This window comes from Klebsiella sp. CN_Kp100 (assembly GCF_040065315.1).
GTDB classification, from domain to species: Bacteria; Pseudomonadota; Gammaproteobacteria; order Enterobacterales; family Enterobacteriaceae; genus Klebsiella; species Klebsiella oxytoca.
In genome coordinates this window covers 1-57,671 of the sequence record NZ_JBEAIJ010000033.1, presented here as the reverse complement: position 1 = coordinate 57,671, position 57,671 = coordinate 1, and the positions used below count along the sequence as shown (strand labels likewise).

Genomic DNA, 57,671 nt, shown 5'->3' with positions numbered 1-57,671 from the left:
GGCATCCCCGCATCGGTCTTACCGTCGCCAAGAAAAACGTTAAGCGTGCGCATGAACGCAATCGGATCAAACGTCTGACGCGTGAAAGCTTCCGTTTACGTCAACATGAACTCCCGCCAATGGATTTCGTGGTGGTGGCGAAGAAAGGGGTTGCCGACCTCGATAACCGTGCTCTCTCGGAAGCGTTGGAAAAATTATGGCGCCGCCACTGTCGCCTGGCTCGCGGGTCCTGATAGGCCTGATTCGGGTCTATCAGCGCCTGATTAGTCCGCTACTCGGGCCGCACTGCCGTTTCACGCCAACCTGTTCTCAATACGGAATTGAGGCATTGCGCAGGTTTGGATTGATAAAAGGCAGTTGGTTGACGGTGAAACGCGTATTAAAATGCCACCCTTTACACCCTGGTGGTGACGATCCCGTCCCGCCTGGACCATTTGATACCAGAGAACACTAACGATGGATTCGCAACGCAATCTTCTTATCATCGCTTTGTTGTTCGTGTCTTTCATGATCTGGCAAGCCTGGGAGCAGGATAACAATCCTCAGCCTCAGCAGCAGACCACGCAGACAACGACCACAGCAACGGGTAGCGCCGCCGACCAGGGCGTACCGGCCAGTGGCCAGGGGAAACTGATTACGGTAAAAACCGATGTGCTTGACCTGACCATCAACACCCGCGGTGGTGATGTTGAGCAGGCGCTGCTTCTGGATTATCCGAAAGAGCTGAAATCAACTGAGCCATTCCAGCTTCTGGAAACTTCGCCGCAGTTTACCTATCAGGCGCAGAGCGGTTTAACCGGTCGTGATGGCCCGGATAATCCGGCAAACGGACCGCGTCCGTTGTATAACGTCGATAAAGATGCGTTTGTGCTGGCTGATGGCCAGAACGAAATCGTCATTCCACTCACGTACACCGATAAAGCAGGCAACGTATTCACCAAAACCTTCACCCTGAAGCGCGGTGAATATGCGGTGAACGTCGGCTATAGCGTAGAGAACGCCAGCGAAAAACCGCTGGAAATCTCAACCTTTGGCCAGCTGAAGCAAACCGCTAACCTGCCGACGCATCGCGACACCCAGACCGGTGGCCTGACTACCATGCACACCTTCCGTGGCGCGGCGTACTCAACGTCTGAAACGAAGTACGAAAAATATAAATTCGATACTATCGTTGATAACGAAAACCTGAACGTCAGCACCAAAAACGGTTGGGTTGCCATGCTGCAGCAGTACTTTACTACCGCATGGGTTCCGCAGAACAACGGCACTAACAACTTCTATACCGCGAACCTTGGCAACGGTCTTGTGGCTATCGGCTACAAATCTCAGCCGGTTCTGGTCCAGCCGGGTCAAACCGACAAGCTGGAAAGCACCCTGTGGGTCGGCCCGGCCATTCAGGACAAAATGGCCGCCGTTGCGCCGCATCTTGACCTGACCGTCGACTACGGCTGGCTGTGGTTTATCTCTCAGCCGCTGTTCAAGCTGCTGAAATGGATCCACAGCTATCTGGGCAACTGGGGCTTCTCCATCATCGTCATTACCTTTATTGTTCGTGGCATCATGTACCCGCTGACCAAAGCGCAGTACACCTCCATGGCGAAGATGCGTATGCTGCAGCCGAAGATTCAGGCAATGCGCGAGCGTCTGGGCGACGACAAGCAGCGTCAGAGCCAGGAGATGATGGCTCTGTATAAAGCGGAGAAGGTTAACCCACTGGGTGGCTGCTTCCCGCTGATTATCCAGATGCCAATCTTCCTTGCGCTGTACTACATGCTGAGCGCCTCGGTTGAACTGCGTCATGCGCCGTTTATCCTGTGGATCCACGACCTGTCTGCGCAAGACCCGTACTACATCCTGCCGATCATCATGGGCGCGACGATGTTCTTCATTCAGAAGATGTCTCCGACTACCGTGACCGACCCGATGCAGCAGAAGATCATGACCTTTATGCCGGTCATCTTTACGGTGTTCTTCCTGTGGTTCCCGTCTGGTCTGGTGGTTTACTATATCGTCAGCAACCTGGTCACCATTATTCAGCAGCAGCTGATTTACCGTGGTCTGGAGAAGCGTGGTCTGCATAGCCGCGAGAAGAAAAAATCCTGATACTCTTGAATTATTTTGAGTATTTACGGTAACGTTAATGCCAGAGAAGGCGGTCAATAGACCGCCTTTTTTACATCTACATAGAGAGTCACCATGAGCCATAACGACACTATCGTCGCCCAGGCAACCCCACCGGGACGCGGTGGTGTGGGCATCCTGCGCATCTCTGGCCTGAAGGCGCGCGACGTTGCGCAGGCGGTGCTGGGCAAGCTGCCGAAACCGCGCTATGCCGACTACCTGCCGTTTAAAGACAGCGACGGCAGCGCGCTGGATCAGGGTATTGCCCTGTGGTTCCCCGGCCCGAACTCCTTTACTGGTGAAGACGTGCTGGAGCTTCAGGGCCATGGCGGCCCTGTTATTCTCGACCTGCTTCTGAAACGTATTCTGACGCTTCCGGGTGTGCGCATCGCCAGGCCCGGCGAGTTCTCCGAGCGCGCGTTTTTGAACGATAAGCTCGATTTAGCCCAGGCCGAAGCGATTGCTGACCTGATCGACGCCAGCTCCGAGCAGGCGGCTCGTTCAGCGCTGAATTCGCTGCAGGGCGCATTCTCTACTCGCGTCAACCATCTGGTGGAAGCGCTGACTCACCTGCGCATCTACGTCGAAGCAGCCATTGATTTTCCGGACGAAGAGATCGACTTCCTCTCCGATGGTAAAATTGAAGCCCAGCTTAACGCGGTTATCGCCGATCTCGACGCCGTGCGCGCCGAGGCGCGCCAGGGCAGCCTGCTGCGCGAAGGGATGAAAGTGGTCATTGCCGGGCGGCCGAACGCCGGGAAATCAAGCCTGCTGAACGCGCTGGCGGGCCGGGAAGCGGCTATCGTCACCGATATTGCCGGAACCACCCGCGACGTTCTGCGCGAGCATATCCACATTGACGGTATGCCGCTGCACATCATTGATACCGCCGGCCTGCGCGATGCGAACGACGAGGTCGAGCGCATCGGCATCGAGCGTGCCTGGCAGGAGATTGAACAAGCCGACCGCGTACTGTTCATGGTCGACGGCACCACCACCGGTGCGACCGATCCGGCGGATATCTGGCCAGATTTTATCGCCCGTCTGCCGAAAAATTTGCCGATTACCGTGGTGCGCAACAAAGCGGATATTACCGGCGAAACGCTGGGGTTGAGCGAAGTAAATGACCACTCACTTGTCCGCCTTTCGGCGCGTACCGGCGAGGGCGTAGACGTGCTGCGCAATCATCTCAAACAGAGCATGGGTTTTGAGACCAATATGGAAGGCGGCTTTCTGGCGCGCCGTCGCCACCTGCAGGCGCTGTCCGATGCCGCAGAGCATCTGCAGCAGGGTAAAGCGCAGCTGCTGGGCGCCTGGGCTGGCGAGCTGCTGGCGGAAGAGCTGCGCCTGGCCCAGCAGAACCTGAGCGAAATCACCGGTGAGTTTACCTCCGACGACCTGCTGGGGCGCATTTTCTCCAGTTTCTGTATTGGTAAGTAATCTCAGTTTGTGAGCATTGACTAACCCGCCTTAACGTCCTGTTAAAGCGGGTTTATTATTTTCCCTTTACGTCTTCACGGCACAGCGCTTTCTCTATTACCCTGATCGATACCCTCGCTTTACTCGTACCGGATACCACCATGTTGAGTGATTACACCCTGATTGATACCGTGCCTTCTGCGGAAGACTTTTGCCGCCTGCGCATCATTTCTGGTATGTCCCCGCGCCCGCTGGAAGGCGCCCGCGCGGGACTGCCGCATAGCTGCTACGGCGTGCATATTCTCTATAAGGGCATGCCCGTTGGGATGGGGCGCATCGTTGGCGACGGCGCGCTGAACTTTGAAATCGTCGACGTCGCCGTTGATCCCGCTCATCAGGGAAAAGGGCTTGGTCGCCAAATCATGCAAAAAATTGTCGCCTGGCTGGATGAAAACGCGTTTAAAGGGGCATACGTCTCGCTGGTGGCGGATGTTCCCGAGCTGTACGCAAAATTTGGGTTTTCCAGCGTCAGGCCAGAAAGTGAAGGTATGGCAAAGATCTGGAAATAACGTCGCTGATAAAGAAGCATCCGGGGATACGGTATCCCGCGGATGCCAGTCGATGCGCTTAACGATTAAATAAAATCGGCAGCGCGAAAAGCGTCCAGCGCGACGCGCTTTTGCTCGCTGGTCATCGGGCGCAGCGGGCGGCGCGGATCGCCGACGTCAATACCGTGCAGCTGCATCGCCAGCTTCCCGGCCGCAACGCCGCCGTACTGAACCAGGACGCGAATAATTGCGATAACCTTATCCATACAGGCGGCAACATCCTGATGGTCTCCCCGGTTAAAGCTGTCGATCAGACGATGATAGAGCGGCGCCGCATAGTTATAAGTACTGCCAACCGCGCCGACGGCGCCGCAGGCCAGGCCTGCGGGTAAAAACTCATCCACGCCGAACGGAATATCGAACTGACGATTGTTGACGCGCAGGCAGCGCTGGAACTCATACATATCCGCGGAGTTAAACTTCATACCGGACAGGTTCGGGATTTTATCCGCTGCCGCGATCAGGAACTGCTCCATATCCAGGCTCAGACCCGACATGCCGGAGTGGTAGTAATAGAAGCCTTTTGACGGCGCGGCGGCGGCGATAATACGGCAATATTCCACCAGATCGCCGACGGTTGACGGTTTGAAGAAGCACGGTCCGATGACCGAGGTGGCAAAAATATCCAGGGTTTCAGCATGGCGGCTGAGCTCCAGCGCATCGGCGATGCTGAGAGCCCCGGTGTGTAGCGTAATGCTTAATTGTCCCTGGCTTGCCGCGACCCAGCGCTCGGCAATTTTTTTACGCTCTTCTACGGAACAGTGGATGCCTTCTCCGGTCGTCCCACAGACGTAAGCACCTTTAACGCCCTGCGCAATCAGATGCTCGGCAATCCGATCGATAACGGGGTAGTTGACTTCGCCGTTGGCATCAAAAGGCGTATGGGGGGCGGCAATAAGACCTGTTAACTTTGTCATGTAATCCTCGAATGGTGTTTTTCTTCTTAAATTAATTAATTTTGAAGTATTACTCCATCCTAGGGGCTAACGATGCCGGTTGCAACAGGTTACCGGCAGGGGGAAAAAACGGGAGTATCAGATTGTGACGAATCGCACTAAATTCGCTCTACTTGAGCATGGACAGAGCATCCATCGTTCGCAGTTTATTCGCGCGGGCGGCTTCCGGGTCTCTCTGCACCAGCAGCGTATAAATGAGATCCAGAACGAAGAGCTGCGCCGTTTTAGTGCCGATAGAGTCACCCTGCAGGCGCCCCTGTCGGTTGCCGTTAATGAGCGTAATATCAGCGACTTTACTCAATGGCGATCCGAGGTTATGCGTTAAGGCGACGGTGGTGGCTCCAGCCTGCCTTGCCAGATCGAGGGCGTGCGCGGTTTCCGGCGAATGTCCGGAGTGGCTGATGCCGATGGCGACATCGCCAACCTTGAGCAGCGCGGCCTGCATATACATAAAGTGATTATTTGTTAAGGCATCGACGCGCAGCCCGATTCGCATCAGCTTATGCTTCATCTCCTCGGCGGTCAGCCCGGAAGCGCCAACGCCAAAGATATAGGCGCAATTACAAGTATGCAGCGCCTCAACGACCCGTTCCACCTGCTCCATATCCAGCAGATTTAGCGTTTCCGAAAGCACGGTCGAGATGGCGCCCTGGAGCTTCAGGCCGATGGTGTGCGCATCGTCGGTTTTCTGAATTTCAGCCTCCAGCAGCGTGCTGTTGTCATCGCTATCGTTCATGGCCAGCTCAATGGCCAGTTCCATTTTGAAGTTCTGAAAACCTTTATAGCCCAGCTGTCGACAGAAACGGATCACCGATGCTTCGCCCGCGTTCACTTCCTCTGAGAGATCGGCAATCGAAAGCTGAGTCACCTTATGCGGGGAAGCGATCACATACTGCGCGATGCTTTTCCCGACGCGGGTCATACTGCTTTGCATCGCCCCCAGGGTATCAAGTATTTTCCCGGCTTTGACCGGCGAAGTCGGAGTCGTCATCTCTTCCCTACTGTTTACGCGATTATCAGGCGCTCATGATGGAGGACAGTTCAGCGCCAGGCAATATGGTTTTTTAAAAAACGCCGTGGTGATGCGGCTATCCCCGGCGCGGCAAAAACATATTACGTCTCATCGCGTGAGTCAGATCGCCTTTTTTCATTCCCCCTCGCCTGTGACCATGATCTTGTTCACATATCTCATGCAAAGCCCTTGTGGTGTTTAACTTCTAAAAAATACATTAATTGGAGTTTAACTTCATTCGGGTGCGCGGCACCCTGCTTTTTTTTGGCCCTACAGCATAAAAACGTTGCTCATCACAGGAGAGCATATGAGTGAAATAATAAGTACCAAACCATGGTATAAGCACCTCAATAAGTCGCAGTGGCGGGCGTTTTCCGCAGCCTGGCTGGGCTATTTACTGGATGGTTTTGATTTCGTTTTAATTGCTCTGGTGCTCACCGAAGTACAAAGCGAATTCCAGCTCACCACGGTACAGGCGGCGAGTATTATCTCGGCGGCGTTTATCTCCCGCTGGTTCGGCGGCTTGCTGCTGGGGGCGATGGGTGATCGCTATGGCCGCCGCCTCGCGATGGTCAGCAGTATTATTCTTTTCTCCGTCGGTACGCTGGCCTGCGGCTTTGCGCCCGGATACACCTCCATGTTTATCGCCCGTATGGTGATTGGAATGGGAATGGCCGGAGAGTACGGCTCCAGCGCCACCTATGTGATTGAAAGCTGGCCAAAACACTTGCGAAATAAAGCCAGCGGCTTCCTGATTTCCGGCTTTTCCGTCGGCGCTGTCGTAGCGGCGCAGGTTTACAGTCTGGTGGTCCCCTTGTGGGGCTGGCGCGCGTTGTTCTTCCTCGGTATTCTGCCGATTATTTTCGCGCTGTGGCTGCGTAAAAATATTCCGGAAACGGAAGACTGGACAGAGCGCCAGACGAAAAAAACGCCGGTGCGGACGATGGTGGATATTCTCTATCGCGGTAAATATCGCGCCATGAATATGCTGATGACGCTGGCCGCAACGGCCGCGCTCTGGTTCTGCTTCGCCGGAAACCTGCACAATCCGCTCGTGGTGATTGCGCTGGCGCTCGTCTGCACCATCATTTTCATCAGCTTTATGGTACAGAGCAGCGGAAAACGTTGGCCGACCGGCGTGATGCTGATGGTTGTCGTTCTGTTCGCCTTTCTCTACTCCTGGCCTATCCAGGCGCTGTTGCCGACCTATCTGAAAACCGAGCTGGCATACGATCCGTCGACGGTCGCGAAGGTGCTCTTCTTTAGCGGATTCGGCGCAGCCGTCGGCTGCATCGTCGGCGGTTTCCTCGGCGACTGGCTGGGCACGCGAAAAGCCTACGTTTACAGCCTGCTGGCATCGCAGGTTCTGATTATTCCGGTCTTCGCCATCGGCGGCTCCAGCCTCTGGGGTCTGGGCATCCTTCTCTTCTTCCAGCAGATGCTGGGTCAGGGGATTGCCGGGATCTTACCGAAATTGATCGGCGGCTACTTCGACACCGACCAGCGCGCTGCCGGTCTGGGTTTCACCTATAACGTAGGCGCCCTGGGCGGGGCGGCTGCGCCGGTCCTCGGCGCGCTGGTCGCACAGCACATGCATCTGGGTACGGCGCTGGGGTCGCTCTCCTTCGGACTGACGTTTGTGGTGATCCTGCTGATTGGTCTGGATATGCCGTCCCGAGTACAGCGCTGGATTCGCCCGGAAGCGCTACGTACCCATGACGCTATTGATGGTAAACCGTTCAGCGGCGCACTGGTTGGTCACGACAAAGCGAACGCTCCGCTTTGCGATAAACACTAAATTCATGCGCCCGGCTCTGTCGGGCGCAAACGGAAGTAAGGGATAGTGCTATGTCTTTATTTGATGATTTGGATAGTAACGTTAAACAATTGGGTGGCCTCATTGTCTCCTGCCAGCCGGTACCGGGTAGCCCGTTAGATAAACCTGAAATCGTCGCGGCTATGGCGCTGGCGGCGGTCAATACGGGGGCGGTCGCAGTACGAATTGAAGGCCTTAACAACCTGAAGGCGACCCGCGAGCTGATTTCAGTACCGATTATTGGCATCATCAAGCGCGATCTGCCGGACTCGCCGGTGCGCATTACGCCATTTCTGGAAGATGTAGACGCGCTGGCGCAGGCGGGGGCGGATATTATCGCCTTCGACGGTACGGATCGCCCGCGTCCGGTTGGCGTTAAGGCAATGATTGACCGAATTCATCAGCGTGGCTGCGCGGCGATGGCAGACTGCTCCAGCCTGGAGGACGGGACTGAGTGCCACAATCTTGGCGCAGACATTATCGGGACAACGATGTCCGGGTATACCACGGATGCGGTACCTACCGAACCGGATTTCCCGCTAGTGCAGGCGCTGAGCGCCAAAGGATACCGGGTCATTGCCGAAGGCCGATTTAACTCCCCGGCGCTGGCGGCGCAGGCGATAAAGCACGGCGCATGGGCGGTGACCGTCGGCTCAGCGATTACGCGTCTGGAACACATCTGCCAGTGGTACCGCGATGCGCTGACTGAGGCTGCGCTATGACCACGCTGGCAATTGATATCGGCGGCACCAAGCTTGCCGCCGCGCTGGTCGATGCTCAGCATCGCGTGCTGGAAAAACAGACGCTGTCAACGCCAGCCAGCAAAACGCCGGCGGCGCTAACGGAAGCGTTACGCGAGCTGGTTGCGCCTTTCGCAGGCCGGTCCCGGCAGGTAGCGGTCGCCTCCACGGGCATTATTGGTCACGGCGTTCTGACGGCGTTAAACCCGGATAACCTGGGCGGGCTGGCGCGGTTTCCTCTTAGGGACACGCTGGCGCAGCTAACGGGGCTGCCGTGCCTGGCGGTGAACGATGCGCAGGCGGCAGCCTGGGCCGAATATCACGCTCTGGCTGTCGATGCGAGCGAGATGGTCTTCATCACCATCTCTACCGGCGTGGGCGGCGGTATCGTCTGCCACGGTAAGCTCTTGTCCGGCAAGGAGGGGCTGGCCGGACATATCGGCCATACGCTGGCTGACCCGCACGGCCCGCGCTGCGGCTGCGGGCGTATTGGCTGCGTGGAGGCTATTGCATCCGGAAGGGGGATCGCCGCGCTGGCAACCGACGATCTGCAGGGAATGACGGCCAAAACCATTTTTGCTCTTTCGCAGAGCGGCCATTCCCAGGCGACATCCTTAGTTCACCGTTCGGCGCAAACCATCGCCCGGCTGATTGCCGATATGAAGGCCAGCTATAACTGCCAGTATGCCGTCCTGGGCGGCAGCATAGGGCTGGCGCCCGGCTATATTCCCCTGGTTGAAAGATATCTGGCGCAGGAGCCTGCGGTATATCACACCCCTATTGTAGCCGCACACTATCAGCATGATGCCGGGCTGATTGGCGCGGCGTTGTTAGCAGAGGACAAAGCATTATGATTATCGGCGATATCCATCACCCGGAATGCGCAGGACTATCACCCGTTCTGCTTGAGGCTGTGAGGCTGGCCGTTAAGGCCCAACCGCAGCAGTGTGAACCCGGGCGTTATGATTTACAGGGCGATGATATTTATATGAACGTCATGCGCTTCGCTACGCAGCCAGCGGAAAGTAAAAAAGCGGAGCTGCACGAAAAATTTATTGATATTCAGATCCTGCTGGAAGGCGAAGAAACAATCCATTATGGCGTGGTCGATAGCGCCCGGGAGTGCGAAACATGGCACCACGAGGAGGACTACCGGCTATGTTCAACCATTGCCGACCAGCAGCAGGTAGTGCTGAAGCCCGGTATGTTGGCCATTTTCTTGCCGGGAGAGCCGCATAAGCCGGGCGTGCAGGGCGCAGAGAGCGTTGAGATAAAAAAAGCGGTGATTAAAGTTAATCACGCGCTGCTGGCCTGACAAACCTTCGCCGCCCGCCAGACCCGCTGGCGGGACGGTATCCCCTGAATCAAACCCACCATACCGATTTATCCGGGCATGAAAAGTGTCTCTTGCGTCTCCCGTTTCCTCTCAGGAAAACATTGTTGTCCAAATGGCAACTCGTACTACCGCACGAACCCCACTATGCTTTACGGCAATCTTATGTGAGGGGTTCTATGGCACGCTTTCTTATCTGCAGTTTTGCGCTGGTTCTGCTTTATCCATCCGGCATCGATATGTATCTGGTCGGCCTGCCGCGCATTGCGCAGGATCTGGGGGCCAGTGAAGCGCAGCTGCACATCGCCTTTTCAGTTTACCTGGCAGGAATGGCCGCGGCGATGCTGTTTGCTGGCCGTATAGCCGACAAATCCGGCCGGAAGCCGGTGGCAATTTTCGGCGCCGTCGTTTTCCTGCTGGCCTCTCTTCTTTGCTCGCAGGCGCAGGGCAGCGCCCATTTCCTGGCCGGGCGTTTTATTCAGGGGATTGGCGCGGGCAGCTGCTACGTGGTCGCCTTTGCGGTATTGCGCGATACCCTGGACGATCGCCGCCGGGCAAAAGTGCTTTCTCTCCTTAACGGTATTACCTGCATTATTCCGGTTCTGGCCCCGGTAATCGGTCATCTGATTATGCTGAAATTCCCCTGGCAGAGCCTGTTCTATACCATGAGCGGCATGGGGGCTCTGGTGGGATTGCTGTCGATATTTGTGTTGCGGGAAACGCGACCAACATCCGTTCCGCACGCGGCAAAGCAGCAAAATATCGTCCCGGAGTCGCTGCTCAATCGCTTTTTCCTCAGCCGAATCGTGATGACTACTCTGAGCGTGACGGCTATTCTGACCTACGTTAACGTCTCACCGGTGCTGATGATGGAGGTGATGGGCTTCGATCGCGGTACCTATTCCATGACCATGGCGCTTATGGCGCTCGTGAGCATGGTGGTTTCGTTTTCGACGCCGTTTGCTCTGACGCTATTTAAACCCCGCACGCTCATGCTGACCTCACAGGCGCTGTTCTTTAGCGCGGGCGTGCTGCTGAGTCTGTCCACCAGCCAGACGGTGACGATGCTGGGGCTGGGACTGATTTGCGCAGGGTTCTCCGCAGGCTTTGGCGTGGCGATGAGTCAGGCCCTCGGGCCATTCACCCTGCGCGCTGGCGTAGCGAGTTCAGTTTTAGGGATAGCTCAGGTTTGCGGCTCTTCTCTGTGGATTTGGCTGGCGGCCATCATCGGACTCAGCGCGATGAATATGCTGATCGGGATACTTATTGCCTGTAGCATAGTGAGCATTGTTCTGATTATGGTCGCCTCTCCGGCGCGGGCCGCGCAACGCTATGAAGAAACCCCTGTCGAGTCTCGATCTTAATCTGCTGCTCTGCCTGCAGCTCTTAACTCAGGAGCTCAGCGTCACCCGCACGGCGAAACGGATGAACGTCTCGCCGTCAGCGGTAAGCAAATCGCTGGCCAAGCTGCGCGCCTGGTTTGACGATCCGCTGTTTGTCAAAACGCCTCTGGGGCTATCGCCCACGCCGCTGATGAGCAGTATGGAGCAGGATCTGGCGGACTGGATGCAGATGGGCAATCAGATCCTTGATAAGCCTCATCACACTATGCCCAGCGGGCTAAAGTTTGAGCTGGCGGCAGAGTCGCCGCTGCTGATGATCCTCCTCAATACGCTTTCGCAGCGGATTTACCAGCGCTATCCTCAGGCGCTGATCCGCCTGCGTAACTGGGATTACGATTCGCTGGATGCGATTATTCGCGGTGAAGTCGATATCGGATTTTGCGGCAGGGAAACACATCCTCGCTCCCGGGAGCAGCTTAGCCTGCTGCCCTGGTATATTGATTTTGAAATCCTGTTTACCGATCTCCCGCAGGTATGGCTGCGCGCCGATCATCCCGCGCTGAGCGAAGAGTGGAGTCTGGACACGTTCTTGCGCTATCCGCACATTAATATTTGCTGGGAACAAAGCGACACCTGGGTGCTGGACGATGTCCTGCAGGATCTGGGACATAAACGCACCGTGGCGCTGACCGTTCCGGGTTTTGAGCAGTCGTTATTTATGGCCGCCCAGCCCAATCATACGATGCTGGCCACCGCTCCGCGTTACTGCCAGCATTACAATCAGCAGCACCACCTGCCGCTGGTTTGCTTACCTCTGCCGCTGGAACCGTCGCAGCTGGAGAAAATACGCGTCCCCTTTACCCTTCTTTGGCATAAGCGCAACAGTTATAACCCGAAGATCGTCTGGCTACGTGAAACGCTCGGGCAGCTCTACGCCGAACCGCTATAGCTCCCGGTTTGCCCCCCTTTGCGCAATAAATTGTAAAATTCACGCAATTTCCCTTTTCAAGAGATGATTTCCACATTAAAACCTGGTAATTCTGAGCGATAATATCATTTGCAGTTTTTATCATTGACCATTAATCACGGAGCGAAGAATGGCAACGCATTTTGCAAGAGGGATACTCAACACCCGGGAGCCGCTATCCACACGCCTGTCAGCGGCCTGTCATCAATCCGCCAGACGCCTGCCTGAGTACCGACAAAGCCGATATCGCGCATCCCGGTCACTCCTCGCAGAACTCCTCTTTATGTTGTACGGCATCAGTGAACTCCCCGAAATTATTGACGAAGAGAATGGAAAACCGGCTTTTCGCGACGAACATCTCCCGCGTTTCTCCATCTCCTATGCCGGAAATATCGTCGGCGTTGCCTTAACCACCGAAGGCGATTGCGGCCTGGATATGGAATTGCCGCACGCTTCCCGCGCGTTACATGCATCGCACGATACGGAGCGTTATGTTTTTAACAGTAATGAGCGAATATGGATTAGCAATCAGCACGATCCTGACGAAGCGCGCGCGCAGCTTGATGCGCTACGCAAAAGCGTGATGAAGCTGACCGGCGAAACCGCCTTGAACCTGCAGCTTCTCCCGGGCTCCGGACGGTTGCGGACAAGCGGGACGCAGTCAATCGAAGCCGTCTGCGACGCCGAAACGGTGCTGGTCTGGTCTATTGCCGCCAGCCCGGATATTGGCCAGCTAAAAGTCTGGGAATATAACGCGAAAGAGGGCTGGCGCAGCCTGCCTGACGCGCAGGCCCGTGCTAAAGAACCATCCGCCCGGCTGATGCGCTTCACCAGTTTACCGGTAGAAAAAGCCTTCTCCCTCAACTGACCGGTGTTTCCGGCCATCATGATGCAAAGGAGCAATCATGTCTGATACGTTGAAAGTTGTTACGTTACTCGGAAGTCTGCGCAAAGGCTCTTTTAATGCCATGGTCGCACGTACCCTGCCCGGCATCGCGCCCGCGGGTATGGAAGTTTCCGCGTTACCGTCCATTGGCGATATTCCTCTCTATGATGCCGACGTGCAGCAGGAAGAGGGTTTCCCACAAAGCGTTCAGGATATCGCGCAGCAAATTCGTGAGGCGGATGGCGTGGTTATCGTTACGCCGGAATATAACTACTCGGTGCCCGGCGGCCTGAAAAACGCCATCGACTGGCTGTCTCGTCTCCCGGAACAACCGCTATCCGGCAAGCCGGTTCTGATCCAGACCAGTTCTATGGGGGCCATTGGCGGCGCGCGCTGCCAGTATCATCTGCGTCAGATTCTGGTATTCCTCGACGCGATGGTGATGAATAAGCCCGAGTTTATGGGCGGCGTGATTCAGAATAAAGTGGATCCGCAAGAGGGGAAAGTTGTCGATCAGAGCACGCTCGATCATCTGACCGGGCAGCTTAGCGCTTTTGCCGAGTATATTCAGCGAGTTAAGGCCTGAATAAAAAGGGATGTCACCCCGCCCTCTCCCTCGCGGAGAGGGTGTAAATGCTAAAGCCCTTTTCACAGAAAAGGGCTTACTGTTTATTTCGCGTCAATAAACACAATCTTCAGCACGAACAGCAGTGAAACTACAATAACGCACGGGCTGAGATCGCGCAGCCGGCCGGTGCCAATCTTCATCACGCAATAAGAGATAAAGCCTAAGGCAATACCTTCTGTAATGGAGAAGCTAAACGGCATCATCACGGCGGTAATAAACGCAGGAACGGATTCGGTTAAATCATCCCACTTCACGCGCGCCAGGCTGGACGTCATCAGGACGCCAACGTAAATCAGCGCGCCGGCTGCGGCATAAGGAGGGACCATGCCCGCCAGCGGCGACAGGAAGATCACCAGCAGGAACAAAATGCCCACCACCACGGCGGTTAAGCCGGTACGGCCGCCCACGGAAACCCCAGAGGAAGATTCAATATAGGCAGTGACGGAAGAGGTACCGATAAAAGACCCCGCAACGGAGGATACGCTATCGACAAACAGCGCCTGCTTCATACGCGGGAACTTGCCCTTAGCATCGGCCAGGCCGGCCTTGTCGGTTACGCCGATCAGGGTGCCGGAGGAGTCGAACAGGTTCACCAGCATAAACGAGAAGATCACTCCTGCCAGGCCAAGATTCAGCGAACCTGCCAGGTCAACATGGCCAATGACCGTCGTTACGCTCGGCGGCATGGAAACGATGCCGCTGTAGTGAACGTCACCCAGCATCCAGCCCAGCAAAGTGGTGACCACGATAGAAACCAGCACCGCCGCGTGGATGTTGCGGGAAGCCAGAATAGCAATAATAAAGAAGCCAAGAATACCCAACAGCACGCTATGAGACGTCAGGTTGCCAATACTCACCAGGGTTTCCGGGTTGGCGACGATAACGCCCGCGTTTTTCAGGCCCATCATACCGATAAACAGGCCGATACCGCTGGTGATACCAATGCGCAGGCTAACCGGAATATTCGCAATCATCCAGTAGCGCACGCGGAAAATCGTCAGCAGGAGCAGGCCAACGGCGCCCCAGAAAATCGCGCCCATCCCGACCTGCCAGGGCAAGCCCATCGCCTGTACCACGACAAAAGCAAAGAAGGCGTTTAGCCCCATCGCCGGCGCCAGGGCCACCGGAAGGTTAGCGAACAGCCCCATCATGATGCTACCGAATGCAGCAATCAGACAGGTTGTGACGAAAACGGCGCTGGTATCCATACCCGCCACGCCGAGGATCTGTGGGTTAACGAAAACGATGTACACCATCGTCAGAAAGGTGGTGAAACCTGCAATCGCTTCGGTGCGTGCCGTCGTGCCGTGTTCACGCAGTTTGAACACGCGCTCCAGCAGACCCTGGCCAGAAGACTGGCTGGTTTGTTGTTGACTCATTATCGGTTTCCGAACAAAGGAGGGAAAATTCGTCGCTATCCTATACCAAAATGCGACAATAAGGGCGGTTGTGAGATACTTTTTTTCATCGATTTTGCTTATACGGCAACGATTGCGTCTCACAAATCAGCAAGACGAAAACGTTAACTTATTAAAATGGAAACGACATGACCCAACCAGAAGCAGTATTTTTCGACTGTGACGGCACGCTGGTCGACAGCGAGGTGATCTGCTCCCGCGCCTACGTTCACATGTTCAGGGAATTCGGCATTACGCTGGATTTAGAGGAGATTTTTAAGCGCTTCAAGGGCGTAAAGCTGTACGAGATTATCGACACCATTAACGCGGAGTACGGCGTTAATCTGGATAAGGCGACCCTTGAGCCGGTGTACCGCGATGAAGTCGCCCGCCTGTTTGATACCGAACTGGAAGTCATCTCTGGCGCCCAGGCGCTACTGGACGCGGTCAGCGTGCCGATGTGCGTGGTCTCCAACGGTCCGGTGAGCAAAATGCAGCACTCTCTGGGTAAAACCGGAATGCTGCACCATTTTCCCGAGCGTCTTTACAGCGGCTATGATATTCAGCGCTGGAAGCCCGATCCGGCCCTGATGCTGCATGCCGCAAAAGCGATGAACGTTAACGTCGAAAACTGCATTCTGGTTGATGATTCCAGCGCAGGCGCGCAGTCAGGGATTGCCGCCGGAATGGAGGTGTTCTACTTCTGCGCCGATCCGCATAATAAGCCGATCGACCATCCGAAGGTGACGACCTTTACCCGCCTGGAAGAGCTACCTGAACTATGGCAAGCGCGCGGCTGGAATATAACGCGATAAACCCGGAGCGTAGCGCTATCAGGACGCGTCCCGCCTGCGCTACGCTGAAAGTGGATTACGGTTGTCTCAATTCCGCAGCCGCCGCTTTATCAGTCACTATCACCAGGGATGGATGCAGTTTCAGCACTGATGCCGGAACCCGCTCGCTGACTTCGCCTTCAATCACCTCTTGTAGCGCCCGCGCCTTTGCGGCGCCGCTGACGATAAGCAGCAGGTTTTTCGCCACCATAACGCTTTTCGGCCCCATCGTGACGTAGCTATCCGGCACCGCAGAGAAGTCGCCGCCCATTTCGCCGTGAGCGACAAGGCCCACCATATCTCCGACGATAGGGACTTCCACCGTCGCATCGTGGAAGCGCGCGGTATTCGGCAAGTTACCGCAAAAATGGCCGTCGGCGCCGAGGCCCATCACCATCAGATCGAGGCCCCCTTCTTCCTGTAATCGCTGGTCGTGATGCATAAAGTTTTCATGGCTGAGCTTGTGAATGTTCTCTTCCGGGATCTGAGCGGGAGTGAAAAACAGATTGCGCAAATTGGAAATGGTCACGCCTTCACGATCCTGTCCACGAAATGGGATCTCGTCAAAGTTGTAATAATGGACTTGAGAATAGAACGGTTTACCTTTAATCGCGGCCGTCAGATATTCATACATTTTTTTCGGCGTACTGCCTGCCGTCACCGCCAGATTCACCCTGCGCGGCGCGGTGATATAGCCCAGAACGTGATGGCTGGCGACCAGGCTCATCTCCGCATAATCTTCCGTCACGATTAATTTCATATTGTCTCCCTCAAGGTATTGAAGATAAGGAGCCAGCAAACTGGCCCCTTAATTTTATTTGAACAACTTCTGAACGAACTCGGCGTAGGCCGGGCGCCAGACGTCCATTTCATGGTTGAGGCCCGGATACTCATGGTAATCAAAGTTGATTTTCTGCTTCTCCAGCTCCGCTTTCAGGCCGGCGATATCTTTACCGGTGACCACGTCTTTCTCACCCACGACGACGGTAAAGTTACGCAGCTGCTTGTTGATCGCCTGCGGCTGGTTTAACTGTGCTTCAACGCCGGCATCCGGTACCGTCGTTGTCGTTACGCCGCTGAAGGTTGCCAGCCAGCCGAAGCTCTCCAGATGGTTCATTCCGGAGACCAACGCCTGATAACCACCCTGCGACAGCCCGGCAAGCGCCCGGCCATCCGCGTCTTTACGCACGTTAAAGCGCTCATCAATCAGCGGAATAATATCGTTCATCAGCTCTTTATCAGCCGCTTTCGCATTCAGCGGATAGAAGGTTTTACGCCGCTCCTGCGGCGGGAAGTTTTCCGCAACCGCTTCAGGAATATCGGTTTCGGTATCCGGCACCACTACCAGCATGGGCTTGATTTTGCCTTCCGCCAGCAGGTTATCCATGATTTGCGGGATACGTCCCTGATCGATAGCCGACAGGCCGCTGTCGCCAAAACCGTGATAGAAGTAGAGCACCGGCAGCGGCTCGCCGCTACCGGTATAGCCTGGCGGCGTCCACACGTAGGCGCGACGCTCAGAATCCAGGGCCTTTGAGTGATAGGTCAGAGTTCGTAGCTCGCCGTGAGCCACCGCGCGATCGTCAAGAATGCTGCCGGGAACCAGAATCAGGCTGGTATTCACCTGTCGCTGCGGTTTTTGATAGCGGCTACCGGTATCGACAGAACGGAATCCGTCGACATCGAAATAATATTCGTAAAGGTTCGGGGTCATCGCTTCGCTTTTCCATGTCCAGATCCCCTGCTCGTCTTTGGTCATATCATGGGAGACGAAGGTATCCGGCGTTGCCCCCGTTACCACGGATACCCGTTTTGCATCCGGGGCAAACAGGCGGAAGGTAATGCTCTTATCGCCGTTAACCTGGGTAATATACTGGCTGACCGGGATCGCCGCGCTCGGGGTGGCCGGGAATGGCGCGGCATGAGCGGTAAACGCAGCGCCTGCCAGCGCCAGAGCGAAGTAAATAGCATGTCGTTTCATCGATATTCCTCTTGAGAATTTGTCCTGACCGGAACCAGCCTTACCACCAGATTTCAGCCTGGGCGCCTACGGCAAACTGGTCGTTCTTACCGTCTTCAAAAATGCTGCGAGTATTGCTGTTGGCTGCCTTATCCAGGTCGATATCCTGCGCTTTAATATAAGTCGCATAGAAACGAATTTCCGGGCGGGAGGTCAGCATACTGGTATTCACTTTAAAGGTATGGAACAGGGTGGTTTTGTAGCCGGATTCGTTATATTTCTTGCCGGTGATATCTTTGTTCTGCTGCTTGAAATAGCCCAGCTCAACGCCGGTCTGGTTATATTTATCCCAAATCCAGGCCGGGCGCACGACGGCGCGAATAGACTCAAAATCAGAGTGCGCGCCGGTCTCGTAGCTGTAGACATCATTACCAAAAGAGTAAACGATGGCGTTCGCCAGAATGATGTCATCACTCAAATAGGTTTCTCCCTGAGAGGTCAAACGAACGGCGGTGCCGTTGGTGTGATCGCCATAGTATCTGCCGTTAAAGGTGGTATACGGGCTGGATCCCGCGTAGCGCGAGAAGCTGCTGGCGATGGAGTTATTTGCCAGCAGGAAGGAAAATTCGTTAAATCCGCCGTTATCAAACTTCTGCGTTAACGACGTTCCCGCCATCCAGGTATCTTTCCATTCATAATATCCATTATTACCTTCATTATATTTCTCAGATGAGCTCTGATTGGCCGCGACATAACGACCGCTGACCATCAGTGATGCTTTATCCCAAAGAGGGATCTCTTTATAACGAATATCAATAGTATTGGTGTTAATTTGCTGGCTTTTGGTCAACGTGCGGTTGTAGTCATCGACGTCCTCGCGCACCAGCGCGATATCAAATTTACCCGCGCCCACTTTCCAGTTTTCAAGACCAATGCCTGCTGCGGCATCGGTTCTCTGCGTTTTCCAGTCCAGCATCTGGATTTCAATTTTCGGCGCGCCGTGCTTACCTACCCAGAAATCCGCCTCCGGCGCGAATGGCAGGAAACCTTTGGTATTTACGTACATATCAGAGAACTGCATATAGTTCTCGCCGCCAGCGTTATCGCCAAACCAGCCGGAGGAATACTGCTGCCCGACGTTACCGTCAAGCATCACGATGGCATCAACCCGCTTATTGTCTTCCTGATAGACCCGCTGCTTAAGCTGTAAATCAAACCAGCCAGAGTATTCATTACCGAAGCGACCGAGCGAGCCAATCGCCCAGGACTTTGGTGAACCATGAGATGCGGTCCCCCAGCCGGAACGGTAATAGCCGTTATAGCTGAAGCCAATTTCATCCTTCACAAACTTGCTGAAATCCTTCATTGTCATCGAGCTATAAATGGACTCGCCATTCGCCGCGGGCTGTTCGTTTTTCACCAGAACCGCGGCTGGTTTTTCTGCGCCGCCGGCCGGTGCGGGAGCGCTGGCAACCTGCGTAGAAGCACGTTGTGTGTTGGTGCCGGACTGCGTATTGGCGATCCAGATTTGATTTCTGGCTTTCTCTTCATCTTTATATTTTTTAAGTTCGGACTGCGTATCTTTAAGCGCCTTTTCCAGAAGCTCAAGGCGCTGTTCGACCGTTAGCGATTCCGCCAGAGCATGCGTCGAATAAGCGAGCGGCGCCATAATAAGTATGGCAGATGTAATCAGATTTTTTTTAAACATAAGTTCCCTTTATATAAACATGAGTGCAATTGAATATCGCGAAAAAATAACAACCTGCGTGAAGGCATGGTGTATTCTCAGACATCCTTGCATCGCATAAAAAAACCTGAAGAAAACTCCCTGTATAAAACAGAGGCGATTTTCTTCAGGTTTTGCCCGCACGGCGGTAACAATCCCATTCATTTACTGCGGGTGGATTATTTGGCAAAAAAAAACCTGACATCACCCGGTTAACGGTGATGTCAGGTTTTGCCTGCTTACGCAGTAACAACCCAGCGTATTTATTCGGGCCCTGTAACGACAAGTCACCCGATTAATGAACCACATTGTTACGCTATAAAAATCAAACCACAATTGGCGAAATTATTATTTGTGATGAAAATCGCATCAATTTTTGCGAATAAAAAAATAGCCACTGTATTAATCATAACTAATTCTGATATATCCTTATATCAGAATTAGTCTCTGTGATTCATTACTCTTTAGGATCTTTTCCCGCCAGCAGTTTATCCAGTTCGTCGCCGCCAACGTGACGGAAATCCTGACCTTTAACGAAGTAGAAAATATATTCGCAGATATTCTGGCAGCGGTCGCCAATACGCTCAATCGAGCGGGCGCAGAACAGCGCGGTCAGGACGCTGGGAATAGTGCGCGAATCTTCCATCATATAGGTCATCAGCTGGCGCACGATGCCTTCATATTCCTGGTCGACTTTCTTATCTTCACGATAAATCCGCACCGCTTCATCAAGGTCCATACGGGCAAAAGCATCCAGCACATCGTGCAGCATCTGCACGGTATGGCGCCCCAGCGATTCCAGACTCACCAGCAGCGGCTGGTGCTGCTGGGAGAACTTTTCCAGCGCTGTGCGGCAGATTTTATCCGCAACGTCACCGATACGTTCCAGTTCGGCGATGGTTTTGATAATCGCCATCACCAGGCGCAGGTCGCTGGCGGTCGGCTGACGCTTGGCGATGATGCGCACGCAGGCTTCATCGATCGCCACTTCCATCATATTGACCTGCTTATCGCCGTCGATAACGCGCTTTGCCAGTTCGCTGTCCTGGTTATGCATTGCGGTGATAGCATCAGAAAGCTGCTGCTCCACCAGCCCACCCATGGTCATGACCTGGGTGCGGATGTACTCCAGTTCGGCATTGAACTGGCCGGAAATATGTTTATTAAGATTTAGGTTATCCATGGTATCTCCTGATTGCCCAATAGGTTAGAGCCTGAAAGCAGAAGGGCAATCAACCGTAGCGGCCAGTAATATAATCTTCAGTTTGCTTCTTAGCGGGCTTGGTAAACAGATCGTCCGTGTTGCTGAATTCAATCAGCTCGCCAAGATACATAAACGCCGTATGGTCGGAGCAACGCGCGGCCTGCTGCATGTTGTGGGTCACGATAACGACGGTGTAATCCTGTTTCAGTTCGGTGATCAGCTCTTCAATACGCCCGGTAGAGATCGGGTCCAGCGCCGAACAGGGCTCATCCAGCAGCAGCACTTCCGGACGAATAGCGATACCGCGCGCGATACACAGACGCTGCTGCTGACCGCCGGAGAGAGAATATCCGCTCTGATGCAGTTTATCTTTGGTTTCATTCCATAATGCGGCTTTGGTCAAAGCCCACTGCACTCGCTCGTCCATATCCGCGCGGGAGAGTTTCTCGAACAGACGCACGCCAAAGGCGATATTGTCATAGATAGACATCGGGAACGGCGTCGGCTTCTGGAATACCATGCCGACTTTGGCACGCAGCAGCGCGATATCCTGGGTATTGGTCAGAATATTATCGCCATCCAGCAGAATTTCACCTTCTGCACGCTGCTCCGGGTACAGCTCAAACATTTTGTTGAACGTACGCAGCAGCGTGGATTTACCGCAGCCTGACGGACCGATAAACGCCGTCACCTGGTTTTTTGTGATATCCAGGTTGATGTTTTTCAGGGCATGGAATTTTCCGTAGTAGAAGTTCAGGTTACGAACTGAAAGCTTACCCGGGGTCGTATTCACCATACTCATCTCGTTCTTTTCCTCGTTCGGCGCCGCGTTTCGCCGCGCCGCAAAAATTAACCGTGTTTATTCTTCGCGAAAATAACGCGCGCCAGAATGTTCAGCAGCAATACGCACAGGGTGATAATCAATACCCCGGCCCATGCCAGTTGCTGCCACTCCGCAAAGGGACTCATGGCAAATTTGAAAATCGTTACCGGCAGGTTAGCGATCGGCTGCATCATGTCGGTGCTCCAGAACTGATTGGAGAGCGCGGTGAACAGCAGCGGCGCCGTTTCCCCGGCGATACGGGCAATGGCCAGCAGGATACCGGTCATAATGCCGGAGACCGATGCTTTCAGGGTGATCGCAGAAATCATTCGCCACTTTGGCGTACCGAGCGCATAGGCCGCTTCGCGCAGGCTATCCGGCACCAGCTTCAGCATATTTTCAGTAGTACGAATCACGATAGGCACCTGCAGCAGCGCCAGCGCAATCACGCCCGCCCAGCCGGAAAAGTGCTGCATTTGCGCAACGACGATGGTGTATACAAACAGACCGACCACAATCGACGGCGCGGAAAGCAGGATGTCGTTAATAAAACGAATGACTTCAGCCAGCCAGGATTTACGGCCATATTCCGCCAGATAAATCCCCGCCAGAATGCCCAGAGGGGTACCGATAACCGTCGACCACAGGATCAACAATCCGCTACCTGCCAGGGCGTTCGCCAGACCGCCGCCCGCCGTATTAGGCGGCGGCGTCATTTCGGTAAACAGCGCCAGGCTCATGCCGTCGATGCCGCGAGTGACGGTGGACATCAGGATCCAGATAAGCCAGAACAGGCCAAACGCCATGGTCGCCATCGATAGCGTCAGGGCGAGGCGGTTTTTCATGCGGCGTTTCGCCTGCATTTTGCGACGGGATTCCGCCAGCTCTGCGGTGGTTTGTAATTCAATCGTCGCCATTAGCGTGCCCCCTCGTTCTTAGCCAGGCGCATGATCATAAACTTTGATGCGGCCAGAACAATAAAGGTGATAACGAACAGAATCAGACCCAGTTCCATCAAGGCTGCAACGTGCAGTCCGGTTTCCGCTTCGGCAAACTCATTCGCCAGCGCGGAGGTGATGCTGTTACCTGGCATATACAGCGAAGCGCTATCGAGCTGGTAGGTGTTGCCGATAATAAAGGTTACCGCCATGGTTTCCCCCAGCGCGCGCCCCAGTCCGAGCATCACCCCGCCAATCACGCCGTTTTTGGTAAAGGGCAGAACGATACGCCAGATAACTTCCCATGTTGTACAACCGATACCGTATGCGGACTCTTTCATCATTACCGGCGTCTGTTCAAAAACGTCACGCATAACGGCAGCGATGTAAGGAATGATCATGATGGCCAGAATGACGCCGGCCGCCAGAATGCCGATACCAAACGCCGGACCCGCAAAGAGCGCGCCAACGAACGGAATGGTCGACAAAACGTTGCCAACCGGCTCCTGAAAGTAAGTCGCAAACAGTGGAGCGAAAATAAACAGACCCCACATGCCGTAAACGATACTGGGGATGGCGGCCAGCAGTTCAATAGCGATACCCAGCGGGCGCTTCAGCCAGGCGGGTGAAAGTTCCGTCAGGAACAGCGCGATACCGAAGCTCACCGGTACGGCGATCAGCAGCGCGATAAATGAGGTGACCAGCGTCCCGTAAATGGGCACCAGGGCGCCGAAAATCTGGTTTGGCGCATCCCACTCTTTGGTCCACAGAAAGGCAAAGCCAAATTTCTCAATGCTTGGCCAGGACGAGATGATAAGGGAGACGATGATGCCGCCAAGCATCAATAGCACAATCAGCGCCGCCAGTTTTACCAGCACGCTGAAAATTATGTCACCCTTTTTCCCCGGAGGGTTAAATGCCGGCTTGGTTGCAGCCATACGTTACTCTTCAGTTTCGGGCCAGAAAAAATCGTAGTTTACTGATCTTTCTGGCAAAGGTAATGCCATACCCTAAATAATTCGAGCTGCAGGCAGGTAGCAAGCTTGTTCACCCTGGTCACATAGCGTATCTATGCTCCCGGGATGAACAAGCGCTGCCATCGTCCCTGTAACTCGACGTAAGACGGGTATTAGTACAGCGCTTTACCGCTGCTGTCCTTTACGTTGGTCTTCCATGCTGCGCGAACTTGCTCAACCACGCTATCCGGCAGGGTGGCATAATCCAGCGCATTAGCTTCTTTACCGCCGTTCTTATACGCCCAGTCGAAGAACTTCAGCACTTCAGCGGTTTGCTCTGGCTTGTTGGAAGCCTTGTGAACCAGGATGAAGGTGGTAGAAGTGATCGGCCAGGCATTGTCGCCTTTCTGGTTAGTCAGATCCTGTGCAAAGGATTTGCTCCAGTCGATTTCTTTCGCCGCGTTAGCGAAGTTGTCTTCCGTCGGGCTCACCGGCTTGCCATCGGCAGACAGCAGTTTGGTATAAGCAAGGTTGTTCTGTTTCGCGTAGGCATATTCTACGTAGCCGATTGAGCCCGGCAGACGCTGAACGAACGCGGCGATGCCGTCGTTGCCTTTACCGCCCAGCCCGGTCGGCCAGTTAACGGTTGAACCCGCGCCGACTTTAGATTTCCACTCTTCGTTCACCTTCGCCAGGTAGCTGGTGAAAACGAAGGAGGTGCCGGAGCCATCCGCACGGCGAACAACCGCGATGTTCTGAGAAGGCAGCTTCATACCTGGGTTGAGCTTAGCAATCGCTTCGTCATCCCATTTTTTGATTTTGCCCAGGTAGATATCACCCAGCGTTTTACCGTCAAGCACCAGCTCGCCTGATTTCACGCCAGGCAGGTTGATCGCCAGCACCACGCCGCCGATCACGGTCGGGAACTGGAACAGACCTTCCTGAGCCAGTTTGTCGTCAGCCAGAGGGGCATCAGAGGCGCCGAAATCTACGGTGTTGGCCGTAATTTGTTTTACGCCGCCAGAGGAGCCGATACCCTGGTAATTGATTTTATTACCCGTTTCCTTGTTATAGGTATCTGCCCATTTGGCATACACCGGCGCGGGGAAAGTTGCGCCAGCGCCAGTCAGGCTTGCTGCTGCAAAAACAGAGAAAGCACTCATCGATAAGGTCGCGGCGACAACTGTTGCGACGGTGGTACGCATAACGTTCATAATGTCTCCTGCTGGATTCGTAAACCATTGTTTCGAAGCTATGGTGAGCAAAATAGGACAAACAGGTGACAGTAAAATGTACGAATTATTACAGTTTTATGACAAGCCAAAAGGCGGGATTTTACGATAAATAAAAACAATACAAATCATATTGTTAATAAAGATAATGAGGAAAATATTGCCGAAAAATTTTATTTTTATGACGGCAAAAAAGCGTCGCAAAAATGACAGACTGTCATAAAGCGGGTGGGATCTCGCCGTTCGCCGCAAATAAAAAGGGCTGCCGGATGGCAGCCCTGTCACGATGTAAAAACCGTTATTCCACGGTCACCGATTTCGCCAGGTTACGCGGCTGATCGACGTCAGTTCCTTTGATCAGCGCGACGTGATAAGCCAGCAGCTGCAGCGGTACAGTATAGAAGATTGGCGCGATCACCTCTTCAACGTGCGGCATCTCAATGATGTGCATATTATCGCTGCTGGTGAAACCCGCATCGCCGTCAGCAAAGACGTACAGCTGGCCGCCGCGGGCGCGAACCTCTTCAATGTTAGATTTCAGCTTTTCCAGCAGTTCGTTGTTCGGCGCGACCACAACCACCGGCATTTCTGCATCAATCAGCGCCAGCGGACCGTGCTTCAGCTCGCCAGCGGCATAGGCTTCCGCGTGAATATAGGAGATCTCTTTCAGCTTCAGCGCCCCTTCAAGGGCAATGGGGTACTGATCGCCACGTCCGAGGAACAGCGCGTGATGTTTATCAGAGAAATTCTCAGCCAGCGCCTCAATGCGCTTGTCCTGCGAGAGCACCTGCTCAATGCGGTTCGGCAGCGCCTGCAGGCCATGCACGATATCGTGTTCAATCGCGGCATCCTGGCCCTTAAGACGCGCCAGTTTCGCCACCAGCATCAGCAGAACGGTCAATTGCGTAGTGAAGGCTTTAGTCGAAGCGACGCCGATTTCCGTCCCGGCATTGGTCATCATCGCCAGATCGGACTCCCGCACCAGTGATGAACCCGGCACGTTACAAATCGCCAGCGAGCCCAGATAGCCCAGCTCTTTAGACAGGCGCAGACCTGCGAGGGTGTCCGCCGTTTCACCGGACTGCGAGAGGGTGATCATCAGGCTGTTGCGACGCACGGCCGATTTACGATAGCGGAACTCAGAAGCGATTTCGACATCACACGGCACACCGGCCAGCGATTCAAACCAGTAACGGGAAACCATTCCTGAGTTGTAGGAGGTACCGCAGGCGATGATCTGAATATGCTCAACCTGAGACAGCAGCTCGTTAGCCTGCGGGCCCAGTTCGCTTAAATCAACTTCACCGTGGCTAATGCGCCCGGAGAGGGTATTTTTGATCGCGTTCGGCTGCTCGTAGATCTCTTTCTGCATATAGTGGCGATAGATACCTTTATCGCCTGCATCATACTGCAGACTGGATTCAATATCCGGGCGCAGCACTTCGGCGCCGGATTTATCAAAGATAGTGACCGAACGACGGGTGACTTCCGCAATATCCCCCTCTTCGAGGAAGATAAAGCGGCGGGTAACCGGCAGGAGCGCCAGCTGATCGGAGGCAATGAAGTTTTCTCCCATCCCCAGGCCAATAACCAGCGGGCTGCCCGAACGAGCGGCCAGCAGCGTACCCGGATCGCGGGAATCCATAATCACGGTACCGTAAGCGCCGCGAAGCTGCGGGATAGTCCGCAGAACAGCATCACGCAGGGTGCCGCCTTGTTCCAGCTCCCAGTGAACCAGATGCGCAATAACTTCGGTGTCAGTCTCAGAGGCGAAAACGTAGCCCCGCGACTGCAGCAGCTCGCGCAGCGGCTCATGGTTCTCGATAATTCCGTTATGCACGACCACAATATGGTCAGAAACATGCGGATGCGCGTTGCCTTCAGAGGGTTCGCCGTGCGTCGCCCAGCGGGTATGGGCAATTCCCGTCCCACCGTGCAACGGATGTTCCTCCAACGCCTGGGCCAGCATCTGGACTTTCCCAAGGCGACGAACGCGGTTCATATGACCTTCGTTATCGACGACTGCCAGACCGGCGGAGTCATAACCGCGGTATTCCAGACGACGTAAACCTTCGAGAAGGATTTCAGCAATATCACGCTGCGCGACTGCGCCAACAATTCCACACATAGTTTTTCATTCCGATTTTGGCTGTATGCCATACGTTGTCGGTCAACCTGTTTACCCGTTTTTCCGGGCGCCCCGAGCCTTGTAGAGAGTGGGGTTATTTTTATGGGCACTGCCGTGGGGGGAGGATTATTTTATCCCCTCACCCCGCTCTTTCCCCCAAAAGGGCGAAAGAGAAAAGCGTTACTTCTTCTTCACCGGGCGCTGCCAGCCCTGTTTATGAACCTGCGGCACGCGGCTTAAAACTAACTCATCGTCGGCAACGTTGCGCGTTACCGTCGTTCCTGCAGCAATGGTGACTCCCTTGCCGATGGTCACGGGAGCGACCAGCTGGCTGTCCGAACCAACAAACACGTCATCGCCGATCACCGTTTTATGTTTATTTGCGCCATCATAGTTACAGGTGATGGTGCCGGCGCCGATATTGACGTTATCGCCAATCTCAGCGTCTCCGAGGTAGGAAAGATGCCCGGCTTTCGTGCCTCTCCCCAGACGCGCCTTTTTAATTTCGACAAAGTTGCCGACGTGCGCGCCTTCCAGGAGCTCCGCGCCAGGGCGCAGCCGTGCGAACGGCCCGATAGTACAGGCGGCCTCAAGATGAGCATCTTCCACTACGGTATAAGGACTGATCTCGCAGTCATCGCCAATGGTACTGTTCTTGATCACGCAGCCGGAGCCGATCTTCACCCGATTGCCCAGTACAACATGCCCCTCGAGAATAACGTTAGTATCTATTTCGACATCGCGCCCGTGTTTCAGCACGCCGCGCAGGTCAAAACGCGCCGGATCGCGAAGCATTACGCCTGCGAGCAGAAGTGCCTCCGCCTTTTCAGACTGCCAGACGCGTTCCAGGCGGGATAGCTGCAGCCGGTTATTCACGCCTTCCACTTCGCTTAGGCGCTGAGGATGGACTGCCGCGATTTCGCGACCTTCGGCATAGGCCATGGCGATAATATCGGTAATGTAATATTCGCCCTGCACGTTATTATTGGTCAGCTTAGCCAGCCAGCGTTTGAGATCCGCCCCGTTGGCGACCAGAATTCCGGTATTAATTTCCTGAATCCGACGCTGCTCTTCGCTGGCGTCTTTATGCTCAACAATGCCGGTTACCGCGCCGTTATGGCGCGTAATGCGACCATAGCCGGTCGGATCGTCCAGCTTCACCGTCAGCAAACCGATGCCGCCCTGCGGTTTCGCTTCTCGCAGGCGCTTTAATGTTTCGACGGAAATCAACGGTACATCGCCGTACAGCATGAGGATATCTTCATCATCTTTGAAGAACGGCGCCGCCTGCTGCATGGCGTGGCCGGTACCCAGCTGTTCAGCCTGTAAGATCCAATTTAGCTTATCTTCGTGCAGCGTCTGGCGAAGGAGATCGCCGCCGTGCCCGTAGACCAGATGGACAGCGGAAGCACCTAATTCTTTAGCCGTATCAATGACATGCTGAACCATTGGCTTGCCGGCCAGCGAATGCAGCACCTTGGGAAGATCGGAATACATGCGGGTACCCTTGCCTGCGGCAAGAATCACCACGCTCATCGGACTGTTTGACATACGCATCCTGACTGCTGTGAGAACGAAAAGTAAAAGCCTTTCACGTTGAAATATCTACATATTTTTCATCATGAAACGAGACGGAGATAAAACGCGCAGGCTTCACGCAATACATCATTTTAGGGGGCTATTTTTAGTCAGCGCAAACCCGTTTCGCGCAAAAAAATCATTTTTATGAGGGGGTGGCCAGGCTATCCCTCTGCTTTTGCTGTTTTTTTGGCGGGTAAATAAAGAAAACCCATAAAATAAAACACAGTTTTAATATTCATTAATTGTGACGTAATAAATAGAAACGCCATTTCATTTTCCTGATAATGCCGATTAATAATTACCCAGGAGAAAAGAATGAATAACAAAATACCTTTGGCATTAACCCTTTGCAGTACGATGATCGCGCTACCGCTGCAGGCCAACGAAGGCCCTCAGTGGCGCGCTATCGCCTTCGGGCAATCCACGGACAGCAATTTTTCCTCGAATGTTCTGCCTGAAAAGATTGGCGTCAATGATGTCACTATCGCCGGTAAAAAACTGACGCCGCAGGACGTCGCCGATCTCAGCCAACCCATTACTATTGAAAGCCGGGGAGGTAAAATTGCCAACTCCCACGACGGACTGACCTTCTTTTATACCCAACTTCCGACCAGTCAGAATTTTATCCTGCAGGCAACGGTGACCGTCAATCAGTTTGGCCCGGAAAATGGCGCTCGCCCGGCAGCACAGGAAGGGGCAGGACTGCTGGTGCGCGATGTAATAGGAGTTCCGCGTCAACAGCCGCTGAAGGTCGGTTATGAAGAGTTCCCGGCGGCGTCCAATATGGTGATGAACGCCATTATGACGCAGGATAAAAAAGATCACTCGCATATTAAGCTGCAGGCTATCAGCCGGGAAGGGATAACCCAGCCGTGGGGCAATGCGGGGGCATCAATAAAGCGTCAGAGTTATAAAGAAAAAATCGATATACAGCAAACGCCGACGTTCCAGCTCAGGCTGGAACGCACCAACGACGGGTTTATTACTTCCTGGGCAGCGACGGGCAGTGAAAAATGGGTAAGCCAGCAGGTTCCTCACGCCGATCTGATTGCTCAACAGGATAAAGAACATTACTACGTCGGTTTTTTTGCTTCTCGTAACGCTAAAATCACCGTCAGCAACGCCTCGCTCACCACGTCAGCGGCAAATACTGTTCCCTCTGCGCCGTACATCGCTAAAAGCTGGCCGCCGGTCATGCAAATTGCCTCGGGAACAAAAAGCCAGGACAAAAAGTACATCCTACAGGCGCGTACCAATAGTGACGGGCGCATCACCGTTCGCCAGGATGAAGTGGTGATCGGGCAGGATAAAGCCGTGAAAGCCGGTGAGATGTTTACCCAGCCTGCCGTTCTGAAAGATAAAAGCACGTTCGAAGTTACCTTTACGCCGACCACCAGCGCAAAAACGCTGACCCAGACGCTGACGGTGGAACAGAGTGCCAATATCACAGGCAATACGCTCTATGCTGCACCTGAGGGGCAAGCGCAGGCCAAAGGCACGGCAGAGTCGCCGTTGGATTTAGCCTCCGCCGTCGAGCTCGTACCCGCTGGCGGGGAAATTATATTAGCCGCCGGAGACTACCCGCAAACCGTCATCCCTCTGAGCGCCAGCGGCCTGAAAGACAAAACCAAGACCCTGAAAGCCGCCGGTAAAGCGGTAATACACGGGCTACTGCTGGATGCCAGCTACTGGCATATCGTTGGAGTAGATATTACGGATAAGAGCCTGCGCATACAGGGTAGCCATAACCTGATTGAGAACGTCACCGCTTATCGTAACGATGATACCGGCATTCAAATTTCCTCACCGGCGGATGTAGGACGCCCGCTGTGGGCCAGCTATAACCGGGTGGTGAATTCAGAATCCTTTAGCAACGAAGATCCAGGAAAAATAAACGCCGATGGCTTCGCTGTAAAAATGCGCGTAGGAGAGGGGAACCGGCTGGAAGGCTGTTACTCGCACGATAACATCGACGACGGTTTCGATCTGTTTAATAAGATTGAGGACGGTGCAAACGGCGTTGTGGTGATAGAGAACTCTATTGCCCGCAATAATACCAGCAACGGTTTTAAGCTCGGCGGGGAAGGGCAGCCGGTTGCTCATGAGGTACGTAACAGCATCGCCATCGGGAACCATCTCGACGGTTTCACCGACAACTTCAATCCCGGCAAGCTGGTGGTGGTCAACAACGTCGCGGTGGATAACCAGCGCTTTAACTACCTGTTCCGCCCAAGTCCATACGGCGCGCCGGAAACCCAGGGCACGTTCAGCGAGAACCTTTCCTTACGTAGCCAGCCGGGGAAATATGACGATGCCGTTGTCGGGAATATCGACGATAGCAACTACTTTATCCACGGTGGTAAAAGCATCAACGCTCAAGGAAAAAGCATTAACAGCGCCGATTACCAGACTCTGGCGCTGCCTGACCCGCTAATACGTGAGGCTGACGGCAGCTTCAATACCGGTAACTTCCTCAGCCGTAATTAACCCCGCTATACGTGAAAAACATAAAGGTCGCCCTGGGGCGACCTTTTCACTTTCTGTCTGTTTCACACCGCATGTGTTGTCGTTTTAGTTAGCGGTACAGCGCAAAAACAGCCTGGAAAGTTGACTTCTTAGTGGTTGAACGTACCGAAGGTTACGTTCATAGCACTGAAGAAAGCGACGATTTTATTAAGCAGTTTCATGATCTCTTCCTGGATAGTGATTACGTTTTATGATGCATTTTTTGTGACTCACGTCACAAAACAAAGTCTACGCTGCATTCTCCAAACGATCAACAAAAACGAGACATTCATCACAAATTTTTTAAACCATCTTTTTAGTTTTGTTATTTCTGAAACGAAGCCATAAAAAAAGCCAGCCTGGAAACCAGACTGGCTTTTTAACTTTCAAGCCGGTGTTACATCGCTTTTTTGGTCAACTCGATAACGCGCAGTTTAGCGATCGCTTTGGCCAGTTCCGCGGACGCCTGAGCATAATCCACGTCACCATGAGAGCTCTTAATGTGCTCTTCAGCCTTACGTTTCGCTTCCAGGGCTCGCGCTTCGTCGAGATCCTGGCCACGAATTGCCGTATCAGCCAGAACGGTCGTGCTACCCGGCTGCACTTCAAGAATGCCGCCTGACAGGTAGATAAATTCTTCGTGACCGTGCTGCTTAACGATGCGAATCATACCAGGCTTAATGGCGGTGAGCAGCGGCGCGTGCCCCGGGTAAATACCCAGTTCACCTTCGCTACCCGTTACCTGGATTTTCTCGACCAGACCAGAGAACATTTGTTTCTCTGCGCTGACGACGTCCAGGTGGTAAGTCATTGCCATATCACCCTCCGATTAAGGCGTTAAAGTTTTTTGGCTTTTTCCACGGCTTCGTCGATAGAACCGACCATGTAGAACGCCTGCTCCGGCAGGTGATCGTATTCGCCTTCCATGATGCCTTTAAAGCCACGGATGGTGTCTTTCAGGGAGACGTATTTGCCCGGAGAACCGGTAAATACTTCTGCCACGAAGAACGGCTGGGACAGGAAGCGCTGAATCTTACGTGCGCGAGCTACCACCAGTTTATCTTCTTCAGACAGTTCATCCATACCCAGGATGGCGATAATGTCTTTCAGTTCCTGATAACGCTGCAGGATGGACTGAACGCCACGAGCGGTGTCGTAGTGCTCCTGACCAACAACCAGCGGATCCAGCTGACGGCTGGTGGAGTCCAGCGGGTCAACTGCCGGGTAAATACCCAGAGAAGCGATCTGACGGCTCAGTACCACGGTTGCGTCAAGGTGCGCAAAGGTGGTGGCTGGAGACGGGTCAGTCAAGTCATCCGCAGGTACGTATACCGCCTGTACGGAAGTGATAGAACCCGTTTTGGTGGAAGTGATACGTTCCTGCAGAACGCCCATCTCTTCCGCCAGAGTCGGCTGGTAACCTACCGCTGAAGGCATACGACCCAGCAGTGCGGATACTTCAGTACCGGCCAGGGTGTAACGATAGATGTTATCGACGAACAGCAGAACGTCACGACCTTCGTCACGGAACTTCTCAGCCATGGTCAGGCCGGTCAGCGCAACGCGCAGACGGTTTCCCGGCGGCTCGTTCATCTGGCCATACACCAGGGATACTTTATCGATAACGTTGGAGTCGGTCATTTCGTGGTAGAAGTCGTTACCCTCACGAGTACGTTCACCTACGCCCGCAAACACGGAGTAACCGGAGTGCTCGATCGCGATGTTACGGATCAGCTCCATCATGTTTACGGTTTTACCTACACCCGCACCACCGAACAGACCAACTTTACCGCCCTTCGCAAACGGACACATCAGGTCGATAACTTTGATGCCGGTTTCCAGCAGTTCCTGAGAGTTTGACAACTCTTCGTAGGAAGGCGCTGCGCGGTGAATCGCCCAACGCTCTTCTTCGCCGATGTCGCCTTTCATGTCTACCGGTTGGCCCAGTACGTTCATGATACGACCCAGCGTTGCTTTACCTACCGGGACTTCGATCGGATGCTCGAGGTCTTTGACTTCCAGACCGCGACGCAGACCGTCGGAAGAACCCATGGCGATGGTACGAACAATACCGCCGCCGAGCTGCTGCTGAACTTCCAGCACCAGATTCTCACTACCATTTTGTACCTCAAGAGCCTCGTACACGCGCGGTACGGCATCCTGAGGGAATTCGACGTCGACCACGGCGCCGATTACCTGGACAATTTTTCCAGTAGCCATCTTGAATCCTCTACGAATTAACCTGGTTATACCGCGGATGCTCCACCGACGATCTCGGTGAGTTCCTGAGTAATGCTGGCCTGACGAGCTTTGTTGTATACCAACTGCAGCTCTTTAATCAGGCTGCCGCCATTGTCGGTCGCGGCTTTCATCGCCACCATACGTGCGGCCTGCTCGCTGGCCAGGTTTTCTACCACGCCCTGATAAACCTGAGATTCCACATAACGACGCAGCAGGGTATCCAGCAGCGCTTTCGGATCGGGTTCATACAGGTAATCCCAGGATTTACGCTTCAACTCACCATCTTCTGAAGCCGGTAACGGCAGCAGCTGAGTAATGGTTGGAACCTGAGACATGGTGTTAATAAATTTGTTGCTGACAATATACAGCTTGTCCAGACGGCCTTCATCGTAGGCCTGCAACATCACTTTTACCGGACCGATCAGTTCGGACAGGGATGGGTTATCCCCCATACCCGTCACCTGGGCGACAACATTACCGCTAACGGAATTAAAGAAAGACACGCCCTTCGAGCCGATCATTGCGAGTTCGCACTGAACGCCTTTATCGGACCATGCTTTCATTTCCGCCAGCAGCTTTTTGAACAGGTTAATGTTCAAGCCACCACACAGACCACGGTCGGTAGACACCACCAGGTAGCCCACGCGTTTAACGTCGCGTTCTTCCAGGTAAGGGTGCTTATATTCCAGATTACCGTTCGCAAGGTGACCGATCACTTTGCGCATTGTATCTGCATAAGGACGGCTGGCTGCCATGCGCTCCTGCGATTTACGCATTTTGGAAGCGGCGACCATTTCCATCGCTTTAGTGATCTTTTGCGTGTTCTGGACGCTTGCGATCTTACTACGTATCTCTTTTGCGCCGGCCATGAGCTTCTCCTCAATGCCTTGCGGCCTGCCCTAAAGCAAGCCGCCAGACTTTACCAGGATTGGGTTGCTTTGAAGGAATCGAGGATGCCTTTCAGCTTGCCTTCGATTTCGTCGTTATAGCCACCGGACTGGTTGATCTCTTGCATCAACGGAGCGTGATCACGGTCGACGTAAGCCAGCAGAGCGGCTTCAAAGCTACCGATTTTCGCCAGCTCTACATCCGCCAGATAACCACGTTCTGCCGCGAACAGAACCAGAGACTGCTGCGCAACGGACATCGGCGCATACTGTTTCTGTTTCAGCAGTTCAGTTACTTTCTGACCGTGGTCCAGCTGCTTACGGGTTGCATCGTCAAGGTCAGAAGCAAACTGCGAGAACGCCGCCAGTTCGCGATACTGTGCCAGCGCGGTACGAATACCACCGGACAGTTTCTTCATGATCTTGGTCTGAGCTGCACCACCAACACGGGATACGGAGATACCCGGGTTAACCGCAGGACGAATACCGGAGTTGAACAGGTTGGTTTCCAGGAAGATCTGACCATCGGTAATAGAAATTACGTTGGTCGGAACGAACGCAGAAACGTCACCCGCCTGGGTTTCGATAATCGGCAGAGCGGTCAGAGAACCGGTTTTACCTTTCACTTCACCTTTGGTGAAAGCTTCAACGTATTCGACGTTAACACGTGCAGCACGCTCCAGCAGACGAGAGTGGAGGTAGAATACGTCGCCCGGGAATGCTTCACGTCCAGGTGGACGGCGGAGCAGCAGGGAAATCTGACGGTAAGCAACGGCCTGTTTAGACAGGTCATCATAAATGATCAGCGCATCTTCACCGCGGTCGCGGAAGTATTCACCCATTGCGCAACCGGCATACGGAGCCAGGTATTGCAGCGCGGCGGATTCAGATGCGGTTGCAACCACAACGATGGTGTTAGACAGCGCGCCGTGTTCTTCCAGTTTACGCACCACGTTAGAAATGGTGGACGCTTTCTGGCCGATTGCCACGTAGACGCACTTGATGCCGGAATCACGCTGGTTGATGATGGCGTCGATTGCCAGAGCGGTTTTACCGGTCTGACGGTCGCCGATGATCAGTTCACGCTGACCACGACCGATTGGGATCATGGCATCAACGGATTTATAACCGGTCTGCACCGGCTGATCGACGGACTGACGTTCGATTACGCCCGGAGCGATAGCTTCAACGGCAGAGAAGCCGTCGTGCTCCAGCGGGCCTTTACCATCAATCGGTGCACCCAGGGTGTTAACCACACGTCCCAGCAGGCCGCGGCCAACCGGAACTTCAAGGATACGGCCAGTACATTTAACCTTCATGCCTTCGGCGAGGTCAGCATACGGACCCATCACAACCGCACCAACGGAGTCGCGCTCCAGGTTCAGTGCGATAGCGTAACGGTTACCCGGCAGAGCGATCATCTCACCCTGCATACAATCGGCCAGGCCGTGAATGCGGATAACACCGTCACTTACAGAAACGATAGTACCTTCGTTATGAGCCTCGCTCACAACATTGAACTGAGCAATGCGCTGCTTGATCAGTTCGCTGATTTCGGTGGAATTCAGTTGCATGCTCCAGTCCCCTTAAGACTGCAAGACGTCTGCAAGGCGTTCAAGACGGCCGCGTACGCTGCCATCAATGACCATATCACCCGCACGGATGATAACGCCTGCCATTACAGACTTATCGATTTTGCAATTCAGCTTAACTTTGCGTGACAGACGTTTTTCCATCGCGCTGGTGATTTTCGCAAGCTGTTCTTCGCTCATCTGAGCGGCAGAAATAACTTCTACCTCTGCGGTTGCCTCACTGGCAGCGCGCAGGTGAATGAACTGCTCAAGAACATCAGGGAGCGCATTCAGACGACCATTTCCAGCCATTACCCGAATCAGGTTTTGACCGTTTTCGTCCAGTTGCTCACCACAAACCGCGATAAACGCATCAGAGAGCGATTCCGGCGCCAGCGCGCCAGAGAGTAGCTCTGCCATTTGTTCGTTTTTAGTCACTTCAGCGGCAAACGCCAGCATATCCTGCCAGCGCTCTACGCTTTGGTGTTCGACGGCAAAGTCAAAAGCTGCTTTGGCGTAGGGGCGAGCTACCGTTACAAATTCAGACATCAGCCCCTCCCTCCTTACAGTTCAGCGACAAGTTTATCCACGATGTCGCTGTTAGCAGCTTCATCCACGGAACGTTCGATGATCTTCTCGGCGCCAGCAACAGCCAGGATAGCGACCTGCTTACGCAGCTCCTCGCGAGCACGTTTACGTTCGGCATCGATTTCAGCCTGCGCCTGTGCGACGATTTTAGTGCGTTCCTGTTCTGCTTCAGCTTTGGCTTCGTCCAGAATCTGAGAGCGACGCTTGTTCGCCTGCTCGATGATTACCTGGGCTTCCGCTTTCGCTTTTTTCAGCTGGTCGGTCGCGTTGGCCTGTGCAAGGTCCAAATCTTTCTTAGCGCGTTCTGCAGAAGCTAAACCGTCAGAAATTTCTTTCTGGCGCTTTTCGATGGCAGCCATTAACGGCGGCCATACATACTTCATGCAGAACCATACGAAGATAACAAACGCGATGGCCTGGCCGAGGATTGTTGCGTTCATGTTCACAGCACAATACCTCTTAAAAAATAACTCTGTGGCTTAGGTTTCTTTCGAACAACTTACTACGCGACGGCGAACATCACGTACAGACCCAGACCTACAGCGATCATCGGGATAGCATCCACCAGACCCATAACGATAAAGAACTGAGTACGCAGCAGAGGAATCAGATCCGGTTGACGCGCTGCGCCTTCCAGGAATTTACCCCCGAGGATGCCGATACCGATCGCAGCACCGATTGCCGCCAGACCCATCATCACAGCGGCAGCCATGTACAGCAGATCCATATTCAGGTTTTCCATGACAGTCTCCAGTTTGTTTCAGTTAAAACGTAGTATGTTGGTAAAAAATCAATGCTCTTCAGATGCCATCGACAGATAGACGATCGTCAGAACCATGAAGATGAAGGCTTGCAGCGTAATAATCAGGATGTGGAAAATGGCCCACGGCACATTCAGAACCCACTGTGACCACCACGGCAACAGACCAGCAATCAGAATGAAAATCAGCTCACCGGCATACATGTTGCCGAACAGTCGCAGACCCAGAGATACAGGTTTAGACAGCAGGCTTACCCCTTCAAGGATTAAGTTGACAGGAATGAACGCCCAGTGATTGAACGGCTGCAGGGTCAGTTCTTTAACGAACCCGCCCACGCCTTTCATTTTGATGCTGTAGAAAAGAATCAGGATAAACACGCCAAGCGCCATCGACAGGGTGATGTTGACGTCCGCAGACGGAACCACGCGCAGTGCTGGCAGGCCGAAAATGTGTTCACCGATGTATGGCAACAGGTCGATAGGCAGCAGGTCCATCAGGTTCATCAGGAATACCCAAACGAACACGGTGAGGGCCAGCGGAGCGATAACCTTGCTCTTGCCGTGGTACATGTCTTTAACGCTGCCATGGACGAAGCCGATGATCATCTCGATAAAGGTCTGGAATTTTCCCGGTACGCCGCTGGTCGCCTTTTTGGCTACGCTACGGAACATAAGCAGGAACAACAGACCAAGCACCACCGAGAAGAACATGGAGTCAATGTTGAGCGTCCAGAAGGTGGCCGGGGGGTTATGCGGATCCACCAGCGAGAAAGTACGCAGGTCCAGCTGAAGGTTATTCAGATGGTGTCCTATGTATTCCTGCGGCGTCATATTTTCTGAAGCCATGATGCCTTTTACCCTTTGTTGTTAATTACAGCTGGCGCCAGAACTTGTACCACCAGCACCAAAACCCACGTCACTATCAGCGGCAAAAACACCACTTTGAAAACCGCCAGCGCCACCGCCAGAAGGGCGAAGGTCAACAACACCTTGAAAGCTTCGCCGAGAGCGAAGGTCCAGGCCACTCGGCCTTTAGCAGGTGTATGCGCCTGATGACGCCAGGCAAAAATCATAAAAATCATATTTGGCAAAAGAACCGCCAAACCTCCGCTAACGGCGGAGATGCCCCAGAAAGGGTCTTTGAGGCTGAACAGCAGTCCACTTGCTATTACCGCCAGTAACTGAATAAACAGAAGCTTACGAGCAACGTTTCGACTCAAGAGCGACACTGACATCACGTATTTACTCCTGCTCCCTTCGAGGTATGTCGCGTGTCGTATAAAACGTCCTTTAAGACGAAGAGTCAAGCATCAAAAAGCGGACAAATTATACGGTGACGCCCCGTGATTTCAAACAATAAGTAGCAAAATAGTGAATAAATGTTTAATTATTTTCCGACTGACAACTTTTCATGCATTTCACCAATCTGTGAGCCGTCATGCAAAACTGCAAATACCGCGAAAACACGGCTATTAAAGCGTGCATCAGATCACATAATAAACATTTTTCGTGAAATCGAATTAATTCTGTACATAAAACTCAATTTTTTATCCAATTGATATTCAACATAAAAAGTGGGTGTTCTTTCTAAAACAATCCCATATACAATAAAAACCTTTTATTGACATTCATAATAAAAATTTAACATCAGTATGAAGTGCAAGCAGCGAGATTTTTAGCGTACTGATATTTTCAATGTTGACTATTCTCCTGGTAAAGCAACAGCGCAAAGTTAACCGAAAGAAAAACCATGGTAAAGACAAGGTTAAATCTTGTCCGATACTACCCTGCCGTGACTTTTATTTTTGTAACATGCACAACCCGGCTTTTTTTCACATTTTTTGATAAAAATTAAATCATTTTTGGCTGGATCACCACAAGGTGACGCTCACCATCCAGCTGAGGAACATGCAGTTCGAAAACATCACTAATGGCAAACCCTTCCGGAAGATTGGCCATTTCATCTTCTTGCGCTAACCCTTTGAGCGCATAGAAGTGACCGTCCTGCGCCGGTAAATGATGGCACCAGCTCACCATATCATTCAGCGACGCAAAAGCGCGGCTGATCACGCCATCAAACGGCGGTTCAGCCGGAAACGTTTCCACGCGGCTTTGTACCGGCGTGATGTTATCCAGTTTTAACTCATGCTGGACCTGTCGCAGGAAACGTACTCGTTTACCGAGGCTATCCAGCAGGGTGAAATGAGATTCAGGGCGTACGATAGCCAGCGGGATCCCCGGCAGACCCGGTCCGGTACCCACATCGATAAAACGCGTTCCTTTAAGGTATGGCGCAACAACAATGCTATCGAGAATGTGGCGTACCAGCATCTCATCCGGATCGCGAACCGAGGTCAGGTTATAGGCCTTATTCCACTTATCCAGCATGCCTACATAGGCGACCAGCTGATTTTTCTGGTGATCGGTAAGTGAAATACCCGCTTCATCAAGCAGACGAGAAAGTTTGTTGATCACGTTCGGTACCTGTTTAAAAACAATGAGCCCGGAGGCGACGCGCTTACCGGGCTGGATATAAACCAGGCGGATATCTTATGCGCTATCCGCCAAATGTATCGTTCAGGGAAAGTCAGGCGCTACGGCGCAGCATTCCCTGCTTTTTCAACCACACCAGCAAAATCGAGATTGCCGCAGGCGTAATGCCGGAAATACGCGATGCTTGCCCTATTGAAGACGGCTTGTGGTCGTTCAACTTAGCAATGACTTCGTTCGACAGCCCATTCACCTGGCGATAATCAAGCGTGGCAGGCAGCAACGTGTTTTCATTGCGCTGCTGTTTCTCAATCTCATCCTGCTGGCGCGCGATGTAGCCTTCGTATTTTACCTGAATTTCGACCTGTTCCGCGGCCTGCTTGTCTTCAAGACCCGGCGAGAATGGCGACATCTTCACCAGCTGTTCGTAGGTCATTTCCGGACGACGGAGCAAATCTTCACCGTTAGCTTCGCGAGACAAAGGCGCCGTCAGCTGTGCATTAACTTCAGCGGCGCTTTCCGCCAGCGGATTTACCCAGCTGGATTTCAGGCGCTGACGTTCACGTTCAATACTCTCAAGCTTCTCGTTGAAACGCGCCCAGCGTTCATCATCTACCAGACCCAGTTCACGGCCTTGCTCAGTCAGGCGCAGATCGGCGTTGTCTTCACGCAGCATCAGGCGGTATTCCGCACGTGAAGTAAACATGCGGTACGGCTCTTTGGTACCGAGCGTACAGAGATCGTCCACCAGGACACCAAGGTAGGCCTGGGAGCGACCCGGCGCCCATCCCTCTTTCTCGGCAGAGAAGCGGGCTGCGTTCAGGCCTGCCAGCAGGCCCTGAGCGGCCGCTTCTTCATAACCGGTAGTGCCGTTAATCTGGCCCGCAAAGAACAGGCCATGGATAAATTTACTTTCCAGCGTTGGTTTCAGGTCACGCGGATCGAAGAAATCGTACTCGATAGCGTAGCCGGGGCGAACGATTTTTGCATTTTCCATCCCCTGCATTGAGCGGACAATTTGCATCTGGACATCAAACGGCAGGCTGGTGGAGATGCCATTTGGATAAATTTCGTTCGACGTCAGTCCTTCCGGCTCGAGGAAGATCTGATGCTGATTGCGATCGGCAAAACGCATCACCTTGTCTTCGATCGAAGGACAGTAGCGAGGGCCGATCCCTTCAATCACGCCGGCATACATCGGGCTACGATCGAGGTTATTGCGGATCACGTCGTGGGTTTTCTCGTTGGTATGCGTGACATAGCACGGTACCTGACGCGGGTGCTGGGAAGCATTCCCCATAAACGAGAAAACCGGCATTGGATCGTCGCCGTGCTGCTGAGCCAGAACGCTGAAATCAATGGTCCGCGCATCAATACGCGGTGGGGTACCGGTTTTCAGGCGGCTGACGCGTAGCGGCAGTTCACGTAAACGGCGAGACAGCGGGATCGACGGAGGATCGCCTGCGCGACCGCCGCTGTAGTTATCGAGTCCGATATGGATCTTACCGTCGAGGAATGTCCCTACGGTCAGCACTACCGCTTTGGCGCGGAATTTAAGCCCCATCTGGGTAACAGCACCCACCACGCGATCGTTCTCAACAATCAGATCTTCAACGGCCTGCTGGAAGATCATCAAATTAGGCTGATTCTCCAGGGCCGTGCGTACGGCTTGCCGATAAAGCACGCGATCGGCCTGAGCGCGAGTCGCCCGTACGGCTGGGCCTTTGCTGGCGTTTAGTATCCTAAACTGGATACCGGCATGGTCAATGGCCTTCGCCATCAGGCCGCCAAGCGCATCCACTTCTTTTACCAGGTGTCCTTTCCCAATGCCGCCAATCGCCGGGTTGCAGCTCATTTGCCCCAGCGTGTCGATATTGTGTGTCAAAAGCAGAGTCTGTTGACCCATTCGCGCTGCGGCCATTGCGGCCTCAGTGCCTGCATGACCCCCGCCAATGATGATGACGTCAAAAGGATCCTGATAAAACATGGTGGTATGCCTCGCATAAAGCGGTTTGAAAATGGATTGAAGCCCGGGCCGTGGATTCTACTCAACTTTCGCCTTTCGAGAAAGCGCCGGGATCCTGAGTATTAAAAAGAAGATCTTTTATTTAGAGATCTGTTTTATTGTGATCTCTTATTAGGATCGGCTTGTCTTGTGGATAAGTCGGATCCACGATTTAAGATCAATCGTTTAAGAAGGATCGCTTTCTGTGAATGATCGGTGATCCTGGTCCGTATAAGCTGGGATCAAAATGAAGGGTTATACACAGCACAAAAATCAGTCTGCGGTTATACTTTGGATAACTACCGGTTGATCCAAGCTTTTAAGCATAGTTATCCACAGAAGAAAGTATGATCTTTACAATTCTCAGAGCAATTTTTGCCAGGATCCCAGCCAGACCTCAGCCGGATCTTCCGGAATTTCATGTTCGAGGACGTTAATTTTTAGCGTTTCGCCAATCTGTTTTGCCCCGCAGGCCTTCAGCGCCGACTCCAGCTTATCAATCGCTCCGCAGAAGGTGTCATATTCACGACTACCGATACCGACTGCGCCAAAATGGACCGCAGAAAGGTCGATCTGCTTTTCCTGAAGCGCTTCATAAAAAGGCAGCAGGTTATCGGGAATGTCGCCGGCGCCATGAGTAGAAGAGATAACCAGCCAGATCCCTTCCGCCTGTAGATCGTCAATCAGCGGGCCGTGCTGAATAGTCGTGCTGTGACCAGCCTCTTCCAGCTTTTCCGCCAGATGTTCTGACACATATTCTGCGCTACCCAGCGTACTGCCGCTGATAAGAGTTATCTCTGCCATGATCGCCCGCTCCACTTTTCCAGAGTGGCGTATTGTACGCTGTGAGCGAGCTGGGATCTACCTGTGGAAAAATGTGGGATTAAATAGTCCGTTCACGGGCGGATGGTACGCATGATCGGGTTTTGCAGCACGATGAGCGTTTCGGTGGACTGAATTTCATCAATTGTTTGGATCTTGTTGATAAGTACATGCTGGAGCGCATCGATCGATCGGCACATGACTTTTATAAAGATACTGTAGTGCCCGGTGGTGTAATACGCTTCGGTAACCTCATCCAGACTGTTTAACCTCGCCAGCGCCGAGGGATAGTCTTTGGCGCTTTTCAGAATGATGCCGATAAAACATCCCACATCGTAGCCCAGCTGCTTTGGGCTCACGTCAATGCGTGCGCCAGTGATAATTCCGGCCTGCTTCATCTTCTCCACGCGAACGTGAATGGTTCCCGGACTGACGCCAAACTGTTTTGCCAGTTCAGCATAAGCGGTGCGCGCGTTGGCCATTAAGGCCTCAAGGATGCCGCGGTCCAGATTGTCGATCTGATAATTTTCCATAGGTTTTTCTTATGAAGTTTGACGAATCTTTCTATTTTAGCCTCAAATTTTAATGAATCAAAATCGATGCAGGCTTTTTGTTGTGGGATTATTGAATTGCAGCGCTGTTTTGTTGCTTAATCAATGGCAACAGGACGCAGGAGTTATAAAAAATGAAAACCGCATACATCGCAAAACAACGCCAGATTAGTTTCGTTAAGTCACACTTTTCCCGTCAGCTTGAAGAGAAGCTCGGCCTGATTGAAGTTCAGGCGCCGATCTTAAGCCGCGTGGGCGATGGAACTCAGGATAACCTTTCTGGTTGCGAAAAAGCGGTTCAGGTTAAAGTGAAAACACTGCCAGACGCCCAGTTCGAAGTGGTTCATTCACTGGCGAAGTGGAAGCGTCAAACCCTGGGACAACACGACTTCAGCGCGGGCGAAGGGCTGTACACGCACATGAAGGCCCTTCGCCCCGATGAAGACCGATTAACGCCCATCCATTCCGTTTACGTTGACCAGTGGGACTGGGAGCGCGTAATGGGTGACGGAGAACGCCACTGCGGAACGCTGAAATCGACCGTTGAAGCGATCTATGCCGGGATCAAAGCTACCGAAGACGCCGTCAGTAAAGAATTTGGCCTCAAGCCGTTTTTGCCGGAGACGATCCAGTTTGTTCATAGCGAGGAGCTTTTAAGCCGCTATCCGGATCTTGATGCCAAAGGTCGTGAACGGGCGATTGCTAAAGAGCTGGGGGCGGTATTCCTGATCGGTATCGGCGGCAAGCTTTCCGATGGTCAGCGCCACGACGTTCGCGCGCCGGATTATGATGACTGGAGCACGCCGGCTGCTGAAGGCTATGCCGGTCTGAACGGCGATATTCTGGTATGGAACCCGGTTCTGGAAGATGCCTTCGAGCTCTCTTCAATGGGGATCCGCGTGGATGCCGAAGCGCTGAAGCGCCAGCTTGCGATTACCGGTGATGAAGATCGCCTGAAGCTGGAATGGCACCAGGCGCTGCTGCGCGGAGAGATGCCGCAGACTATCGGCGGCGGCATTGGTCAGTCTCGTCTGACGATGCTGCTCCTGCAGCTTGACCATATCGGCCAGGTACAGTGCGGCGTATGGCCGACACAGGTTCGTCAAAGCGTTGCCGCTCTTCTTTAATGCGTGATTAACGCCGCCAGCGTCGCAGCAGGCGGCTACGCAGCCCGGTATCAAAGCGCCAGATATGATCGAAAATGCGCATAATACCGGGCTTGCCGTGTACCGACATCGCCACCGCATGAAAGCGATGCTGATGTTTATGCTGTAGCTCTCCCACCTTATTGATCACCTCATCCGGCAAGCGCTGTGCGATAAAATCTGAAATGACTACCGCATCGGCATCGATCCACTGCGGATTCTGCATACGCTCAATCACTGCCCGGAAACAGCTGGCCAGATCGGTGCCGCCACGGAAGCGCTGGCTCAGAAAGCGGATCGCCTGTTCCAGCCCCTGCGGGCCGGTAAGTTCGTAATGCACCACCTCGCTGGAAAACAGCATAATAAAGCAGCGGCGGTTATCCGCCAGAGCGACCCGCATTAGCGCCAGACAAAACGCCTTGGCGCACTGTTCATTAAAACCGCCCATTGAGCCGGAAGTATCGACGCAGACGATAAAGGGTCCGCGCGGCTGTTCATCAAAATCCTGGCGAGTGACCGGCCGTTCGGTGATCTTTTCTTTCCACGCATCGCCGTGAAGCCGATAGGTCAGCAGCTGCTTTTCAACCAGCTTACGATAGAACTCGAACTCCAGCTCGGTGATACCGAGGGTAGCCAGCTCTGGCGGCAACAAACGCAGAATATCGTCGCTCTGCTGAAGCCCGTCCACCTGTTCCGGAACAGTGGCCGGTTCGCGCACCAGGCTGCGAAAGGTTTCCATCGGCGCATCTTTTTTCGGCACCGCTTTCGCTTCACGTGAGCGTCCCAGCTGTTCAGCGAGCTGCATGAGCTCGGGTTGTTGGCTTAGAAAGTCGCCGTAGCGCACGATCAGCTGATAGTCGCCTCGCTTCAGCTCGCCAGCGCTCATGTCCCACAGGTGCCCCGCCGCATTGTCATTTTCCACCAGCACCGGCTCCAGCTGGCCGCTGAGGGTCATGCGTTCCTGAACTTCGCTCAGTAGCTGATCGCGCTCTTCATCCAGCAGTTGCTGATTAAGGGAGGTTGCCTGCACCACCAGACTCAAGCGCCAGCGCTGGAGGAATAACGTGTGCAGCGCTGGCGTAAAGGTGCTGTTGTTATCCACCAGCTGCTGGGCCTGGCTGGCAAAAGGGGAGTGCAGCTTATGCAGCTGGCTCAAAATTTGCGGAAGCTGGACGATAAACTGCGAGGTAGAAAGCCGCTGTGATTGCTGATAACACTGAACCTCCGCATCCAGCTCGGGGGGGATATTGGTCTCTTTAAGTCGCGATCTGACCGCTTCCCGCCAGCGCGGAATGTCGGCGGCGATAATATTTTTTAGGCGCGGGAATTTTTCAAAGAATACCGCCAGTTGAGGTGCCGCCAGCAGCGCCAGCAGCATCTCATCGATCATACCCTCTTCGCCGACTGCCAGCATGACATTCAGCATGTCCAGCGTCATGACTGACGCGCCTGTTTAATCTGCGTTCCGACGTCCTGCAGGCTGGCCTCAATGCGTCCCAGCCACTCACCGGGAATAAACAGACATTTCTGCTGTTCGCTGAAGCGGTTATGTTGCTGATGCCATTCGTCGTCCAGCGCTTCCAGCTGCTGCCGGATTTCGGCCGGCATATTTTCCCGCGATTCGCTACCGGGCAGGGAAAGTCGCGACCCCTGTAAGCTGACATCGCGCACGACCAGATGCTGGCTGGTATCGACATCCATATTCAGCGGCTGGGCAAAACCGATACCGTTGAGCTTGCCACGAATCTCACCCCCTTTCTCCAGCCAGTGAGCAAGCTCTTCACGAACAAACGTAATATGAATCACTTCCAGGTCGTGCAGCTTAAGCGGCTGCTGGAGGAGCAGCGTCAGCGTGGGTTCCTGCACTTCAGCGGGCAGTTCATAATGAGGTTTACGGCTGAACATACCGCCAAGACGGTTTACTTTTAGCGCGGTTTTATCGCTTTGCTGCTGTTGAAGCTGAATACGTCGTTGGATAATCGACCCCAGGCGAGTGAGCATTGCCTGCTGCTGCCAGGCGTGGCTGGTCATTAAGGTCTCCAGCTGCGCGGACATCAGGTTCATTGTCTCAATATTGTGCCACAGGCAATCTTTCAGCAGGATCAGGTCTATTGGCGCGATAGTGTCGCGGCCGCTGAAAAAGGCGCTGGCCTGCAGCAGACGAATGGCTTTTTTCCACCGACGATCTGAGACGTACGGCGCGTTCGGCAGCGTATCTAACTGCTGGCGCAGCTGGAAAATAAGTTCAAAAACGCTGTCCGGCAGCTTAACGCTGCCGATATCCTGCTGCCATTGCTGAAACTCCTCGTCGCTGACCTGTAGATTCGCCGGGACGGGGTTACTGTTCTCGTCCTGCTGGCTTATCAGCATTGAGCGGAAGTTGGTTTTATCCTGAACCTTATCCAGCCATAAACGGATAAGCATCCGATCGTATAGCGCCTCCAGGCTGTTGTCTGCTTCGGGGAGTTCGTTCGACGCCGCCACCAGCAGGCGCATAGGGATTTTTTCTTCGGTTGCCCCGTTGCGGAAATGACGTTCGTTTATTGCCGTCAGCAGCGTATTGAGGATCGCCGGGCCAGCTTTCCAGATCTCATCGAGGAAAACAATTTCGGCTTCCGGAAGATAACCCGCGGTCAAACGCTCGTAGCGTCCTTCATCTTTTAGCGCCTGAATGGAGAGCGGGCCAAAAACTTCTTCCGGCGTGGAAAAACGCGTCATCAGGTACTCAAATGCGCGAGCCTGCTGGAAGGCGAATTTTAGGCGTCGGGCGATCAGACTTTTGGCGATGCCCGGTGGACCCAGCAGAAAAACGCTCTCGCCGCTGAGTGCGGCAAGCAGGCAAAGGCGAATGGCGTGGCTGCGTTCGAAGAGTCCTTTTTCCAGAGCGGCGCTGAGCCGGGAAATTCTTTCTGCCAGTAAATGTGATTGAGCCATAATAGAGTTGCGTGCTTTTTAGAATGTCGTTGTTAGGTCGAGTATAGATGTTTGCTTAGGGGTGGTAATAGCCTGAAGAATCGATTTATTTTCTTTGAGTCAGGTTAAGATGATGTCAGTTAGGGGTACGATTCAGCAAATAATCGTGCATACTGTGCGCTTTTTGTGGGCCAAGGGACTAGGCACACATTTGTTTTATAAACGAAAAGACTAGTCTATGAGCACTGATAATAAGCAATCGCTGCCGGCAATAACGCTGGCGGCAATCGGCGTGGTATACGGCGATATCGGTACCAGTCCACTGTATACACTTCGTGAATGTCTGTCCGGCCAGTTTGGCTTTGGCGTTGAGCGTGATGCTGTTTTTGGCTTCCTGTCGCTCATTTTCTGGCTATTAATTCTCACCGTATCACTCAAATACATCACCTTCGTGATGCGGGCAGACAATGCCGGCGAAGGCGGGATCCTGACGTTAATGTCGCTGGCGGGGCGAAACACCTCCGCGCGCGCAACCTCCATCCTGGTGATCCTTGGGCTTATCGGCGGCAGCTTCTTTTATGGCGAGGTGGTGATTACGCCTGCCATCTCGGTGATGTCGGCGATAGAGGGGCTGGAAATTATCGCCCCGGACCTGGATACGTGGGTGGTCCCCATATCCATCATTGTTCTGACGCTGCTATTTGCCATTCAAAAGCACGGTACCAGCATGGTCGGTAAGCTGTTCGCGCCGATTATGCTGATCTGGTTCCTGCTGCTGGCGGTACTGGGCGCGCGCAGTATCTTTGCTAACCCGGAAGTGCTGCAGGCGCTGAATCCTTACTGGGCGGTACACTTTTTCCTCGAATATAAAACCGTCTCGTTTGTGGCGCTGGGCGCGGTAGTGCTGTCGATTACCGGCGTGGAGGCGCTGTACGCGGATATGGGGCATTTTGGAAAACTGCCGATTCGCCTGGCCTGGTTTTCGGTAGTACTGCCTTCACTGGTGCTTAACTACTTTGGTCAGGGCGCGCTGCTGCTCAAACACCCGGAAGCGATTAAAAACCCGTTCTTTCTGCTGGCGCCCGAGTGGGCGCTCATTCCCATGCTGATTATTGCCGCCCTGGCGACGGTTATCGCTTCACAGGCGGTTATCTCCGGCGTCTTCTCGCTAACCCGGCAGGCGGTGCGCCTGGGGTACCTGTCGCCGATGCGGATTATTCATACTTCGGAAATGGAGTCCGGGCAGATTTATATTCCGTTTATCAACTGGCTGCTCTATATCTCGGTGGTCATCGTCATTGTTAACTTTGAGCACTCCTCGAATCTGGCGGCGGCTTACGGTATTGCGGTGACGGGGACGATGGTGCTGACCACCATTCTGTTCACGACGGTAGCGCGTCAAAACTGGCACTGGAATAAGTTCGTTGTGGCGCTGCTGCTGGTTGCCTTTATGTGCATTGATATCCCGCTCTTCTCCGCGAACCTCGATAAAATCGTCTCCGGCGGCTGGCTGCCTCTGACCCTCGGCCTGGTGATGTTTACCATCATGACCACCTGGAAAAGCGAGCGTTTCCGCCTTCTGCGTCGGATGCATGAGCACGGTAATTCTCTGGAAGCGATGATCTCTTCTCTGGAGAAATCGCCGCCGGTCCGCGTTCCGGGTACCGCCGTCTATATGTCGCGGGCGCTGAACGTCATTCCTTTCGCGCTGTTGCATAACCTTAAGCATAATAAGGTGCTGCACGAGCGGGTGATTTTGCTCACGCTGCGTACTGAAGATGCGCCGTACGTGCATAACGTTCGTCGCGTACAGATTGAGCAGATTTCGCCATCGTTCTGGCGCGTCGTAGCCAGCTACGGCTGGCGGGAAACGCCGAATGTCGAAGAAGTTTTCCACCGCTGTGGGCTGGAAGGCCTGAGCTGCCGGATGATGGAGACCTCCTTCTTTATGTCTCATGAGTCGCTGATCATCGGCAAGCGGCCATGGTACCTGCGCCTGCGCGGCAAGCTTTATCTTCTGCTGCAGCGCAACGCTCTGCGAGCGCCTGACCAGTTCGAAATCCCGCCGAACCGGGTTATTGAGCTCGGCACCCAGGTTGAAATCTGATGCGCTAAAGCCCTTCTTGATGAAGGGCTTTTTGTTTATTTGAACGCTTCTGGCTTTAACTCTTCAGGCTTGCGAAACGTTTCGATGGCGATCACAATTCTCACATCTGGTGATGGTTTTCTGTTCTCTTATTGCTAATACTTATACCAGCGAAACGTTTCGCTAGTGGAGTAAAAGAGAAAATGAAAAAAGGTACCGTCCTCAATGCTGAAATTTCGTCGGTCATCTCCCGCCTGGGTCATACCGATACGCTGGTAGTTTGCGATGCCGGGTTACCTGTTCCCCGCAGCAGCGCCCGTATCGATATGGCGTTAACCCACGGGGTGCCCTCCTTCATGCAGGTTCTGGAGGTGGTGACGAGCGAAATGCAGGTTGAAGCGGCTATCCTCGCGGAAGAGATTAAAACGCTTAATCCGCAGCTCCACGCGACGTTGCTCAATCATCTTGAGCAGCTGCAGCAACACCAGGGAAACACCATTGAAATTCGTTACACCAGCCATGAGCAGTTTAAAAAAGAAACCGCAGATAGTCAGGCGGTGATTCGCAGCGGGGAATGTTCCCCGTATGCGAACGTTATTCTCTGTGCCGGCGTGACGTTCTGAGGTCGCCGCTATGGAAGCCTTATTGCAATTAAAAGGGATCGATAAATCGTTCCCTGGCGTCAAGGCGCTCTCCGGCGCCTCGCTAAACGTATATCCGGGCCGCGTGATGGCGCTGGTCGGGGAAAACGGCGCCGGTAAATCCACGATGATGAAAGTGCTGACCGGCATTTACTCCCGCGATGCCGGTTTGCTGCTGTGGCTGGGTAAAGAGACCACCTTCAACGGTCCCAAATCTTCTCAGGAAGCCGGAATTGGCATCATCCACCAGGAGCTAAACCTGATCCCCCAATTGACGATCGCCGAGAACATTTTCCTCGGCCGTGAATTTGTGAATCGCTTTGGCAAAATAGACTGGAAAACGATGTACGCCGAAGCCGATAAGCTGCTGGCAAAGCTGAATCTGCGTTTTAACAGCCAGAAGCTGGTGGGGGATTTATCGATAGGCGATCAGCAAATGGTTGAGATCGCTAAGGTGCTGAGCTTTGAGTCGAAGGTCATTATTATGGATGAGCCCACCGATGCGTTGACCGACACCGAGACCGAATCCCTGTTCCGCGTAATCCGCGAACTGAAATCGCAGGGGCGCGGTATTGTCTATATCTCCCACCGTATGAAAGAGATCTTCGAGATTTGCGATGACGTCACGGTATTTCGCGATGGGCAGTTTATCGCCGAGCGTGAAGTGGCCAGTCTGGATGAAGATCTGCTGATTGAGATGATGGTCGGCCGTAAGCTGGAAGATCAGTACCCGCATCTGGACAAAGCCCCGGGCGCTGTTCGTCTTAAGGTCGACAACCTGTGCGGTTCGGGCGTGGAAAATATCTCCTTTATTCTGCGTCAGGGCGAGATTCTCGGCGTCGCCGGGCTGATGGGCGCCGGGCGCACCGAGCTGATGAAGGTACTGTACGGTGCGCTGCCGCGCAGCAGCGGTTCGGTCACGCTGGATGGACGCGAAGTTGTTACGCGCTCCCCGCAGGATGGTCTGGCCAACGGAATCGTCTACATCTCAGAAGACCGTAAGCGCGACGGTTTAGTGCTCGGCATGTCGGTTAAAGAAAACATGTCGCTGACCGCGCTGCGTTACTTCAGCCGCGGCGGCGGTAGTCTCAAGCACAAAGATGAACAACAGGCGGTGAGTGATTTTATCCGCCTGTTTAACGTGAAAACGCCTTCGATGGAGCAGGCCATTGGGCTGCTTTCCGGCGGTAATCAGCAGAAGGTCGCGATAGCCCGCGGGTTGATGACCCGCCCGAAGGTATTGATCCTTGATGAGCCGACCCGCGGCGTGGATGTTGGGGCAAAGAAAGAGATATACCAGCTGATTAACCAGTTCAAAGCCGAAGGTCTGAGCATCATTCTGGTCTCTTCGGAGATGCCGGAAGTGCTGGGCATGAGCGATCGCATCATGGTGATGCATGAAGGGCATCTCGGCGGTGAATTCATACGCGAGCAGGCCACCCAGGAAGTATTGATGGCTGCCGCTGTGGGCAAGCTTAATCGTGTGAATCAGGAGTAAAAAAGATGAATAACCCGGCTGTTTCTGGTCGTCGCTACTTCACAAAAGCGTGGCTGATGGAGCAAAAATCGCTGATTGCCCTGCTGGTGCTGATTGCGATTGTCTCGACCATGAGCCCCAACTTTTTTACCGTGAATAACCTGTTCAATATTCTGCAGCAGACTTCAGTTAACGCCATTATGGCGGTAGGGATGACGCTGGTTATCCTGACGTCGGGTATCGACCTGTCCGTCGGTTCTCTGCTGGCGCTGACCGGCGCGGTTGCTGCTTCAATTGTCGGGATTGAGGTCAACGCGCTGGTGGCCGTGGCCGCTGCGCTGGCATTAGGCGCGGCTATCGGCGCCGTGACCGGCGTGATTGTGGCGAAAGGGCGTGTGCAGGCATTTATCGCTACGCTGGTCATGATGCTGCTGCTGCGCGGCGTGACGATGGTGTATACCAATGGAAGCCCGGTAAATACCGGCTTTACCGACAACGCCGATCTGTTCGGCTGGTTCGGGATTGGTCGTCCGCTGGGGATCCCAACGCCGGTGTGGATTATGGCGATCGTTTTCCTGGCCGCCTGGTACATGCTGCACCATACTCGCCTGGGCCGTTATATTTATGCGCTCGGCGGTAACGAGGCGGCAACGCGCCTTTCCGGCATCAGCGTGAATAAAGTTAAAATCATCGTCTATTCTTTGTGCGGCATGCTGGCCTCGCTGGCAGGGATTATTGAGGTCGCGCGTCTCTCTTCCGCGCAGCCGACGGCGGGCACAGGATATGAACTGGATGCGATTGCGGCGGTGGTGCTCGGTGGTACCAGCCTCGCGGGCGGTAAAGGCCGTATTGTCGGCACGCTGATTGGTGCGTTGATCCTTGGCTTTTTGAACAACGGCCTGAATTTATTAGGCGTTTCATCCTATTACCAGATGATCGTGAAAGCGGTGGTCATTTTGCTGGCGGTACTGGTAGATAACAAGAAGCAGTAACTGAGAACTCTACAGGACATCTTAACTATGAATATGAAAAAACTGGCGACCCTGGTCTCTGCTGTAGCGTTAAGTGCGACCGTAAGCGCAAACGCGATGGCAAAAGATACTATCGCTCTGGTTATCTCTACCCTTAACAACCCGTTCTTTGTCTCGCTGAAGGATGGCGCGCAAAAAGAAGCGGACAAACTTGGCTATAACCTGGTGGTACTGGATTCCCAGAATAACCCGGCCAAAGAGTTGGCTAACGTTCAGGATTTAACAGTTCGTGGCACCAAACTGCTGCTGATCAACCCTACGGATTCCGATGCGGTGGGTAACGCCGTGAAGCTGGCTAATCAGGCGAAAATTCCGGTTATCACCCTCGACCGTCAGGCGTCAAAAGGCGACGTGGTAAGCCATATTGCATCTGACAACGTGCTGGGCGGTAAGATGGCCGGCGACTATATCGCGAAGAAAGTCGGCGAAAGCGCGAAGATCATTGAACTACAAGGCATTGCCGGGACCTCCGCGGCGCGCGAACGTGGCGAAGGTTTCCAGCAGGCCGTTGCTGCGCACAAGTTTAACGTACTGGCCAGCCAGCCGGCAGATTTTGACCGTACCAAGGGTCTGAACGTCATGCAGAACCTGCTGACGGCGCATCCTGATGTGCAGGCGGTATTTGCCCAGAACGATGAAATGGCGCTGGGCGCGCTGCGTGCGCTACAAACGGCAGGCAAATCTGATGTGATGGTTGTTGGATTTGACGGCACGCCGGATGGCGAAAAAGCGGTTAATAGTGGCAAACTGGCTGCGACCATCGCCCAGCTACCGGAGCAGATCGGCGTTAAAGGCGTTGAGACCGCCGATAAAGTGCTGAAGGGTGAAAAAGTGGATACCAGCTACCCGGTTGAGTTGAAACTGGTCATTAAGCAATAATGTGCGATTCGGATCGGCGACGGTCCGAGGGACAACATAATAAAGAAAAGCAGGGCATGCGCCACCGGATCCCGGTGGCGCGCTTTCCGGGAATATTGATTATGAAAACCGCAGGCAAACTTGTCGTCCTTGGCAGTATCAACGCCGATCACATCCTGAATCTCGACGCCTTCCCAACGCCTGGTGAAACCGTTACCGGTCATCACTATCAGGTCGCTTTTGGCGGTAAGGGCGCAAACCAGGCCGTTGCTGCCGGACGCAGCGGGGCTAATATTTCCTTTATCGCCTGTACCGGCGATGACGACATTGGCGAGCGCGTTCGTCACCAGCTAGAAAGCGACAATATTGACGTTTCGCCGGTCAGAGCCGTCACCGGAGAATCAACCGGCGTGGCGCTGATCTTTGTTAACGCTGAAGGTGAGAATACTATCGGTATTCATGCCGGTGCTAATGCCGCGCTCTCCGTTGCGCAGGTTGATGCGGAAAAAGAGCGTATTGCTGGCGCGCAGGCGCTGCTGATGCAGCTGGAATCACCGCTGGAAAGCGTACTGGCCGCGGCGAAAATCGCTCACCAGAATCAAACCTCAGTCATCCTCAATCCGGCGCCGGCACGTGAATTGCCCGATGAGCTGCTCACGCTGGTAGATATCATTACCCCTAACGAGACCGAAGCGGAAAAGCTCACCGGCGTGCGCGTGGAAAGCGACGATGATGCGGCAAAAGCCGCCAAAGTGCTCCATGATAAAGGTATCGGTACGGTGATCATTACCCTTGGCAGCCGTGGCGTATGGGCCAGCTGCGAAGGTGAAGGTCGTCGGGTGCCCGGCTTTAAAGTGCAGGCGGTAGATACCATAGCCGCTGGCGATACCTTTAATGGTGCGCTGGTCACCGCGCTGCTTGAAGGTAGTGAACTGGCGCAGGCGATTCGTTTTGCCCATGCCGCCGCCGCTATCGCCGTCACCCGCAAAGGGGCCCAGCCCTCCGTGCCCTGGCGAAAAGAAATAGACGAATTTTTACGTCAACAGGGGTAACGCTTGGCCACCATGAAGGATGTAGCCCGCATAGCGGGCGTTTCCACTTCGACGGTTTCTCATGTCATCAACAAAGATCGTTTCGTTAGCGAAGCAATTACCGCTAAAGTCGATGCCGCGATTAAAAGCCTGAACTACGCGCCGTCTGCGCTGGCGCGCAGCCTTAAATTAAACCAAACCCGCACCATAGGCATGCTTATTACCGCCAGTACCAACCCGTTTTATTCGGAGCTAGTGCGCGGCGTGGAACGTAGCTGCTTTGAGCGAGGCTATAGCCTGGTGCTGTGTAATACCGAAGGCGATGAGCAGCGGATGAACCGTAATCTTGAGACGCTGATGCAAAAGCGCGTCGATGGTTTACTCCTGTTGTGCACTGAAACTCATCAGCCTTCGCCGGAAATTATGCAGCGCTATCCTTCTGTACCGACGGTGATGATGGACTGGGCGCCGTTCGACGGCGATAGCGATCTGATTCAGGATAACTCTCTGCTCGGCGGCGATATGGCGACCCAGTATCTGATTGACCAGGGCTATAGTCGGATTGCCTGTATCGCGGGTCCGCTGGATAAAACGCCAGCCCGATTGCGCCTGGAGGGATATCAGGCTGCGATGACTCGAGCCGGACTTGCGGTACCGGAAGGATATGTGATTAGCAGCGATTTTGAATTTGGCGGCGGATTCAGCGCCATGCAGACGCTGCTGACGCTGTCAGAGCTACCGCAGGCAGTATTTGTCGGTAACGATGCGATGGCGGTGGGCGCCTATCAGGCCCTTTACCAGAGCGGCCTACGTATTCCGCAGGACATGGCGCTGGTGGGTTATGACGACATCGAATTGGCGCGCTATATGACGCCGCCGCTAACCACAATTCATCAACCGAAAGATGAGCTGGGCGAACTGGCCATCGATGTGCTGATTCACCGCATGGCCGATCCGGGACAAAAACAGCAGCGCGTGCAGTTAACGCCTGAGCTGGTGGTTCGTGGCTCAGCCTAACGCTTATGCCGCTCTTTAATCAGGTTGCGGCCATCTTTTGCTCTTAATAAAGTAAATACCAGCGCCGATACCACGGTGATAGCCCCCATGGTAATAAAGGTGTAATGAAATTGCTCAATGGTATTTGCGCTATCAAATCCTTCATAAAACCTCAGCACCGCCGCGCTAACGGCGACCCCGAGACTGATAGAGAGTTGCTGAGTAACGGCCAGCATGCTGTTGCCGCTGCTGGCGTTTTCATCGGTTAAATCGGCGAGCGTGATGGTATTCATTGAGGTGAACTGAGTGGACATCGCCATCCCCAGAACGAATAGCGGCAGCAGCAGCATCCAGATCGACAGATCCGGAGATTGCAGCGAAAACTGAGCAATCATCAGGCCGATGAATACCGTGACCCCAACCAGCGTTTTACGGTAGCCGAACCAGCGAAGTATCTGGGTGACGGTTGATTTCGCAATAATGGAACCGATAGCCGTAGGCGCAATCATGCAGCCAGCAATAATCGCCGGATAGCCGAAGCCAACCTGGAGCATCAGCGGCATCAGGAACGGAACGCAGCCGGTGCCCAGGCGCGTGGCCAGGTTTCCCGCGATCCCAACAGAGAAGGTATGCGTCTTAAATAAGGATAGCGAAATGAGCGGTGTGGGATGACGGCGAGCGTGGCGAATATAGGCCCACATTAAAACGATGCTCAGGGCGATAACGGCCAGAGCCATCCAGGTGGCAACAATCTTCTCGCCAAACAGCTCGATTCCACTGGAAAACAGCACCAGGCTCAGGCCAAAGAGGATAAAACCGAGCGTGTCGAAGCGCCGTCGTGGCGTGGTGAAATCCGGCATGTACTTGCGAGCGTAGACGATTCCGATAATGCCGATGGGAATATTAATCAGGAATATCCAGTGCCAGCTTGCCCAGGTCACCAGTACGCCGCCGAGCACGGGGCCGAGGATAGGGCCGACCAGGCCAGGCATGGTGACGAAGTTGAGTACCGGCAGCAGTTCGCTGCGCGGATAGGCGCGCAGTAACGCCAGCCTCGCAACCGGCATCATCATCGCTCCGCCGATGCCCTGAATGACGCGGAAGATAACCAGTTCCATCAGGGAGTTGGAAAGCGCGCAGGCCAGGGAACCGAGGGTAAACAGGCTGACGGCGATGATAAATACTTTCCGCGTGCCGAAGCGGTCGGCCAGCCAACCGCTGACCGGGATAAGCATGGCTACCGTCAACGTGTAGCTGATAATGGCCGATTGCATCGCAAGCGGTGAACGGTTAAGGCTATGGGCGATAGCGGGAAGGGCCGTATTCAGAATGGTAGCGTCAAGCGCCTGCATAAAAAAAGCCATCGCTGCGATCCATGGCAGCCCGGCCATACTGCGGGCTTTCTTTTTGGTCATTCGATACCTTTACTATTTGTCGGAATGGTTGGGGGCACTCAACAACGCCTGGCAGGCGCTCAGCGCTCGCAAGCCGTCGCTATCCAGAATGGCATCAACGATTGCCTGATGGAGATCCAGCTTCACCACTTCATTTTGGGTAATCGAAGTGAAGTAGGTGTGGTAAACCGAATGAAATAAAGAAGCGAAAGAGGTCAGGAAAGGATTGCCGCTCATTTCATATATATGTTCATGCCAGGCCATATCGACCTCAATCCAGCGCTCGCGCTGAAAGTTCCTCTTTAGCTCAACCATCTCCTCCATCAAAGCGTTGAGTTGAGCCTTCTGCTCCGGCGTGCCTGAGGTTGACGCCAGAAAACAGGCTTGGGGCTCCAGGCTTTCGCGCATAACGAGAAAATGGCCGACAACTTCAGCGAAATTATCTTCCGTTAACCACCATGCGAGTAGTTCTTTATCGAGAAAGTTCCAGCTGCTGCGGGGCATCACCCGCGTTCCGATCCGTGGACGAGGTAAAAGCATCCCTTTCGCAGCAAGCGTTTTAACCGCTTCACGCACGGCCGTACGGCTCACGCCAAACTGCTCACCCAGTTCCATCTCTCCGGGAAGGATACTTTCTGGCGGGTATTCCCCGGTCAGGATTTTTTGAGCTAGTTTCTCCGCTAATACCCAGGAGATGTTCTTTTGTGCCGCCAACTGCTGTGCGCTTAAAGACATAAATGCCGTTCCTTTCTCTTTTTTACCTTATCAGTATGCCATCTGGCGGCGTGCTTCGTTGGTTAAAACGGCAAAACGCCGCTTTTTTGCTACATTACACGGCGTAATGATGAAAAAAGAGGCGGTTGAAAAGTTTTTTGAAATTTCCCCTTGTCACTTCGTAATTACTCCCTATAATGCGCTCCCACTGACACGGAACAACGGCTTACAGCCCGCCGGGTCAGCGGGATTCAGCGATGAATACCGGCAGAGAAAAGCGAAATTAAACGCTTGACTCTGAATGAGGAAAGCGTAATATACGCCACCTCGCAACGGTGAGCGAAAGCCGCGTTGCACT

Annotated in this window: 53 protein-coding genes (1 of these 53 running past the window's edge); 23 read left to right on the top strand and 30 right to left on the bottom strand. The window is 53.7% G+C overall.

The genetic code is table 11. From position 1 onward, the window contains the following. The 5 genes from rnpA to ABLV12_RS11710 form a co-directional block, all read left to right on the top strand. A protein-coding gene (gene rnpA / locus ABLV12_RS11730; protein ID WP_004871829.1) for a ribonuclease P protein component crosses the window boundary here: on the top strand, positions 1 to 233 show its 3' portion. It extends 127 nt beyond the left edge of the window; 233 of the gene's 360 nt are visible here — the last part of the coding sequence; its start codon lies beyond the left edge, outside the window; the stop codon is at positions 231 to 233. Next, positions 197 to 454: a membrane protein insertion efficiency factor YidD gene (gene yidD, locus ABLV12_RS11725; protein WP_004871831.1), complete on the top strand. Its 258-nt coding sequence runs from the start codon at positions 197 to 199 to the stop codon at positions 452 to 454. The genes rnpA and yidD overlap by 37 nt, the downstream gene beginning before the upstream one ends. 2 nt (positions 455 to 456) lie before the next feature. Beyond that, on the top strand, positions 457 to 2,103 hold the full coding sequence (yidC, locus tag ABLV12_RS11720; RefSeq protein ID WP_004107212.1) for a membrane protein insertase YidC: 1,647 nt from the start codon (positions 457 to 459) through the stop codon (positions 2,101 to 2,103). A gap of 93 nt (positions 2,104 to 2,196) precedes the next feature. Beyond that, a complete protein-coding gene (mnmE, locus tag ABLV12_RS11715) occupies positions 2,197 to 3,561 on the top strand; it encodes a tRNA uridine-5-carboxymethylaminomethyl(34) synthesis GTPase MnmE (RefSeq protein WP_004107214.1) in 1,365 nt (454 codons plus the stop codon). Between the two features lie 140 nt (positions 3,562 to 3,701). Continuing rightward, positions 3,702 to 4,109: a GNAT family N-acetyltransferase gene (locus tag ABLV12_RS11710; RefSeq protein ID WP_064398807.1), complete on the top strand. Its 408-nt coding sequence runs from the start codon at positions 3,702 to 3,704 to the stop codon at positions 4,107 to 4,109. Between the two features lie 65 nt (positions 4,110 to 4,174). Here the strand turns inward: ABLV12_RS11710 and ABLV12_RS11705 are convergent, their stop codons facing one another. Continuing rightward, positions 4,175 to 5,065, bottom strand: coding sequence for a dihydrodipicolinate synthase family protein (locus ABLV12_RS11705; RefSeq protein WP_160887315.1), 891 nt, complete (start codon positions 5,063 to 5,065; stop codon positions 4,175 to 4,177). A gap of 148 nt (positions 5,066 to 5,213) precedes the next feature. Beyond that, positions 5,214 to 6,095, bottom strand: a complete 882-nt coding sequence (locus ABLV12_RS11700) for a MurR/RpiR family transcriptional regulator (RefSeq protein WP_004107217.1) — start codon at positions 6,093 to 6,095, stop codon at positions 5,214 to 5,216. Positions 6,096 to 6,423: 328 nt separating this feature from the next. On the opposite strand from ABLV12_RS11700, the gene ABLV12_RS11695 reads away from it, so the two are divergent. The 8 genes from ABLV12_RS11695 (at position 6,424) to ABLV12_RS11660 (ending at position 13,787) form a co-directional block, all read left to right on the top strand. Then, complete coding sequence (locus tag ABLV12_RS11695; protein ID WP_004107218.1) at positions 6,424 to 7,914, top strand: MFS transporter; 1,491 nt, start codon at positions 6,424 to 6,426, stop codon at positions 7,912 to 7,914. Between the two features lie 50 nt (positions 7,915 to 7,964). Beyond that, positions 7,965 to 8,654 (top strand): N-acetylmannosamine-6-phosphate 2-epimerase, encoded by a 690-nt coding sequence (locus ABLV12_RS11690; protein WP_004107219.1) that lies wholly within the window; start codon positions 7,965 to 7,967, stop codon positions 8,652 to 8,654. Then, the gene (locus ABLV12_RS11685) at positions 8,651 to 9,526 is read left to right on the top strand and encodes an N-acetylmannosamine kinase (RefSeq protein WP_160887317.1); all 876 of its coding nucleotides are present in this window, start codon (positions 8,651 to 8,653) and stop codon (positions 9,524 to 9,526) included. Before ABLV12_RS11690 ends, ABLV12_RS11685 begins: the two co-directional genes overlap by 4 nt. Beyond that, complete coding sequence (gene nanQ, locus ABLV12_RS11680; RefSeq protein WP_064398803.1) at positions 9,523 to 9,987, top strand: N-acetylneuraminate anomerase; 465 nt, start codon at positions 9,523 to 9,525, stop codon at positions 9,985 to 9,987. The genes ABLV12_RS11685 and nanQ overlap by 4 nt, the downstream gene beginning before the upstream one ends. Before the next feature lie 197 nt (positions 9,988 to 10,184). Beyond that, a complete protein-coding gene (locus ABLV12_RS11675; protein ID WP_004107222.1) occupies positions 10,185 to 11,369 on the top strand; it encodes an MFS transporter in 1,185 nt (394 codons plus the stop codon). Then, positions 11,338 to 12,297, top strand: a complete 960-nt coding sequence (gene yidZ / locus ABLV12_RS11670) for an HTH-type transcriptional regulator YidZ (RefSeq protein ID WP_348867051.1) — start codon at positions 11,338 to 11,340, stop codon at positions 12,295 to 12,297. Before ABLV12_RS11675 ends, yidZ begins: the two co-directional genes overlap by 32 nt. A 148-nt stretch (positions 12,298 to 12,445) precedes the next feature. Beyond that, positions 12,446 to 13,183, top strand: a complete 738-nt coding sequence (locus tag ABLV12_RS11665; protein ID WP_004116718.1) for a hypothetical protein — start codon at positions 12,446 to 12,448, stop codon at positions 13,181 to 13,183. A gap of 37 nt (positions 13,184 to 13,220) precedes the next feature. Then, a complete protein-coding gene (locus tag ABLV12_RS11660) occupies positions 13,221 to 13,787 on the top strand; it encodes an NADPH-dependent FMN reductase (RefSeq protein ID WP_064398799.1) in 567 nt (188 codons plus the stop codon). 83 nt (positions 13,788 to 13,870) lie between these two features. On the opposite strand, the gene adeP is transcribed toward ABLV12_RS11660, so the two are convergent. Next, complete coding sequence (adeP, locus tag ABLV12_RS11655) at positions 13,871 to 15,208, bottom strand: adenine permease AdeP (protein ID WP_004116723.1); 1,338 nt, start codon at positions 15,206 to 15,208, stop codon at positions 13,871 to 13,873. A gap of 167 nt (positions 15,209 to 15,375) precedes the next feature. Here adeP and yieH point away from each other — a divergent pair, with 167 nt between their 5' ends. Next, complete coding sequence (gene yieH, locus ABLV12_RS11650) at positions 15,376 to 16,041, top strand: 6-phosphogluconate phosphatase (RefSeq protein WP_064344047.1); 666 nt, start codon at positions 15,376 to 15,378, stop codon at positions 16,039 to 16,041. Between the two features lie 55 nt (positions 16,042 to 16,096). Here the strand turns inward: yieH and ABLV12_RS11645 are convergent, their stop codons facing one another. The 10 genes from ABLV12_RS11645 to glmU all read right to left on the bottom strand — a co-directional run bounded on the left by ABLV12_RS11645 (position 16,097) and on the right by glmU (position 28,577). Then, positions 16,097 to 16,819: a glucosamine-6-phosphate deaminase gene (locus tag ABLV12_RS11645; protein ID WP_348867050.1), complete on the bottom strand. Its 723-nt coding sequence runs from the start codon at positions 16,817 to 16,819 to the stop codon at positions 16,097 to 16,099. 54 nt (positions 16,820 to 16,873) lie between these two features. Next, positions 16,874 to 18,046, bottom strand: a complete 1,173-nt coding sequence (locus tag ABLV12_RS11640; RefSeq protein WP_348867061.1) for an alpha/beta hydrolase-fold protein — start codon at positions 18,044 to 18,046, stop codon at positions 16,874 to 16,876. 34 nt (positions 18,047 to 18,080) lie between these two features. Continuing rightward, on the bottom strand, positions 18,081 to 19,727 hold the full coding sequence (locus ABLV12_RS11635; protein ID WP_004107248.1) for a carbohydrate porin: 1,647 nt from the start codon (positions 19,725 to 19,727) through the stop codon (positions 18,081 to 18,083). A gap of 475 nt (positions 19,728 to 20,202) precedes the next feature. Further along, positions 20,203 to 20,928: a phosphate signaling complex protein PhoU gene (gene phoU, locus ABLV12_RS11630; protein ID WP_004107251.1), complete on the bottom strand. Its 726-nt coding sequence runs from the start codon at positions 20,926 to 20,928 to the stop codon at positions 20,203 to 20,205. A gap of 49 nt (positions 20,929 to 20,977) precedes the next feature. Continuing rightward, complete coding sequence (pstB, locus tag ABLV12_RS11625) at positions 20,978 to 21,751, bottom strand: phosphate ABC transporter ATP-binding protein PstB (RefSeq protein WP_004107254.1); 774 nt, start codon at positions 21,749 to 21,751, stop codon at positions 20,978 to 20,980. Between the two features lie 47 nt (positions 21,752 to 21,798). After that, on the bottom strand, positions 21,799 to 22,689 hold the full coding sequence (gene pstA / locus ABLV12_RS11620; protein ID WP_004107257.1) for a phosphate ABC transporter permease PstA: 891 nt from the start codon (positions 22,687 to 22,689) through the stop codon (positions 21,799 to 21,801). After that, a complete protein-coding gene (gene pstC, locus ABLV12_RS11615; RefSeq protein WP_004107261.1) occupies positions 22,689 to 23,648 on the bottom strand; it encodes a phosphate ABC transporter permease PstC in 960 nt (319 codons plus the stop codon). The genes pstA and pstC overlap by 1 nt, the downstream gene beginning before the upstream one ends. A gap of 191 nt (positions 23,649 to 23,839) precedes the next feature. Beyond that, positions 23,840 to 24,880 carry a phosphate ABC transporter substrate-binding protein PstS gene (pstS, locus tag ABLV12_RS11610; RefSeq protein WP_004107263.1) on the bottom strand — a complete coding sequence of 347 codons (1,041 nt, stop codon included), beginning with the start codon at positions 24,878 to 24,880 and terminating at the stop codon, positions 23,840 to 23,842. 316 nt (positions 24,881 to 25,196) lie between these two features. Beyond that, positions 25,197 to 27,026, bottom strand: coding sequence for a glutamine--fructose-6-phosphate transaminase (isomerizing) (gene glmS / locus ABLV12_RS11605; protein ID WP_004107265.1), 1,830 nt, complete (start codon positions 27,024 to 27,026; stop codon positions 25,197 to 25,199). A 180-nt stretch (positions 27,027 to 27,206) separates the two neighbouring features. Next, entirely contained in the window at positions 27,207 to 28,577 is a 1,371-nt protein-coding gene (glmU, locus tag ABLV12_RS11600; RefSeq protein WP_032729177.1) for a bifunctional UDP-N-acetylglucosamine diphosphorylase/glucosamine-1-phosphate N-acetyltransferase GlmU, read from the bottom strand. Between the two features lie 345 nt (positions 28,578 to 28,922). On the opposite strand from glmU, the gene ABLV12_RS11595 reads away from it, so the two are divergent. Next, positions 28,923 to 31,094, top strand: coding sequence for a right-handed parallel beta-helix repeat-containing protein (locus tag ABLV12_RS11595; RefSeq protein WP_004107271.1), 2,172 nt, complete (start codon positions 28,923 to 28,925; stop codon positions 31,092 to 31,094). A 415-nt stretch (positions 31,095 to 31,509) separates the two neighbouring features. Here ABLV12_RS11595 and ABLV12_RS11590 read toward each other — a convergent pair whose 3' ends face one another. The 13 genes from ABLV12_RS11590 to asnC all read right to left on the bottom strand — a co-directional run bounded on the left by ABLV12_RS11590 (position 31,510) and on the right by asnC (position 43,009). Further along, positions 31,510 to 31,929 (bottom strand): F0F1 ATP synthase subunit epsilon, encoded by a 420-nt coding sequence (locus ABLV12_RS11590; protein ID WP_004107274.1) that lies wholly within the window; start codon positions 31,927 to 31,929, stop codon positions 31,510 to 31,512. Between the two features lie 20 nt (positions 31,930 to 31,949). Beyond that, positions 31,950 to 33,332, bottom strand: coding sequence for a F0F1 ATP synthase subunit beta (atpD, locus tag ABLV12_RS11585; protein WP_004107276.1), 1,383 nt, complete (start codon positions 33,330 to 33,332; stop codon positions 31,950 to 31,952). A gap of 26 nt (positions 33,333 to 33,358) precedes the next feature. After that, positions 33,359 to 34,222 (bottom strand): F0F1 ATP synthase subunit gamma, encoded by an 864-nt coding sequence (gene atpG, locus ABLV12_RS11580; RefSeq protein ID WP_004107278.1) that lies wholly within the window; start codon positions 34,220 to 34,222, stop codon positions 33,359 to 33,361. 50 nt (positions 34,223 to 34,272) lie between these two features. Next, the gene (atpA, locus tag ABLV12_RS11575; RefSeq protein ID WP_004107281.1) at positions 34,273 to 35,814 is read right to left on the bottom strand and encodes a F0F1 ATP synthase subunit alpha; all 1,542 of its coding nucleotides are present in this window, start codon (positions 35,812 to 35,814) and stop codon (positions 34,273 to 34,275) included. Positions 35,815 to 35,826: 12 nt separating this feature from the next. Next, positions 35,827 to 36,360, bottom strand: a complete 534-nt coding sequence (atpH, locus tag ABLV12_RS11570) for a F0F1 ATP synthase subunit delta (RefSeq protein ID WP_348867049.1) — start codon at positions 36,358 to 36,360, stop codon at positions 35,827 to 35,829. 14 nt (positions 36,361 to 36,374) lie between these two features. Continuing rightward, positions 36,375 to 36,845 (bottom strand): F0F1 ATP synthase subunit B, encoded by a 471-nt coding sequence (atpF, locus tag ABLV12_RS11565; RefSeq protein ID WP_004107293.1) that lies wholly within the window; start codon positions 36,843 to 36,845, stop codon positions 36,375 to 36,377. A gap of 56 nt (positions 36,846 to 36,901) precedes the next feature. After that, on the bottom strand, positions 36,902 to 37,141 hold the full coding sequence (gene atpE / locus ABLV12_RS11560) for a F0F1 ATP synthase subunit C (protein ID WP_000429386.1): 240 nt from the start codon (positions 37,139 to 37,141) through the stop codon (positions 36,902 to 36,904). A gap of 48 nt (positions 37,142 to 37,189) precedes the next feature. Beyond that, the gene (atpB, locus tag ABLV12_RS11555; RefSeq protein WP_004107295.1) at positions 37,190 to 38,005 is read right to left on the bottom strand and encodes a F0F1 ATP synthase subunit A; all 816 of its coding nucleotides are present in this window, start codon (positions 38,003 to 38,005) and stop codon (positions 37,190 to 37,192) included. A gap of 8 nt (positions 38,006 to 38,013) precedes the next feature. After that, entirely contained in the window at positions 38,014 to 38,394 is a 381-nt protein-coding gene (atpI, locus tag ABLV12_RS11550) for a F0F1 ATP synthase subunit I (protein WP_004107297.1), read from the bottom strand. A 616-nt stretch (positions 38,395 to 39,010) separates the two neighbouring features. Next, a complete protein-coding gene (gene rsmG, locus ABLV12_RS11545; protein ID WP_004116746.1) occupies positions 39,011 to 39,634 on the bottom strand; it encodes a 16S rRNA (guanine(527)-N(7))-methyltransferase RsmG in 624 nt (207 codons plus the stop codon). 112 nt (positions 39,635 to 39,746) lie between these two features. Further along, positions 39,747 to 41,636 (bottom strand): tRNA uridine-5-carboxymethylaminomethyl(34) synthesis enzyme MnmG, encoded by a 1,890-nt coding sequence (mnmG, locus tag ABLV12_RS11540; RefSeq protein WP_004116749.1) that lies wholly within the window; start codon positions 41,634 to 41,636, stop codon positions 39,747 to 39,749. A gap of 381 nt (positions 41,637 to 42,017) precedes the next feature. Continuing rightward, positions 42,018 to 42,458, bottom strand: coding sequence for an FMN-binding protein MioC (gene mioC / locus ABLV12_RS11535; RefSeq protein WP_004107304.1), 441 nt, complete (start codon positions 42,456 to 42,458; stop codon positions 42,018 to 42,020). 92 nt (positions 42,459 to 42,550) lie between these two features. After that, on the bottom strand, positions 42,551 to 43,009 hold the full coding sequence (asnC, locus tag ABLV12_RS11530; protein WP_004107306.1) for a transcriptional regulator AsnC: 459 nt from the start codon (positions 43,007 to 43,009) through the stop codon (positions 42,551 to 42,553). A gap of 152 nt (positions 43,010 to 43,161) precedes the next feature. Between asnC and asnA the strand changes: the two genes are divergently transcribed. Then, positions 43,162 to 44,154 (top strand): aspartate--ammonia ligase, encoded by a 993-nt coding sequence (gene asnA / locus ABLV12_RS11525; protein ID WP_004107308.1) that lies wholly within the window; start codon positions 43,162 to 43,164, stop codon positions 44,152 to 44,154. Positions 44,155 to 44,161: 7 nt separating this feature from the next. On the opposite strand, the gene viaA is transcribed toward asnA, so the two are convergent. Together viaA and ravA are read right to left on the bottom strand one after the other, a co-directional pair. Continuing rightward, on the bottom strand, positions 44,162 to 45,610 hold the full coding sequence (gene viaA, locus ABLV12_RS11520) for an ATPase RavA stimulator ViaA (protein ID WP_004107310.1): 1,449 nt from the start codon (positions 45,608 to 45,610) through the stop codon (positions 44,162 to 44,164). Further along, on the bottom strand, positions 45,607 to 47,106 hold the full coding sequence (gene ravA / locus ABLV12_RS11515) for an ATPase RavA (RefSeq protein WP_004116756.1): 1,500 nt from the start codon (positions 47,104 to 47,106) through the stop codon (positions 45,607 to 45,609). Before ravA ends, viaA begins: the two co-directional genes overlap by 4 nt. Before the next feature lie 217 nt (positions 47,107 to 47,323). Between ravA and kup the strand changes: the two genes are divergently transcribed. The 7 genes from kup (at position 47,324) to rbsR (ending at position 55,226) form a co-directional block, all read left to right on the top strand. Then, positions 47,324 to 49,192, top strand: coding sequence for a low affinity potassium transporter Kup (gene kup, locus ABLV12_RS11510; protein ID WP_004107313.1), 1,869 nt, complete (start codon positions 47,324 to 47,326; stop codon positions 49,190 to 49,192). A gap of 182 nt (positions 49,193 to 49,374) precedes the next feature. After that, complete coding sequence (gene rbsD, locus ABLV12_RS11505; protein ID WP_004116762.1) at positions 49,375 to 49,794, top strand: D-ribose pyranase; 420 nt, start codon at positions 49,375 to 49,377, stop codon at positions 49,792 to 49,794. A gap of 10 nt (positions 49,795 to 49,804) precedes the next feature. Further along, positions 49,805 to 51,310, top strand: a complete 1,506-nt coding sequence (gene rbsA / locus ABLV12_RS11500; RefSeq protein WP_348867047.1) for a ribose ABC transporter ATP-binding protein RbsA — start codon at positions 49,805 to 49,807, stop codon at positions 51,308 to 51,310. A 5-nt stretch (positions 51,311 to 51,315) separates the two neighbouring features. Continuing rightward, entirely contained in the window at positions 51,316 to 52,281 is a 966-nt protein-coding gene (rbsC, locus tag ABLV12_RS11495) for a ribose ABC transporter permease (RefSeq protein WP_004855792.1), read from the top strand. Between the two features lie 27 nt (positions 52,282 to 52,308). Then, the gene (rbsB, locus tag ABLV12_RS11490) at positions 52,309 to 53,199 is read left to right on the top strand and encodes a ribose ABC transporter substrate-binding protein RbsB (protein WP_004107321.1); all 891 of its coding nucleotides are present in this window, start codon (positions 52,309 to 52,311) and stop codon (positions 53,197 to 53,199) included. A gap of 98 nt (positions 53,200 to 53,297) precedes the next feature. Next, a complete protein-coding gene (gene rbsK / locus ABLV12_RS11485) occupies positions 53,298 to 54,230 on the top strand; it encodes a ribokinase (RefSeq protein WP_024274853.1) in 933 nt (310 codons plus the stop codon). Between the two features lie 12 nt (positions 54,231 to 54,242). Then, complete coding sequence (rbsR, locus tag ABLV12_RS11480; RefSeq protein WP_004107325.1) at positions 54,243 to 55,226, top strand: ribose operon transcriptional repressor RbsR; 984 nt, start codon at positions 54,243 to 54,245, stop codon at positions 55,224 to 55,226. Here rbsR and mdtD read toward each other — a convergent pair. Together mdtD and ABLV12_RS11470 are read right to left on the bottom strand one after the other, a co-directional pair. After that, positions 55,223 to 56,620 carry a multidrug transporter subunit MdtD gene (mdtD, locus tag ABLV12_RS11475; protein WP_004107327.1) on the bottom strand — a complete coding sequence of 466 codons (1,398 nt, stop codon included), beginning with the start codon at positions 56,618 to 56,620 and terminating at the stop codon, positions 55,223 to 55,225. The genes rbsR and mdtD overlap by 4 nt on opposite strands. Positions 56,621 to 56,632: 12 nt before the next feature. Next, positions 56,633 to 57,334 (bottom strand): FadR/GntR family transcriptional regulator, encoded by a 702-nt coding sequence (locus ABLV12_RS11470; RefSeq protein WP_004107328.1) that lies wholly within the window; start codon positions 57,332 to 57,334, stop codon positions 56,633 to 56,635. Positions 57,335 to 57,671 lie beyond the last annotated feature (337 nt).

What these genes read in the sequence shown, in the direction of transcription:
- ABLV12_RS11675 (WP_004107222.1), top strand. Translation starts at nt 10,185, where the DNA reads ATGGCACGCTTTCTTATCTGCAGTTTTGCGCTGGTTCTGCTTTATCCA.
- glmU (WP_032729177.1), bottom strand. Translation starts at nt 28,577, where the DNA reads ATGTCAAACAGTCCGATGAGCGTGGTGATTCTTGCCGCAGGCAAGGGT.
- asnA (WP_004107308.1), top strand. Translation starts at nt 43,162, where the DNA reads ATGAAAACCGCATACATCGCAAAACAACGCCAGATTAGTTTCGTTAAG.
- atpG (WP_004107278.1), bottom strand. Translation starts at nt 34,222, where the DNA reads ATGGCCGGCGCAAAAGAGATACGTAGTAAGATCGCAAGCGTCCAGAAC.
- glmS (WP_004107265.1), bottom strand. Translation starts at nt 27,026, where the DNA reads ATGTGTGGAATTGTTGGCGCAGTCGCGCAGCGTGATATTGCTGAAATC.
- ABLV12_RS11700 (WP_004107217.1), bottom strand. Translation starts at nt 6,095, where the DNA reads ATGACGACTCCGACTTCGCCGGTCAAAGCCGGGAAAATACTTGATACC.
- yieH (WP_064344047.1), top strand. Translation starts at nt 15,376, where the DNA reads ATGACCCAACCAGAAGCAGTATTTTTCGACTGTGACGGCACGCTGGTC.
- phoU (WP_004107251.1), bottom strand. Translation starts at nt 20,928, where the DNA reads ATGGATAACCTAAATCTTAATAAACATATTTCCGGCCAGTTCAATGCC.
- ABLV12_RS11690 (WP_004107219.1), top strand. Translation starts at nt 7,965, where the DNA reads ATGTCTTTATTTGATGATTTGGATAGTAACGTTAAACAATTGGGTGGC.
- mioC (WP_004107304.1), bottom strand. Translation starts at nt 42,458, where the DNA reads ATGGCAGAGATAACTCTTATCAGCGGCAGTACGCTGGGTAGCGCAGAA.
- rbsB (WP_004107321.1), top strand. Translation starts at nt 52,309, where the DNA reads ATGAATATGAAAAAACTGGCGACCCTGGTCTCTGCTGTAGCGTTAAGT.
- atpD (WP_004107276.1), bottom strand. Translation starts at nt 33,332, where the DNA reads ATGGCTACTGGAAAAATTGTCCAGGTAATCGGCGCCGTGGTCGACGTC.
- pstA (WP_004107257.1), bottom strand. Translation starts at nt 22,689, where the DNA reads ATGGCGACGATTGAATTACAAACCACCGCAGAGCTGGCGGAATCCCGT.
- yidC (WP_004107212.1), top strand. Translation starts at nt 457, where the DNA reads ATGGATTCGCAACGCAATCTTCTTATCATCGCTTTGTTGTTCGTGTCT.
- ABLV12_RS11590 (WP_004107274.1), bottom strand. Translation starts at nt 31,929, where the DNA reads ATGGCAATGACTTACCACCTGGACGTCGTCAGCGCAGAGAAACAAATG.
- ABLV12_RS11705 (WP_160887315.1), bottom strand. Translation starts at nt 5,065, where the DNA reads ATGACAAAGTTAACAGGTCTTATTGCCGCCCCCCATACGCCTTTTGAT.
- ABLV12_RS11645 (WP_348867050.1), bottom strand. Translation starts at nt 16,819, where the DNA reads ATGAAATTAATCGTGACGGAAGATTATGCGGAGATGAGCCTGGTCGCC.
- rbsC (WP_004855792.1), top strand. Translation starts at nt 51,316, where the DNA reads ATGAATAACCCGGCTGTTTCTGGTCGTCGCTACTTCACAAAAGCGTGG.
- ABLV12_RS11660 (WP_064398799.1), top strand. Translation starts at nt 13,221, where the DNA reads ATGTCTGATACGTTGAAAGTTGTTACGTTACTCGGAAGTCTGCGCAAA.
- ABLV12_RS11695 (WP_004107218.1), top strand. Translation starts at nt 6,424, where the DNA reads ATGAGTGAAATAATAAGTACCAAACCATGGTATAAGCACCTCAATAAG.
- ABLV12_RS11635 (WP_004107248.1), bottom strand. Translation starts at nt 19,727, where the DNA reads ATGTTTAAAAAAAATCTGATTACATCTGCCATACTTATTATGGCGCCG.
- pstC (WP_004107261.1), bottom strand. Translation starts at nt 23,648, where the DNA reads ATGGCTGCAACCAAGCCGGCATTTAACCCTCCGGGGAAAAAGGGTGAC.
- asnC (WP_004107306.1), bottom strand. Translation starts at nt 43,009, where the DNA reads ATGGAAAATTATCAGATCGACAATCTGGACCGCGGCATCCTTGAGGCC.
- viaA (WP_004107310.1), bottom strand. Translation starts at nt 45,610, where the DNA reads ATGACGCTGGACATGCTGAATGTCATGCTGGCAGTCGGCGAAGAGGGT.
- mnmG (WP_004116749.1), bottom strand. Translation starts at nt 41,636, where the DNA reads ATGTTTTATCAGGATCCTTTTGACGTCATCATCATTGGCGGGGGTCAT.
- mnmE (WP_004107214.1), top strand. Translation starts at nt 2,197, where the DNA reads ATGAGCCATAACGACACTATCGTCGCCCAGGCAACCCCACCGGGACGC.
- ABLV12_RS11595 (WP_004107271.1), top strand. Translation starts at nt 28,923, where the DNA reads ATGAATAACAAAATACCTTTGGCATTAACCCTTTGCAGTACGATGATC.
- ABLV12_RS11710 (WP_064398807.1), top strand. Translation starts at nt 3,702, where the DNA reads ATGTTGAGTGATTACACCCTGATTGATACCGTGCCTTCTGCGGAAGAC.
- atpE (WP_000429386.1), bottom strand. Translation starts at nt 37,141, where the DNA reads ATGGAAAACCTGAATATGGATCTGCTGTACATGGCTGCCGCTGTGATG.
- atpI (WP_004107297.1), bottom strand. Translation starts at nt 38,394, where the DNA reads ATGTCAGTGTCGCTCTTGAGTCGAAACGTTGCTCGTAAGCTTCTGTTT.
- ravA (WP_004116756.1), bottom strand. Translation starts at nt 47,106, where the DNA reads ATGGCTCAATCACATTTACTGGCAGAAAGAATTTCCCGGCTCAGCGCC.
- pstB (WP_004107254.1), bottom strand. Translation starts at nt 21,751, where the DNA reads ATGAGTATGGTGAATACGACCCCGGGTAAGCTTTCAGTTCGTAACCTG.
- rbsR (WP_004107325.1), top strand. Translation starts at nt 54,243, where the DNA reads ATGAAGGATGTAGCCCGCATAGCGGGCGTTTCCACTTCGACGGTTTCT.
- rbsA (WP_348867047.1), top strand. Translation starts at nt 49,805, where the DNA reads ATGGAAGCCTTATTGCAATTAAAAGGGATCGATAAATCGTTCCCTGGC.
- yidZ (WP_348867051.1), top strand. Translation starts at nt 11,338, where the DNA reads ATGAAGAAACCCCTGTCGAGTCTCGATCTTAATCTGCTGCTCTGCCTG.
- kup (WP_004107313.1), top strand. Translation starts at nt 47,324, where the DNA reads ATGAGCACTGATAATAAGCAATCGCTGCCGGCAATAACGCTGGCGGCA.
- ABLV12_RS11685 (WP_160887317.1), top strand. Translation starts at nt 8,651, where the DNA reads ATGACCACGCTGGCAATTGATATCGGCGGCACCAAGCTTGCCGCCGCG.
- atpH (WP_348867049.1), bottom strand. Translation starts at nt 36,360, where the DNA reads ATGTCTGAATTTGTAACGGTAGCTCGCCCCTACGCCAAAGCAGCTTTT.
- ABLV12_RS11470 (WP_004107328.1), bottom strand. Translation starts at nt 57,334, where the DNA reads ATGTCTTTAAGCGCACAGCAGTTGGCGGCACAAAAGAACATCTCCTGG.
- adeP (WP_004116723.1), bottom strand. Translation starts at nt 15,208, where the DNA reads ATGAGTCAACAACAAACCAGCCAGTCTTCTGGCCAGGGTCTGCTGGAG.
- yidD (WP_004871831.1), top strand. Translation starts at nt 197, where the DNA reads ATGGCGCCGCCACTGTCGCCTGGCTCGCGGGTCCTGATAGGCCTGATT.
- atpB (WP_004107295.1), bottom strand. Translation starts at nt 38,005, where the DNA reads ATGGCTTCAGAAAATATGACGCCGCAGGAATACATAGGACACCATCTG.
- nanQ (WP_064398803.1), top strand. Translation starts at nt 9,523, where the DNA reads ATGATTATCGGCGATATCCATCACCCGGAATGCGCAGGACTATCACCC.
- ABLV12_RS11665 (WP_004116718.1), top strand. Translation starts at nt 12,446, where the DNA reads ATGGCAACGCATTTTGCAAGAGGGATACTCAACACCCGGGAGCCGCTA.
- rbsD (WP_004116762.1), top strand. Translation starts at nt 49,375, where the DNA reads ATGAAAAAAGGTACCGTCCTCAATGCTGAAATTTCGTCGGTCATCTCC.
- pstS (WP_004107263.1), bottom strand. Translation starts at nt 24,880, where the DNA reads ATGAACGTTATGCGTACCACCGTCGCAACAGTTGTCGCCGCGACCTTA.
- mdtD (WP_004107327.1), bottom strand. Translation starts at nt 56,620, where the DNA reads ATGACCAAAAAGAAAGCCCGCAGTATGGCCGGGCTGCCATGGATCGCA.
- atpA (WP_004107281.1), bottom strand. Translation starts at nt 35,814, where the DNA reads ATGCAACTGAATTCCACCGAAATCAGCGAACTGATCAAGCAGCGCATT.